Genomic DNA, 55,294 nt, shown 5'->3' on the forward strand with positions numbered 1-55,294 from the left:
GTGCGCTGGGATGACGAGCTAGGAAGGGACCGAAGTTCCTCGCATTTCGCGCCTCCTCTAGCCCACGGCGGGGTGACCAACACAACTCACACAGCCTCACCGCAACGACCGTCAGCGCCCAATCCGCTACCATTGGCGGATGAGCGATCACCCCCAGACCACCCACTTCGGTTTCCGCGACGTCCCCGTTGGTGACAAGCAGAAGCTCGTCGGCCAGGTATTCACCTCGGTCGCGAGCAACTACGACCTGATGAACGACCTGATGTCGTTCGGCATCCACCGCCTCTGGAAGCGCCACTTCGTGGCAGTCAGCGGGGTGCGCCGGGGTGACCGCGTGCTGGATCTTGCCGGTGGCACGGGCGACATCGCCGCGTTGCTCAAGCCGGTGGTGGGCGAACAGGGTGAAGTGGTGGTGGGTGACATCAACGCCGCCATGCTTGGCGTGGGTCGTGACCGCCTCACCGACCGCGGATTGGTCGGCGGCCTGCGCTGGGCCCAGCTCAACGCCGAGTGCCTGCCCTTCCCGGACAACAGCTTTGACGCCGTCACGATGGCGTTCGGACTGCGCAACGTCACCGACAAGGACAAGGCGCTGGCGGATATCTGCCGTGTGCTGAAGCCCGGTGGGCGCGCACTGGTGCTGGAGTTCTCGCGCGTGCAGAGCGAGCTGTTCAGCAAGCTCTATGACTTCCACTCGTTCAAGATCCTGCCCAAGCTCGGCCAGCTGTTCGCCGGCGACGCCGACAGCTACCAGTACCTCGCCGAGTCGATTCGCAAGCATCCCGACCAGGAAACCCTGAAGGGCATGATGGAACGTGCCGGCTTCGGTCGCGTCGACGTGCGCAACCTGAGCAACGGCATCGTCGCCATCCACCGCGGTTACAAGTTCTAAGCCCAGTTTCCCGCGGTCACGGGGATGCGTAAGCTGCGCGCATGACGCAGCCATATCGCACCCTCGCCACCTTCGGCGCCCTGCTCGGCACGTTCGGCCTGGCCTTGCAGCTGTGGTTCTCGATCCAGATGACGCTCGACAAGGGCGGCACGGTGCTTGGCGGCGTGTGGCTGTACCTGGGCTTCTACACCATCCTCACCAACATCCTGGTGGCGAAGGTGCTGTCGTCGGCGGCGATCGGGCCGCGCAACGCGATACTGCGCTTCTACCTGCGGCCCGGGGTGCAGACGGCCACGGCGATGAGCATCGCCATCGTCAGCCTGATCTACAACTTCATGCTGCGGCAGCTGTGGCATCCCACCGGCTGGCTGCTGACGGCCGACGTGATCGTGCACGACATCATGCCGCCGCTGTACGTGCTGTACTGGTGGTTCGCCGTACCAAAGGCTGTGCTGCGCTGGTGGCAGGTGCTGGTGTGGCAGAGCTATCCGGCCGGCTATTTCTTCTACGTGATGCTGCGCGGCGCGATCGCTGGCTGGTACCCCTACCCCTTCCTCGACGTGAAGACGCTGGGCTACGCGCAGGTGCTGGTGGATGCGATCGCGGTGCTGCTGGCTTTCATCGCGGTGGGCCTGCTGCTGGTGGCGCTGGGTCGCAGGCAGGCGCGTCGGCAGGCGGCCACGCAGACGACGCCGGCCTGATAGCGACGCTCAGGTCGCGCGCAGGTCCTGCAGCACCTCGCCGTAGCGCAGGGTTTCTTCCTCGTGCGCGGCATCGCGCCAGGTCTCGGCCAGCGCAGCGTCGTACCAGCGGCGCATTGAAGGCAGGGCCAGCAGACGCTGCGCGTAAGCCGCCGCGGGGCCATCCAACGCCAGGCCATAAGTTTGCACGCGAAACGCCACGGGGGCGAAGAACGCATCGACCGCGGTGAAAGCCGCCCCGCCCAGGAACGGACCGCCGAAGCGGGCCAGCCCTTCGTTCCACAGCTCGTTGATGCGCGCTACGTCCGCCTTCAAGGCCGGGCCGATATCGTGCAGGCGCACGCGCAAGCCGCAGTTCATGCCGCATTGCTCGCGCAAGGCGCCAAAGCCCGAATGCATCTCCGCCGCGGCGCAACGCGCCCAGGCGCGCGCCGCGCGATCGGACGGCCAGACGGCCGGATGGTGTTCGGCCAGGTATTCGGTGATCGCCAACGAATCCCACACCACGGTGTCGCCATCCGTCAGACAGGGCACGCGGCCGCTAGGCGAGAAGCTGCGGAATGCCTGCCAGTTCGAGCCCTGCCCGAACGCCACCTGCTGCTCGTCGAACGGAATGCCGAGCTCGCTCATCAGCACCCATGGGCGCAGCGACCACGAGGAGTAGTTCTTGTTGGCGACGTAAAGCTTTGGCATCGGCGGATCTCCCTGCGGTGGCGTCAGGTGTCGAGGATCAGGAGCGTACCGCGACTGCCCGGCGCCACGCTGTGCGGCACGCCCGCCGGTACGACGCACAGCTCGCCTGCCCCGACGCGAACGACCCGGCCGCCCATGCCCAGCAGCATCTCGCCCTCGAGCACCAACAGCCCCTCGGGGTAGTCGTGGCATTCCTCCGGGTAGGCCGCGTGGTCCATGCGCAGCACTTTGAGGTTCGCCTCGCCAAAGCGCGCCAGCACACGCGAGGACCACGCCTGCGGCAAGTCACTCGCCGCGTCGACCAGACGGACCGGCGTCACCGGTTCAGCCCTGCTTGGCCGGCGAGCCAACCACTGGCGCTACCGGCGCGGGCGGACGGCGACGCGCATTGGCCAGCACCACGCCGCCCACGGTGATCACGCCACCGACGAGGGTCAGCAGGGTCGGGCGTTCGCCCAGCCACACCCAGCCGATCAGCACCGCGATCGGCGGCGAGAAGTAGATGAAGCTGCTGACCTGCGAGGCGGAGGCGCGATGCAGCGCCGCGTTCCACGCGACGTAGCCGATGAAGGTGGGCGCGATGCCCAGCCACAGCAGCGCGCCGATATGCGAGGCCGGCGCCACCGCCAGCGCATGCGGCAAACCGAGGCCGAACGGCAGCGCGCCCAGCGTGCCGGCAAAGAAGGTGAAGCCGGTGACGCCCAGCATGCTGTTGCGGGTGAAGAACGGCTTCTGGCCGACGAAGAACACGGCCGAGGCCAGCACGCTCACCAGCACAAGCGCGGCCATCGGTTCCACTTTCACTTCCTTGCCGCTGGTCAGCACCACCGTCACCACGCCGATCAGGGCGACGCCCAGGCCGGTCAGGGTGCGCGGCGACAGGCGCTCGCGCAGCCAGATCGCCGACAGCGCGGCGGTGGCGGCGGGCACCAGCGAGATCAGGATGGCCGCGGTGCCGCTGGCCACGCGGGTTTCTGCCGTGTTTAGGCAGAGGTGGTAGACGGTGAGGCCGATCACGCCGAGCGCGGCCAGCTGGGGCCAGTCGCGGCGCGCCGGCATCGGCACGCGGCGGAACAGCAGCAGCAGCGCGAAGCACAGGGAGCCGATGCCCAGCCGCGCCAGCGCCACCTCACCCGGGGTGAACGAGGACAGCGCGTAGGCGATCGCGGCATAGGCCGACGACCAGGTAAGCAGGGCGATGCCGATATAGGAAAGGGCCCGCCCGTCCAGGCGTTCCGGGGTCTGCATGGGGGTGGTTCCGGTGGGGAATGGTGTGCATCGTAAGGCGCTCAACGGCGCGCTTGAATGATGAATCAGCGTAGGATGGCTACGTTTCGCCAACGAACGAAATGTCCTATGAACGCACTCACCTTTGAATCGAAACCCGTCTGGGACGCCACCGACTGGCAGCTGCTGGAAGCCCTGCAGCACGATGCCCGGCTGGGCTACGCCGAGTTGGGACGCATGGTTCGCCTGTCCGCGCCGGCCGTGGCCGAACGCGTGAAGCGCATGGAAGAAGCGGGGGTGATTTCCGGCTATCGCGCCGTGGTGAACCCGCGCAAGCTCGGCTACGAGATCGACGCCATGATCCGCCTGCGCTGCGACGGCGGCATCTGCGCCCGGGTGGGCTCGCTGGTGGCCGACATCCCCGAGGTGCTCGACTGCCGCCGCCTGGCCGGCGAGGACTCGGCCCTGCTGCGCGTGGTGGCCATGTCCATCCCGCATCTGGAAACCGTGCTCGACCGCCTGCTGAAGATCCATTCCAGCATCAGCACCACCACCCTGGTGGTGCTGCAGACGCCGCATGAGAACCGCCCGGTGACTCGCACCATGTGGAATGCCGCCCGCGCCCTGCTGCAGGACTGAACGAGGCAACCAGTACTTTTGTCACGGTCGGCCCCGCGCTGCGATCCGCATACTCGGGTTGGGTTACTCCTGACCCATCGTTATCCGGGGAAGTTGCATGCGTCGTCTGTGGGTCCTGTTGCTGGGCAGCGGTCTTGCCCTGTCGCCCTGTTCCATCCTGCTGGCCAAGGACGCGCCAGCCGACAAGACCAACACCAGCAAGGACGAAGAGGTGCAGGCCCCCAGCACCGAGACCGCGGTGCGCACCAAACACAGCGTCAGCATCGGCGGCCATTCGGTGGCCTACACCGCCACCGCCGGCACGCTGGTGATCCGCGACGACAAGGGCCAGCCGCAGGCGAGCGTGTTCTACGTCGCCTACACGGTGGACAACGGCAAGCCGGAGAAGCGCCCGGTCACCTTCCTCTACAACGGCGGCCCGGGCTCCTCGTCCATGTGGCTGCACATGGGCTCGTTCTCGCCGGTGCGCATCGCCACCGCCAGCCCCGCGGCGACGGCGCCTGCGCCGTACAAGCTGGTGCCCAACAGCGACAGCCTGCTGGACAAGACCGACCTGGTGTTCATCGACGCGGTCGGCACCGGCTACTCGCGCCCGCTGGGCAAGGCCGAGGGCAAGGATTTCTGGGGCGTGGACCAGGACGTGTCGGCCTTCAGCCGCGCCATCCAGCGCTACGTGACCCTCAACAACCGCTGGAACTCACCCAAGTTCCTCTACGGCGAGAGCTACGGCACCACGCGCTCTGGCGCACTGGTGGATGCACTGCAGGACAAGGGCATGTCGTTCAACGGCGTGGTGCTGATGTCCTCGATCCTCAACTACGGCGTGCGCATGCCGGGCTACGACGAGATGTACGTCGGCTACGTGCCGAGCTACGCAGCGGCCGCCTGGTACCACAACAAGGTGGCCAACAAGCCGGCCGACCTCTCTGCCTATCTTGAGCAGGTGCGCGCCTTCGCGCGCGGCCCCTACGCCACGGCATTGGCCAAGGGCCAGGACCTGCCGCCGGCCGAGGCCGATGCGGTGGCGCGCCAGCTCGCCGCGTATACCGGCCTCAGCGCCCAGTACATCAAGGAAGCAAACCTGCGCGTGGAGCCGTCGCGCTTCCGCAAGGAGCTGCTGCGCAACGAGCGCCGCACCATCGGTCGCTACGACGCCCGCTTCGAGGGTGTGGACGAGGATGCCGCCGGTGAAGTGCCCGGTTACGACGCATCGGACACCGGCATCAGCGGGGCCTTCGTCACCGCCTTCCATGACTACGTGAGCAGCCAGCTCAACTACCACAGCGACCTCGACTATCGCCCGACCTTCAGCGACATCGGCAAGGACTGGGACTGGAAGCACCAGGCCGCGGGCATCAAGCGTCCGCTGCAGACCGCCTACGTCGCCGGCGACCTTGCGCACGCGATGCGCACCAACCCGAACCTGCAGGTGCTGTCGATCAACGGCTACTACGACTTCGCCACGCCGTTCTTCATCACCGAGTACGACCTCTCGCACATGAACCTGGAGCCGTCGCTGCGCGGCAACCTGCATTTCCTGTACTACCCGTCGGGACACATGATCTACCTGAACACCGAAGCGCTGCAGCAGCTCAAGGGCGACCTGGCTCGCTACTACGACGCCACCACCCACTCCTGACCGCCACCGAAAGACATCCCGTCATGCGCCAGTTCCCGCTCGCTTCGCTCGCCCTCGCCGTCACGCTCGCCCTGGGCATCGCGCCCATCCACGCCGCCGATACGCCGCCCAAGGACCAGCCCAAGTCGCAGTCCGAGCAGAGCGACAAAGGCGACAAGGACAACAAGGACAAGAGCGCCGAGGAACAACCGGTACCGGCCGACCGCACCGTGGTGACCAAGCACAGCGTGCGCATTGGCGGACGCAACATCAGCTACACCGCCACGGCGGGACGCATGCTGATCCGCGACGACAAGGGCAAGCCGACGGTGAGCTTCTTCTACGTCGCCTACACCGCCGACGGCGGCAAGGACAGCAAGCGACCGGTCACGTTCTTCTACAACGGCGGCCCGGGTTCCTCCTCGATGTGGCTGCACATGGGCTCCTACGGTCCGGTGCGCGTGGCCAACGACGGCGACAAGCCGATCCCGCCGGCGCCCTATCGCTTCGCGCCCAACGAGTACAGCCTGCTCGACAAGACCGACCTCGTGTTCATCGACGCGCCTGGCACCGGCTATTCGCAGCTCGTCGGCAAGACCGAAGGCAAGGACGTGTGGGGAGTGGATCAGGACGCCGATGCGTACACCCGCTTCATCACCCGGTATGTGGGCGCCAACAACCGCTGGAACTCGCCCAAGTTCCTGTTCGGCGAAAGCTACGGCACCACGCGTTCGGCGGTGCTGGTGAAGTCGCTGCAGGAAAAGGGCATGGAGTTCAACGGCGTCGTGCTGATGTCCTCCATCCTCGACTTCACCGTGGCAGCGCCCGGCATCGACCGCGGCTACGTCGCCAACCTGCCCACCGAGGCGGCGATCGCCTGGTACCACAACAAGGTGCCGAACAAGCCCGCCGACATCGGCAGCTTCCTCGCCGAAGTGCGCCGCTTCGCGGCGGGCGAGTACACGCTCGCGTTGGCCAAGGGCGACGCCATCGACCCGGCCGAGGCCGATCGCGTGGCCAGCCAGATGAGCCGTTACCTCGGGCTGTCGCCGCAGTACATCAAGGAAGCGAACCTGCGCGTCGGGCCAAGCCGCTTCCGCAAGGAGCTGCTGCGTGACCAGCGCCGCACGGTGGGCCGCCTGGACGGGCGTTTCGAGGGCATCGATCCGGATGCGGCCGGCGAGTCGCCCGATGGCGACACCGCCAGCGACGCCATCACCGGCGCCTACGTGGCCGTCTTCAACCAGTACGCGGCGAACGAGCTGAAGTTCACCGAAGATCGCCCGTACCTGCCCAACAACTATGCCGCGATCGGCAAGAACTGGGACTGGAAGCGCAAGGACAGCGGTGGCTGGCTGCAGGCCACCTACGTCGGCAGCGACCTGGGCGACGCCATGCGCCGCAATCCGCACCTGAAGGTGTTCTCGGCCAACGGTTACTACGACCTGGCCACGCCGTTCTTCGCCACTGAATTCGACCTCAGCCACCTGGGCCTGGAGCCAGCCCAGCGCAAGAACATCAGCTTCGGTTTCTACCCGTCGGGCCATATGATCTACATCGATCAGGCCTCGCTGCAGAAGAGCAAGGCCGACCTTGCCCGCTTCTACGACGACGCCGCACCGTGAACAAACCTCCCGACCACGACGCCGCTGGCGAACACGACGAACAGCCGCTCGACCCTTCGCGCCGCCGCCTGCTTGGCGGTCTGGCGCTGGGCGGCGCGGCGTTGGCGATCGGTGGGCGCGAGGTCCTGGCCGGCACGCCCACGCCGGCTGATACGTCCGCATCGACGGCGCTGGACGCCGCACTGCGCCAGCACATCCAGCGCGTCGTGGTTATCTACGCCGAGAACCGCAGCTTCAACAACCTCTTCGCCAATTTCCCCGGCGTGGAAAAACCGCTCAGCGCGCTCGCGCCCGAGCAGTTCCTGCAACGCGACCGCGACGGTTCGGAGCTGAAAACGCTGCCGCCGATCTGGCACGGCCTGGCGCCGCACCAGCAAACGGTGCATCACCGCACCTACCAGGTGATGCAGGACGATATCGTCGACCTGCCGAACGCCCCGTGGGCGCTGCGCACAGGCAAGGGCGATCCGTTGCCGCACGGTGTGGTGACGCGCGACCTGGTGCACGCCTTCTACGAAAACCAGCAGCAGATCAACGGCGGCCGCAACGACGGCTTCGTCGCCTGGGGCGACACCGGCGCCATGGTGATGGGCCACTACGCGGACAGCGCGGCAAACCTGCGGCTGTGGCATCTCGCGCGCCAGTTCACGCTGTGCGACAACTTTTTCATGGGCGCCTTCGGCGGCTCGTTCCTCAACCACCAGTACCTGGTGGCGGCGCAACCGCCGTTCTATCCGCAAGCGGACCAGAGCCCGGCGCGCTTCAACATCGCCGTGACCGAAAGCGGCCGCGCCGACGACACGCGCCTGAAGCTCGCCGACGACTCACCGGCCAGCGCGATGCAGGGCAAGCCGAAATTCGTCTCGCGCAGCCAGCTCACCCCCGATTTCTGGGCGGTGAACACCATGATGCCGCCGTATGCGCCGACGCCCACGCGGTCGTCCACGGACCCGCTGCTGGCCGCGGAAGACAGCCCCAACGTGCTGCCTCCGCAGGCGCACAAGACCATCGGCGACGTGCTTTCCGCCGCTGACGTGGAGTGGGCCTGGTACGCCGGCGCGTGGCAACAGGCGCTCGACGGCAAGGGCGATGGCGACGAACGCCAGTTCCCGCAGCGGCCGAATTTCCAGATGCACCACCAGCCGCTCAACTACTTCAAGAGTTTTGCGCCTGGTTCCGAGGCGCGCGCGAAGCACCTGCGCGACGGCGGCATGGGCGAGACCGCGCAGACCAACCGCTTCCTCGCCGACATCGAGGCCGACCGGCTGCCGACCGTGACGTTCTACAAGCCGCAAGGCGACCTGAACATGCACGCCGGCTACTCGGACGTCGACGCGGGCGACCGCCACATCATGCGCATCATCGACGCCTTGCAGAAGTCACCGTCGTGGAAGCACACGCTGGCGATCATCACCTTCGACGAAAACGGCGGCTGGTGGGATCACGTGGCCCCGCCGAGGGGCGACCGCTGGGGACCGGGATCGCGCATCCCCGCCCTCGTCGTGTCGCCGTTCGCGAAGAAGGGCCACGTCGACCACACCGTGTATGACACCGGTTCGATCGCGCGCTTCCTCACGCGCCGCTTCAGCCTGGAGAAGCTGCCGGGGCTGGCCATGCGCGAGCAGGCGATGCTGGCGGCCGGCGGCGCCGCGCCGGGCGACCTCACCAACGCCCTGCATTTCGAGGCCTGAACCAATGCCATCGCGCGTGCGCAGCGAGCCTGCGCCACGCACGTAGTGCTAACAATGGCGGTGCGATACTCCGCGCTCTCACGACCGGAGTCCCCCATGCGTCGCATCCGCCTATTCGCCGCTGTCATCGCCATGGCCTGTGCCGCGAGCGCGCTCCATGCGCAGATCGGCGTCGGCAGCATCGCCACCCAGATCCAGAACTGGCAGAAGAACTTCGACGCCGCGGACACGAACCACGATGGCATGCTGACCAAGGAAGAGGCGCAGAAGGGCCCGGTGCCGTTCATCCGCGAGCATTTCGACGAGATCGACAAGCAGCACCGCGGGATGGTGTCCAAGCAGGACGTGTCCGACTACGTGCGCGCGATGCAAGGCGCCGGCCCGGCCAAGGCCAGTACGAGCCGCTGAAAGGCGCCGCGTGGGGATGGCGAGCTCTTAGCTGGCGCCCACCTCCCTAAGGCGTCATTCCTGCGGAAGCAGGAATCCAGCGTCTTTCGACCTGTGCTGGTGCTGCGATTGCCTCCGCCCACCGGGGGGTGACCCTCCGCACGGGCGGCCGCCAGTCCGCCAATGGCATACTCGGCGTTCCTGCTTCTGGAGTCGCCCCGATGCGCCCCTTCCACGCCCTCGCCTTCGGCGCCCTCGTGCTGCCGCTGAGCGCCTTCGCCGCCGATCCGCATTCCTATGCCCAGCCCGACCAGGTCGTCGTCACTCACCTGGACCTGGACCTGAAGATCGACTTCCCCAACAAGGAACTGGATGGCCAGGCCACGCTGAAGCTGGACTGGAAGGACCCCAAGGCGCAGTCGCTGGTGCTGGATACCCGTGACCTGAAGATCGCCAGCATCGAGGGCATCGACGCCGCCGGCAAAGCCAGCGCGCTGAAGTTCGCGCTGGCGCCGCGCGACAAGGAACTGGGCAGCAAGCTCACCATCGCTACGCCGCAGCACCCGGCGCAGGTGCGCATCGTCTATACGACCGTGCCGACCGCCTCGGGTCTGCAGTGGCTCACTCCGGCGCAGACCGCGGACAAGAAGCTGCCCTTCATGTTCTCGCAGTCCGAATCCATCCACGCGCGCTCCTGGGTGCCGCTGCAGGATTCGCCGGCGATCCGCTTCACCTACAACGCCCACGTCACCGCACCGAAGGATGTGCGCGTGGTGATGAGCGCGCTCAACGACGCCAACCATCCGCTCAACGGCGACTACTCGTTCGAGCAGCCGCACCCGATTCCCTCCTACCTGCTGGCGATCGGCGCCGGCGACATCGACGCGAAGGAAACTGGGCCGCGCTCGGCCGTCTACGCCGAGCCCAGCGTGGTCGGCAAGGCGGCCAAGGAATTCGAGGACACCGAGAAGCTGATCCAGGCCGCAGAGAAGCTGTACGGACCGTACGCCTGGGGCCGCTACGACCTGCTGGTGCTGCCGCCGTCGTTCCCGTTCGGCGGCATGGAAAACCCGAACATGACCTTCGCCACGCCGACCCTGCTGGTGGGCGACAAGAGCCTGGTCTCGGTGATCTCGCACGAACTGGCGCACTCGTGGTCGGGCAACCTGGTGACCAGCGCCACCTGGCGCGACATCTGGCTCAATGAGGGCTTCACCACGTACGTGCAGGGTCGCATCACCGAGGCGGTGTTCGGCAAGGAGCTGGCCAACCAGGAAGCCCTGCTCTCGGCGCGCGCGCTGCAGAAGACCATCGGCAGCATGCCGCCCAACGCGCAGAAGCTGGCGCCCGATCCGCGCGGCATCGGCGCCGACGATGCGCTGACGCAGGTGGCCTACGACAAGGGCTCGTGGTTCCTGCGCACGATGGAGCAGCGCTTCGGGCGCGAGACTTTCGACGCCTATCTGAAGGGCTACTTCGCGCACTTCGCGTTCCAGAGCATCACGACCGAGCAGATGCTGGAGTACCTGAAGGCCAATCTCTTCGACAAGAACCCCGGCAAGATGAGCTGGGATGAGGTGAACGCCTGGGTGTTCGAGCCGGGCATCCCGAAGGACGCGCCGCTGCCCGATTCGCCCCGTTTCGACGCGATCGACAAAGAGCGGGCCGCCTTCCTCGCCGGCAGCCTGACGGCCGACAAGCTGGACGCCAAGGGTTGGAGCACGCAGGAGTGGATGTACTTCCTCGACGGACTGCCGGAAGTGACGCCGCTGGACAAGATCCGCCAGATCGACGACGCCTGGCATCTCACGGGCACGCCGAATGCCGAGATCGGCATGCGCTGGTACACCCGCGCCATCACCGCCGGCGACAAGAACGTGTGGAACGCCGCCGCCGAGCACATGACCCGCATCGGCCGCCTGTACCTGACCATGCCGCTGTACAAGGCGTTCGTGCGGACGCCTGAAGGCCTCGCCTTCGCCGAGCAGGTCTATGCCAAGGCCAAGGCCGGCTACCACCCGCTGACGCAGCAGGCGGTGGAGGCGTTGTTCGCCAAGGCCAGAAAGAGCGGCAAGTAAACCGCCCTGGGCGCGCCTCCTTGCAAAAGGGGGCGCGCGCCGCCATCGAAGGCCCCGATCCCAACACGGACTCGCCATGACTGCCAAACCCAGCAAGCCCGCCACGCCTGTTTCCACGCGCCCGCTGTGGCAGCGGCTGGCCCTGCGCCGATTGAAGTTCCTCGCCGTGCTGGCGGGCCTGCTGCTGGTGGTGCTGGGCGGCTCCTACCTGTTCGCCCCGCAGTGGCTGATGAAGGCCGAGATCAAGCGGCAGGAGATGGCCGCGCACGTGGACAAGCATTCGGTGCAGGTGGGCGACACCAACTGGGTCTACTACGAAGGCGGCACGGGCCCCACCCTGCTGATGCTGCATGGCTTCGACGCCAGCAAGGAACTGTGGCTCAAGCAGATGGAACTGCTGTCGCCGCATTTCCACGTGATCGCGCCGGACCTGCCGGGCTGGGGTGAGTCCAGCCGCGTCGAAGGCGCCAGCTACAACATCGACGCCCAGGTGGCGCGACTGCATGGCTTCGTGGAGGCGCTCAAGCTGCCGCCCATGGTGCTGATCGGCCACTCCATGGGCGGCGCCATCGCCGGCGTGTACGCCGCCGAGCATCCCGAGCACGTGGCCGAACTGGCCCTGCTCGACTCCTTCGGCCTGAAGGCCAACGAGAACGAATTCTCCCGCCAGGCCAAGGCCGGCAAGAACCCGTTCCAGTACGACACCCGCGAACAGTTCGCCACCGCCACCGCGCTCGCCTTCGCCAAGCCGCTGGATATGCCGGGCCGCTTCCAGGACGTGCTGATCAAGCGCAACCAGGAAAACCGCCCCTTCATCCAGCGCACCTTCAACGAGCTGAGCGATCCCTCGCAGTACCTCTCGTTGCAGAACCGGCTGGACCAGCTGCAGATGCCGGTGCTGGGCCTGTGGTGCCATGACGACAAGATCATCGACATATCGGCGCTGGACAGCCTGCGCAACGGCCTGAAGAACGCCGCCGCGATCAGCACCAGCACGCTCAGCGGCTGCAACCACATGCCGATCATGGAGAAGCCGGACGAGACGGCGCGCATCCTGACGGCGTTTGCGCTGTCGCACTGAGGCCATGCGGAAGGAACGGGTCGCGCGCAGCGCGCGCGGCCCTGGCGTTACAGCACGCCCGGAATCAACGCCTTCACCTGGCGCATGTAGTTTTCATACGGCGCGCCAAAGTTCTCGCGCATCCAGCGCTCCTCCAGCCGCAACTTGAACCAGAACGAGACGGCCACGATGGCGATGGTGAACACGCCACGCCATTCACCGATGGCGAGGGCGGTGCCGGTAAAGGCGAGCAACAGCCCGCTGTAGATCGGATGGCGCACGAAGCGATAGGGACCGCGCTGGATCAGCTCGTGGTCCTGCTTGACCTGCACCACCGAACTCCAGTTGCGCCCCAGCACGAAGCGGGCCCAGCAGGCGAAGGCGATGCCGGCCATCGTCAATGCGGCGCCCGACAGTGCTGACAGCGCATTCGCCGGATAAAGGCGCATGCCCAGCCAGCTTCCATCAAACCGGTGCGACGGCAGGATCAAGAAGATGCCCACCGCCAGCGGCAGCCAGTACTTGAGCACGCGCGGCAACACCGGCTCGCTGCGACTCGCTCCCTTCACCCTGCGCCAGCCCCACAGCCAGTACAGCACGAACAGCAGCCACGACAGTTCGATGATCGACATGACTGGCAAGTCCACGGCGCCCCCGTTTCCGCGAATGGAGGCCACAGGTTCCGCTGGATGTGCTGGCCAAGGCAAGTGGCGTCCGCCATCGCCGGCCAGCGAGGCGCCGCTCAGTCAGCCACGTCGGCGATCAGCCGATCCAGCTCCGTCTTCAGCCAGGCGCCGTTGAGGCGCAGCCAGTCGCGCTGCTCGCGCCAGTCGGGGAACAGCCCTTCCACCTGCGCCCAGAAACGCGGCGCGTGGCTGCGCACCTTGAGGTGGCAGAGCTCATGCGCCAGTACGTAGCGCAGCGCCGCGGGCGGCGCCAGCGCCAGCGCGAGGTCGAGGTTGATGCGGTCGCGCGTATCGAGGCTGCCCCACAGGCTCTTCATCGGGCGCACGCGCAAGGCGGTCGGGGCGAGGCCGAGCATCGGCACGTAGCCTGCGAGCCAGCGCGACACGTCGCGACGGATCTGCGCTTCGAAGAACGAGGCGAGCAGGCCGCGCGCCACTGGCAACGCACGCGTGTGCGGCCGCGGAATGGTCAGCGTCACCGTGCCCTCGCCGGCGTCCACGCGCGGGTACGGGCCGTCGGCCCAGTCCAGCTGCACGGTTTCGCCGCGCAGGAGAAATTCGGTGGGCGTGCCGACGCGCAGCGGCGGCGCCGGTTTGACGATGAGGTGCAACTCGTCGAGCTTGCGCTCGAGCCAGTCGGCGTGATGACGCAGAAACGCGCTCACTTGCGCCGGATGCGTGCCGTGCGGATACGACACGCGCGCGCCCTTGGGCGTGACCGTGAGGCGCAGCCGACGCGCACGCGGATGCGCGGTCTTGAGCACGCGGATGGTGCTACCGCTCGCGGTGGCCAGTTCCAGCCAATCGCCTTCGAGATGCTGCGTCATGTTCCCGCCCTACTGCGCACGCCTGTTGCACGGCGTCCAGGCCTCTCAGTGTCCCTCACGATATGTGGGGGAAGCATGCAGGCTTCGCAAGACGAGGCGGTGACCGCAATCCCCTGACTTTTGGCCCGGGGATGGCGTCTCACGTGGGACGTGGACTGGCTCAGGCCTCAGCCGGACGCGGCAGGCCGAACCACTCCTCCAGCTTGCCGAGCAGGCGCTCCAGCTCCAGCGTCAGCAGGGCGAAGGTGGCGTCAGCCTCGGCGGCGGCGTCGGGATGGCTGTCGCCTAGTTCGTCGGTGATCACGTCGAGGAACTTCAGCTTTCGCACGATCAGGTCCTCGCCCAGCACGAAGCTCATGCGCTCATCGAAGATGAGACCGAGCTGGAACACCTGCTTGCCGTTGCGCAGGTGCTCCTTCACCTCTTCGCCGTCCAGGTCCTGGCGGCGGCACTTGGCGATCGCGCCGGTGGCCGACGCCGGATCCCTCAGCTCGACCTCGTCGCCCAGGCTTAGCCCGCCCGGCAGGTTGCCGTTGGCCAGCCAGTCGGTCATCAGCACACGGGGACCTTCCTCCGGCGCCAGCGGCACCGCGGGGAAGCTGCCCAGGGCCTCACGGATCTGGGTCAACGCATTCTCAGCCGACTTGCGACTGGAGGTGTCCAGCACCAGCCAGCCGTGCTTCTTGTCCACGTAGGCGCGCATGCGCGAGCTGCGGATGAAGGCGCGCGGGACGAGTTCGTTGAGCACGTCTTCCTTCAGGCGCTTGCGTTCGCGGCCGCCGACCTTGCGGCCTTCTTCTTCGGCGATCTTCTGCACGCGGCGCTGAAGTTCGTCGTTTACCACCGAACCTGGCAACAATTTGTCCTCGCTGCCCACGGTGACCATGGTGCAGGCGTGGACGGCGTGGGTGAGCGACGCTTCCTCACCCCGCCCCACCGGCGGCACGAAACCCTTGGTGCCCATTTCCATCGGGCCACAGGGACGCAGGCGATGGTCGCCCAACGCCTCATCCAGGCGGTTCAGGTCGTCGGCAACGGCGGGGGAAAAGCGGAACAGCGTGAGATTGCGAAAAAACATTCGGTATCCGGTTCAGGGCTACAACACGGTGAGTTTTTTGCCGTCATTCCGGCGCAGGCCGGAATCCAGCGACTCACGGCGTGAGGTCCAGACGGTGTCGCATCGACATGCGCACCGTCGCTGGATCCCGGCATGCGCCGGGATGACGAGCTTGTGGCGTCGAGACGCGGTTAGCGGCTGACCGCGGCGACGGCGTTCACCACCGTGTCGAGGTTTGCGCGATTGAGCGCCGCCACGCAGATGCGGCCAGTGCCGACGGCATAGATGGCGTACTCCTCGCGCAGGCGGTCCACCTGGGCCTTGCTGAGGCCCGAGTAGGAGAACATGCCCGCCTGCTGCTGGATGAAACCGAACTGCGGGGCGCCCGCCGCCGCCAGCTTCTCCACCATGCCGGCGCGCATGCCGTGGATGCGCTCGCGCATCTCGGCCAGCTCCTGCTCCCACATCGCCTTCAGCTCGGTGCTGTTGAGCACGCCCGACACCAGCGCGCCACCATGGGTGGACGGGCTGGAGTAGTTGGAGCGGATGGTGCGCTTGACCAGCGACTGCACGCGCGCCGCTTCCTCGCGGTCCTTGCCCACGATCGACAGGGCGCCCACGCGCTCGCCGTACAGCGAGAACGACTTGGAGTAGGAGTTGGCGACCACGAAGGCTTCGATGCCCGAGGCGCCGAACAGGCGCACCGCGGTGGCGTCGGCGTCGATGCCCACGTCAAAGCCCTGGTAGGCCATGTCGATGAAGGGCAGCAGCTTGCGCTCCTTCACCAGGTCCACTACCTGCTGCCACTGCTCGGCGCTCAGGTCCACGCCGGTCGGGTTGTGGCAGCACGCGTGCAGCAGCACCACGGTGCCCGGATCGAGCTTGCCCAGGTCGGCGAGCATGCCGGCGAAATCGAGGCCGTGGCTGTCGGCGTCGTAGTAGGCGTAGCTCAGCACTTCGAAGCCCGCCGAGCTGAACACCACGCGGTGGTTCTCCCAGCTCGGGTTGCTGATGGCGATCTTCGCGGTCGGCAGCACCTGCTTGAGCAGGTCGGCGCCGATGCGCAGCGCGCCGCTGCCGCCGATGGTCTGCGAGGTGGCCACGCGGCCAGCCGCCAGCAGCGGCGAGTCCTCGCCGAACACCAGCTTCTGGGTGGCGACGTTATAGGTGGGCATGCCGTCGATCGGCAGGTAGCCGCGCGGTTTCGCCTCCAGCGCCAGCGCCTGCTCCACTTCGCGCACGGCCTTCAGCAGCGGGATGCGGCCTTGTTCGTCATAGTAGATGCCCACGCCCAGATTGACCTTGCCCGGACGGGCGTCGGCCACGTAGGCCTCGGAAAGTCCCAGGATCGGATCGCCCGGAACCATTTCAACGGATGCAAAGTGCGACACGGCGTTACTCGACTAGTGGTTTGAGGGTCACGACTCGTCCGGCGAACCGGCGAGCCACTGGTGCGCATCGGCGCGTACGGCTCCTTCGCCCGCGCCCAGCGCGGCGAAGTCGAACAGATTGCGATCGGCAAGCTGGGAGGGCGCCACGTTACCCAGCGCGCGGAAAATGTTCTCGGCGCGGCCGGGCTGGGTCTTCTCCCAGTCGTCCATCATGCGCCTAACCGCCTTGCGTTGCAGGTTTTCCTGCGAACCGCAGAGATTGCACGGGATGATCGGAAACTCGCGCGCCTCAGCATAGGCGGCGATGTCGCTTTCCCTGCAGTACGCCAACGGGCGGATCACCACGTGGCGGCCGTCGTCCGAGCGCAGTTTCGGCGGCATCGCCTTGAGCTGCGCCTGGTAGAACATGTTCAGAAAGAACGTGCCAAGGATGTCGTCGCGATGGTGGCCGAGCGCGATCTTGGTGATGCCGTTGGCCGCCGCCCAGTGGTACAGCGCGCCGCGCCGCAGGCGCGAGCACAGGCTGCACATGGTCTTGCCTTCGGGAATCACGCGGGTCACCGTGCTGTAGGTGTCCTGCTCGATGATGTGGAACGGCACGCCGCGCGCGGTGAGGTAATCCGGCAGCACGTGCTCGGGAAAGCCCGGCTGCTTCTGGTCCAGGTTCACCGCGATCAGTTCGAAGCGCACCGGCGCCTTGGCCTGCAGCGACAGCAGGACGTCCAGAAGCGTGTAGGAATCCTTGCCACCGGACAGACACACCATCACCTGGTCGCCGGCCTCGATCATGTTGAAATCGGCGATCGCCTGGCCCACCTGATGGCGCAGGCGCTTGGCCAGCTTGGCGGCCTCGTACTCGTGCTTGCGGGGGATCTCGGGCTGGGCGGACATGGACGGGATCGGGCGGGTCGGCCCCCCATTGTAACGGGCTGAGCGCCCAGGGTCCGGCCGGAGTAGACTTCAATCCTTCCCTCCCGCTTCCGCCCCCGCCATGCAGGTTCAGGACCAAGCCGAGATCGCCCACCTGCTGGCTGAGCTGCGCGTCGAGCACCGCGACCTCGACGTGGCGATCGAGCACCTGGCCTCCACGCTCAGCCGAGACGAGCTCCAGCTGACCCGGCTGAAGAAGCGCAAGCTGTTGCTGAAAGACCACATCGCCCGCCTCGAAAGCAAGCTGATTCCCGATTTGGACGCCTGAACGTCCGTCCCGCCCTGGAGCCTCGATGCCTGCCTTGTCGCCTGTCCGTCTGGAAGACGCGTACGTCGCGCTTGAACCACTGATGCCGGAACACGCCCCAGCACTGGAGGCCGCCTCGGCTGATGGCGAGCTGTGGAAACTGTGGTTCACCAGCGCACCGGCGCCCGGCGAAGCGGCTGCCTACATCGCCAAGGCCCTCGCGGGCCAGACCGCCGGCCAGATGCTTCCATTCGCGGTGCGCGAGAAGCGCAGCGGCGACATCGTCGGCACGACGCGCTTTTACGACGTCGTGCACGAGCCGCCGCGCGTGGCCATCGGTTACACGTGGTACGCCAAGCGCTGGCAGAAAAGCCATCTGAACACGGCCTGCAAGCGCCTGCTGCTGCAACATGCATTCGAGACGCTGGGCTGCGTCGCGGTGGAACTGCACACCGACCATCGCAATCTCGATTCACAGCGCGCCATCGAGCGCCTGGGCGCGAAGCGCGAAGGCGTGTTGCGCAACCACAAGCGTCGTCCCGACGGCAGCCTGCGCGATACCGTGTGCTACAGCGTGATCGACCGCGAATGGGCCGACGTGTCGCGCTGGCTGGCGATGCGGCTGGAGCGCCTGGCAGGCTGAAAAGCCCACGATCCTCTGTGCGCGCCAGCAGAGCCGCCGCGCTTCCCGCGATCACGCGTAGCGAGGTCGCGCACAGGGCGCCCTCCTGCAAGGAGCTCGCTCAGAGCAGGCGGGCGATCAGCCGATCCAGCCGCACGCGTCGCAAGCGCTTCAGCATCCGCCGAACCTCGGGCGGGTAGCTGCGCACTCCTTCGAGCTCGTGGTAGTGCGCCACGCGCGTGGCGTGCTGGCGCAAAGCCTCCCATTCGGCGGCGTGCTGCGCCACCAGCAGGCCGGACGGATCGCGCAACAGCAACCCGTTCTCCAGGTCCAGCGCCCACGCGCGTGGATTGAGGTTGTTGCCGGTCAGCACCGCCACGTCCTCGTCCACGAACAGGCCCTTGAGGTGGTAGCTGTTGTCGTCGTGACGCCACAGCCACAGGTTGAGTCGGCCGCGGTCGATCGCGCCCTGGTGCAGGCGGGCGAAGCGCCGCAGGTTCGCCTCATAGAGATAGGGCAGCAGGCCTATGCGGTTAAACGGCTGTCCGGGCGGGATATAGAAGTCGTTGGCGACCTTGTCGCCTACCATGATGTCGAGCTGGCAGCCACGACGCAGCAGTTGGCCGATCGCCGCGCGCACGGGACGCGGCAGATTAAAGTACGGCGTCAACAGGATCACCCTCCGCTGCGCGCCGCGCATCAGCCCCAGCAAGGTGTCGTTGAGCGCGTTGTCGCTGCGCCCGAAGCCGACCAGTGGTGTCACCGCAACCTCGCCCTCACCCGGCGCCTCGTGCGCCCCCCGGTAACGCGCCTGCTGCAGCGACTGGCGCAGGCGGCGGATCGGCTCCTGCAATTCGCGCGTGCGCGGCAGCGGCGCGCGGTCCAGTCGAATGACCGCGTCGCTGTCGCGGAACTCCCGCGCCACCAGGTCCGCCATGCTGTCGGCCAGCACGCGGTCGCGGATCAGGTGATATCGATCGAGCCGATAGCGTCCGTGCCGGCCCAGGTACACGTCGTTCAGGCTGGCGCCGCTGTACAGCACGGCATCGTCGATGACGAAGCCTTTCAGGTGCAGCACGCCGAACAGTTCGCGGTTCTGCACGGGGACGCCGCGGATCACCACGCCCTCGCCCAGGCGCTGCGCGTACTCGCGGTACATCGCCGCGTTGCCTTCGCTGTCGCCCTTGCCGATCAGGCCGCGCCGCGCGCGATGCCAGTCGACATAGACCTCCACACTCAGTTCCGGCCGCGCGGCACGCGCGGCATACAACGCGTCGAGCACCTCCCGGCCGGCGTCATCGTCCTGCAGGTACAGCGCCACCAGCACGATGCGCCGCTGGGCCGAGGCGATCAGCGCGAGCAAGGTGTCGCGAAACGCCTCCGGGCCGGCCAGCGTGCTGATCGCGGAAGCCGCCACCGCCAGTTGCGGAAAGCCTGACAGGTCCTGCTCGCGTCGACGGCGCAGTGAAAGGAGTCGACGGGCGAGACTACGCGGCGAGGGCAACGGACGATTCATGGGGCGCCATGTTAATGAAGCGCGCCCCCGTGTTGGAGCGCGCCCTGTGCGCGACGGGTGTTACGACCTCACTGCTCTATCGGCTTTTGGCGCAGAAAGTGCGCTTCCACCGCCTGTTTCATGGCGAGGGCTGCGCCTGCTCGCCCCGGTCCAACACTCGTCGCGGCTGCACTTCGATGCTCGCGGTCATGCCCGCCGCCAGCACCACGTCCTTGGGCACGCTGGACTCCTCGATGGCGATGCGCACCGGCACGCGTTGCGCCAGACGCACCCAGTTGAAGGTGGGATTGACGTCCGCCAGCAGGTCGCGGCCGGGCGGGTTGTCGCGGTCGGTGATGCCGCGCGCGATGCCGGTGATGTGGCCCTTCAGGCGCACGCCACCGCTCATCAGGCGGATGTCCACCGGATCGCCAACCCGCACGCGCGGCAGCTTGGTCTCCTCGAAGTAGCCGAAGAGGTAGAAGCTGTGGCGATCAATCAGCGCCATGCGCGGGCTGCCGGTGGCGGCGAAGTCGCCCACGCGCACATCGAGGTTGGTGACATAACCATCCACCGGCGCGCGCACCTCGGTGCGCTCCACGTCGAGCTTGGCGCGGTCGACGGCGACCTGCGCCTGCACCACCGCGGCCTCGGCCTGCTCGCGGGCCGCGCTGGCCTGGTGGCCGCTGGCCTGCGCCTGCTGCCACACGGCGAGCGCGGTATTGGCGGCCGACTTGGCATTGGTGCGATCTTCCACCGGCACCACATCGGCCAGCGCCTGGCGGCGCTGCGCCTGTTGCTGGCGCATGTCGAACTCGGCCTTGCGCGCGGCCGCGCTGGCCAGCACCGCATCGATGTTGGCGCCGGCCGCCCGTGCGCTCGCCTTGGCCGATTCCAGGTTGGCCTCGGCCTGCGCCAGTGCGATGTGGTAGCGCTGGGGATCGACCTCGAACAGCACGTCGCCCTTCTTCACTTCCTGGTTGTCCACCACCGGCACCCTCGTCACCAGTCCGGCCACGTCGGGCGCGATGCGCACGACTTCGGCGCGCACGCGACCGTCGCGGGTCCATGGCGAGTACATGTAGTGGTTCCACAACGCCCGGCAAAGCACGAGCGCCACGATGACGACGACGGCGGTGATGGCGAAACGGAGCAGCGCTTGGGGTTCAATTTTCATGGTCAGGTATACAGCAGCAGGCCGGCAGCGCCGAACAGGACGAAAAACACGGCAACGCGGAACAGCGACGGATGCCAGACGTAGCGATACAACCCGTAGCGGCCGACGATGGTGTCGACCACCCACAGCACCAGCAGGCAACCCGCATAGATCAGCAGGATGCCGGGAACCAGTGCGTCGGCAAGGGCGATTTCATGGGGCATGGACGGTCTCCGTTGCCTTGACGATGTAGGGAGCGATCGCGGACTCGTCGTCACGCAGCGCGGTACGCAGCTGCAGCAGGTGGGCCAGCGCAGGCTGGCAGCTGGCGCGCGCCTGCGGGAGTGTCTGCCGGGTGAGCGTGATGGCATGGTCAACCGCGCGATCGGCCTCCTGCCAGCGCGTCCGGTCGGGAGCGTCGTACAACCGTCCCAACGATTCCACCGCCCGCTGCATGGTGTCCAACAGGGGTGGCGGCAACTCTGCGTGCTGCATGTCCTGGCGCAACTCGATCAGGGCGCGACCGCTGTCATGCACGGCCAGCGCCCAGGCCAGCAGGCTGCGCTGCTCAAGGCTGTCCGCCTTGGTGAACTGCACGATCTGGTGGAACAGGTCGCGGTTGCCGCTCTCGAAGCGGTACACCAGGCCCTGCAACGGCGCCGTCGCGGCGATGGACACCTGTCGGCGCAGCTGCACCAGTTGACGCTGGCGCAGCCATTGGGTGCCAATCACGGTGGGGATCACCATGAACGCCGCGCCACTCATCATCAGGCCGAACAGCGAGGCGATGGCGTCATTGAAGAAGTGCTCAGGGCTGTACACCATCGGATTCTTCAACGCGAGGATGTACACAAAACCGAGCGTATAGCCCGCGCCGATGCCCGGCAGGGTGGTGTTGCGCGTGGTCAGGTAGGGCCCGATCGACAGCAGGGGCGCCGTCACCAGGATGAACATCAGGAAGCCGTCGCTGCCTGGCATCAGCCAGAACACCACCACGTAGCAGGCTGTCATGCCTATCGCGTAACCGATCCAGGTGTTGGCGGTCGACGCCAGCGGCGCCGGCGAAGTCGCCAGCAATCCACTGAAGATCGTGGCGAGCAGCATGGCGTTGGGACCGTACGGCCAGCTCGTCTTGATCCAGAACACGCTCAGCGTGAGCATGGTGAGGAAGGTGCGCACCACCGCGATCAGGGGCGCGGCGAAGTCATTCGCGCGCTTGAAATCGACGCGCTCCACCGTGCCGCCGAGTACGCCCTGGGTTTCGCGCAGCGTCGCCTCCAGCGCGGTGAAGTCTCGCAGTTCGCTCACGAAGCGATAGAGCAGCGCCGCGCCGCTGTCGAATTCCAGGAGCAGCTCCGGATCCTGCCGCAGCTCATCGCGCAACTTCGCCGCCAGCGGCTGCAAGGTCGGCTCGCAGGCCTCCAGCCGGCTGGCCACCAGGCGCGGCCTGGCGGGGTCGGCGAGCGGCGGCTGCAGCGCCTGCCCTACCGGGGCATACAGCCTGATCAGCGCTCCCGCGGTGTTCGGGTGGTTGTTGCGCTGCAGGCGGTTGATCAGATGGTGCAGCGACTGGAAGCTGGTGGCCGCCGCCATGAAGCGCACATTGAGCAGCTGCATGCGGCTGCTGCGTGCGCGCGCTTCCGGATCCTCGAAGATCACCGAGGCGCGCAGGTCCTCCAGCTGCACCGACGCGCGCACGAAGTGCAGGTGCGCCTGCTCCATCTGCTTGCGGGGAATGGCGCCGCCCAGGCTGCCGCTGGCGAATCCCATGAAGTGCACATACAACTCGCGCGCACTCCTGCGCAGCAGCTGGCGCAGGCGCTCGGGCAGCACCACGTCGCTGATCAGACCGGCCACGATGATGCCCAGCAGCACCTCGCTGACGCGCAACATCGCCGAGTCGAACACAGCGTTGGGGTGGCTGATTGCCGGCAGCGCCACGATGGCGGCGGTATAGCCGGCCAGCACGAAGCCGTAGGACATGAAGTTGCGGTAGAGCACCGCGCCGCCGGCGCACAGGCCCACCCACAGCGACAGGCTGAGCAGGAACAGCTCGCGCTCCTGCGGGAAGGCCGCCATGAGCAACACGCCGCACAGGCTGCCGGCGCAGGTGCCGATCGCGCGATAGAAGCTCTTGGCCAGCACCATGCCGCTGTGCGGATGCATCACGATGGATACCGTGATCATGGTGGTCGAGGGCTGCTCCAGTTGGAACAGCATCGACAGCCAGGCGGCGATGTAGAACGCCAGCAGGCACTTGAAGACGAAGATCCAGGCCTGGCGCTCGGTGGTCAGGAATTCACCGAGCCAGGGCACGCGGCGCAGGATCGGAAGCGGGGACGGGACTGCGGACATGACTTACTCGCGCTCCAGCTGCGCCAGGAACTTCTTCAGCAGGCGCTCCAGCTGCGCCATGTCGCGCGGCTGCAGGTCGCCCACCTGGTGCTCGAGAAGCGCGCACACATCGGGCATGAAGCTCTCGATCAGCGCCACGCCATCCTTGGTGAGGGTCAGCGTCACCTTGCGCCGGTCCTCGTCGCTGGCGTTGCGCGCGATCAGCCCCTTGTCCGCCAGCTCGTTGGTCAGGCGCGTGATGTTGGCCGACTTCTCGCCCGCCGCATCCGCCAGCTCGGTGGGATGCAGCGCATAGCCTTCGGTGCCGTACAGCATCATCAGCAGGTTGTACTCGGGATGATTGATGCCGTAGGGCCTCAACATGGCGTTGGCGTCGTCATGCACGCGCTTGTAGATGTGCTTGATGAGCCGGATCAGCACCGCGGGGTCGCGCGGAAACGCTGGATGGCGCTGGAGGGTGACCGCCAGGCGCTGCTCGGTGGGAAGGAAGCTGCTCATGGCCGACGGCCTACTTAGTACATATATGTAATATATACATGTGAATTTTATGACTGCCGCGGTATCCCCGCAAGAGCGTCATCCTCCAGACGTGAAAAAGGCGCCACGAGGGCGCCTTTGGTTGCTGGCGGCAGCCCAGCCTCGCTGGGCCCGGGCTCAGTTGCCCTTGACCGGGTAGGTTTCGAACCCGCCAGGCGTGGTTTGCGGATTGGGCTGGCTGGCCGGATTGGTCGGCGTGGTCGCCGGGCGATTGGCCGGCGCCAACTGGGTGTTGCCACACTGATAGGCGCCCCAGGCCTGCGAGCCATCGGTGGGATCGCCCAGCGGGCGGATGGTGTCGGCGTGCATCTTGGCGGCCTCGTTGCGCGCCATGACTTCCAGTTCGTCGCGCACCTTGATGTCATTGCGGTTGACCGGACCGACGTGGTCCATGACCGATACCGTCACCTTGCCCATTTCATGGCAGGAGGACAGATCGCCAGTCCAGGCCGTGCGGACGTTCTTGCCGGCATCGTCCAGCGTGATGCCGTAGGTGCAGGCGCCGAGCAACGCGATGGGAACGAGCAACAGCAGGGTCTTGCGCATGGGTAGCTCCGGAACGTGAACGAGAAAAGGCCGGGCGGTTATCCGCCCGGCCCCATGCTAACCCGGGAACGTGAACAGTCCCCACAGGTTCTTGCCGATTTTTACTTGGCCGGCTTGCCGTCGCCGTCGATCACCTGCACCTCGCCGAGCTTGAGCGCCCGCACCGGCTGCTCGATCTTCTTCAGGTCGCCCACGATCACCCAGGTCATCGCGCCGGGCTTGATGATCTCCTCGAGCGCGCCCTGGGCGTCGCCCTGGGTCACCGCCTGGGTGCGGGCCTTCAGCGTCTGCACGTAGTCGTCGGGGCGGGAGAACTGCACGATCTCGCTCAAGGCGCCCAACACCTCGGCGCTGGTCTCGAAACTGCCCGGCAGGCCGCGGATGTTGGAGTCCTTGATCTTGTCGACCTCCTGCGTGGTGAGCGGACGCGGCCCGATCACATCCTTGGATTCCTTCAGCACCTCCTGCGCGGACTCTGCGGTCTTGTCGGTCTGCACCGGCGCGTAAATCAGGAACGGGCGCTGGCCGATCGCATCGCGCATGAAACTGAAGGCGCCATAAGCCCAGCGCTTGTCTTCGCGCAGGTTCATGTTGAGACGCGAGGTGAAGCTGCCACCGAACGCGCCGTTGCCCACGTCGATGGCCAGCTCGTTCGGCGCCTTGCTCGAAGGCGCGAGCAGGCCGGCCAGGATCAGCGACTGCGGCGCCTCCGGCTTGTTGATCAGGAACACGCGCGGCTTGGGCTGCGGCGCCACGGTGGCGATGTTCTTCTTCGGCACCGGCGTGGACGGCGCCGTCCAGTCACCGAAGGCGGCCTCAAGCTGCGGGATGATCTGCTGCAGCGTGGTGTCGCCGGCAACCAGAATCTTGAGGTTGTCCGGGCGCAGCCAGTCGCGTTGGAAGGACGTCAGGTCACTAGCCTGCATCGCCTTGATCGCCTCCTCCGTGCCCGAGCCGGTGAACGGAATGCCGTAGGCGTGATGCGCGCCGTAGATCAGCGGTGGCAAGGTGCGCAGGGCCAGCGCAGTGGGCTGGGTCTTTTCCTGCGCGATGCCGGCCAGCCACTGGCCGCGGATGCGCTCGATGTCCTCAGCCTTGAACGCCGGGTTGCGCACGATGTCGGCAAACAGCGCCAGCGAAGGCTGCAACTGCTCGTTGAGCGCGTTAAGCGAGGCCGAGCACGAATCGAGCCCGCAGCCGACGCGCGTGATGGCGCCCAGGCGCTGCTTGCGCTTGGACACTTCGACCGAGTCGAGGTCCTTGGTGCTCTCGTTCATCAGGGTGGTGGTGAAGCTGGCCGTGCCGAGCTTGCGGCCCTGGTCGGCGGCGTAGCCCGAGTTGAACATCAGTTGCACATGGGTCACCGGGATGGTGTGGCGCTGGGCCAGGATCACCTCGATGCCGTTCTTGAGCTTGCCGCGCTCGAGCGCGGGGAAGCTCAGGTCCGGGAACTGCGTCACTTCGGGCACGCCCTTGCTGCGATCCACCTGGCTCTTGCCGACCACATATTCCTGCTTCGGCGGCAGCTTGGGCTCCGGCCGGCTGGTGGCCGGCGGCAGCGCCACCACCTTGGCTTCCTCGGCGTCCGGATCGAAACCGGGGCCGGCGGGCAGCACGGTGAGCAGGTAGTCACCCTTGCTCAGCCACTTCTCGGCGGCCGCCCTGACGCTGGCCGCAGTGGCAGCGTCGGCGCGCTGCAGGTCCTTCTTGTAGGCGCCGGGATCGTCACGGTAGACCTGACCCTCGGCCAGGATCACCGCCTTGCCGCCAAAGCCACCGACCTTCTCCAAGCCACGCACGAAGCCGGCGCGGTTGCCGATCTTGGCGCGCTCGAGTTCATCGGCGGTCGGGCCTTCGGCGAGGAACCGCTTCAGCTCCTCCTGGATCACCGCCTCGACCTTGGCCGGATCCACGCCGTCCTTCACGTCGGCCTGAATCTGGAACTGGCTGGCCAGTGCGAACGGCGAGATGCTCGCCGAGATGTCGTCGACCAGTTTGTCCTGGTAGACCAGCCGCTGGTACAGACGCGAGGTCTTGCCGCCACCGAGCACGGTGGAGGCGAGGTCGAGCAGGATGGCGTCGTCGGTACCGAGCTGCGGAACCACCCAGGTGCGATAGATGCGCGGCTGAGCCACATGGTCGTGCTGCACGCCGCGCGTGGACTTCTCCAGCGGGGTGATCCACGCCTGCTGGCGCGGCACCGCCGGACCCGCCGGGATGTCGCCAAAGTACTTCTCGGCCTTGGCCTTCGCCTCGGCCACAGTGATGTCGCCGGCCAGCACCAGCACGGTGTTGGCGGCGCCGTAGTAATCGTGGAACCACTGCTTCACGTCGGCGAGGGAGGCCGCGTTGAGGTCGGCCATCGAGCCGATGGTGTCGTGCTGGTAGGGATGGTTGCCCGGGAAGGTGTTGGACAGGATGTTCTGGTCCACGCGGCCATATGGGCGGTTCTCGCCCTGGCGCTTCTCGTTCTGCACGACGCCGCGCTGGGTATCGAGTTCCTTCTGGCCGATCGCGCCCAGCAGGTGACCCATGCGGTCCGATTCCATCCACAGCGCCATGTCCAGCGCGGTGGTGGGCACCGTCTCGAAATAGTTGGTGCGGTCGAACCAGGTGGTGCCGTTCATGTCGGTGGCGCCAGCCAGCTCGAACGGCTGAAAGTAGGTGCCCTTGTGGTTCTCCGAACCGGAGAACATCAGATGCTCGAACAGGTGCGCGAAACCGGTCTTGCCCTTGGGTTCGTCGGCCGAGCCCACGTGGTACCAGATGCTCACCGCCACGACTGGCGCCTTGTGGTCTTCATGCACCACCACGGTGAGGCCGTTGGACAGGGTGAACCGGGTATAGGCGATGTCGGGGACGGCGGTCGCTGCCGATTCCACCACCGCGCTGGGGGCAGCCACGGCCGGCAAACCGGCGGAGACGCTGAGCAGACCTGCGACGAGCAGGGCGAGGGGCTTTCTTGCCATTACGGCACTCCTGAATTGTTGCTACCGGTGAACGATCGGAGGCTAGCCACGCCTCCGGACCTTGGCAAATGACCAATGGCACGGCGTTTGGTGCCCGGACGAGTGTCCGTCCGGTTGTCCGGGCGCGGACGGTCGCTGTCCGCGGACAGCCATCGATTCCCGACGCTTCTGAAGAATTTTCAACAAGCACAGTCACTTGAAAGTGAACGAGGGCTTGGCACGAGCCTTGCCATACCTACCGTGCAGGACCTACCCCACTTTCATCGGAGATATGAATCATGAAATTCGAAGCCTTTATGCTGCGCGGCCTGTTCGTCGCTTGCCTGCTGGTTTGCGGACTCGTGTTGGGCGCCATGGTGAATGCCTCGCCGGACGCGGTGCGTCTCGCCGCCGCCGGTTCCGCCGGCCAGCTGATCGCCACTCCTACTGCCTGTGCACTGCCGCCTGATGGCGTGGTGTGCCCGCGCCTCAACGGCTGAGCAGGGACGCTTACCGTTTCGCGGGTCCGGGAGAGACCCGATAATGGCCGGATGCTACATGTCATTCTTTTCCGACCCGAGATACCGCCGAACACTGGCAATGCGATCAGGTTGTGCGCCAACACCGGCGCCACGTTGCACCTGATCCGCCCCTTGGGATTCGAGCTGGACGATGCGCGCCTGCGACGCGCAGGCCTGGACTACCACGAATATGCGCAGCTGGCGGTGCACGACGACCTGGCCAGCTGTCTCGAGGGCATCGGCCAGCCAAGGGTATTCGCCTTCTCCACGCGCGGTCGCGTGGCCCATGTGGACGCACGCTTCAGCAAGGGCGACGCGCTGCTGTTCGGCTGCGAGACCGCCGGCCTGCCCGGCGAGGTGCTCGACACCATTCCCGAGGCGCAACGCCTGCGCCTGCCGATGCGGCCCGACAGCCGCAGCCTGAACCTGTCCAACACCGTCGCCGTGGCGGTGTACGAGGCGTGGCGCCAACTGGGCTTCGAAGGCGCCGTGTAGGAGCGCGCCCTGTGCGCGACCGCGGCTTGCATGGGGGGACTCACGCAAGCCTTCCCTCCGCCAGCAGCATCAGGGGTTCCGGCGCCGCACCCCCTTCCGGTAACGCCAAGGAATGGCGTTGACGTTTCGCCGCCAGAACGCTGGCGCCACGGCCTCAACCGTTACAATCGCTGCCATGACTGCCTCTTCGCCCCGCTCCCTGCTGCCACGCCCGTTGCGCGCCCTTGCCGGCCGCGCGCTGGAAACCGCACTCAACCACACGCTTTCGCTCGACCCGGACACCGTCGGACGCCTGTCCGCGCTGGACGGCCGCAGCGTGCAGCTGCACCTGCGCGGCCCCGAACTGGCGCTGTCCGTTACGGTGGAAGGCGAGCGCCTCAAGGTTGGTCCTGCTCAACCGGACAACCATCTGCGCGTCGCCGCCACCCCGGGCAGCCTGCTGGCGATGTTGGTCAAGCGCGACGATGAGGGCGTGGCCCCTGGCAAAGTAGATATCGCCGGCGACGCCGACCTGGCCCGCCGCCTTGAGAAGCTCGCCAGCAAGTTCGCGCCGGACTTCGAGGAAGCCTTTGCGCGCACCTTCGGCGACGTGCTCGGCGTGCCGCTGGCCAAGGCGGTGCGCAGCGGCCTGGCGCATGCGAAGGAATCGGGCAGCCATCTGGCCACTGATACGGCCGACTGGCTACGCGATGAAGTACGCGTGGCGGCGGCGCCTGGCGAGGTGGAAAGCTTTCTCGACGGCGTGGACGAATTGCGCGAACGCAGCGATCGGCTCGAGGCGCGACTGGCGCGCCTGGAGCAGCGCCTGAAGAAGGGACCGGGCGCGTGAGGACACCCCTGAAGGTCGTACCGCGCGTGATGCGCGTCGCCTCCGTGCTGCTGGCGTACCGGCTCGACGAGCTGGTCGACGCCGCCCATCTGTTCCGCCCGCTCAAATTGGTGCGCCCGTTTGCGGCCAAGCCACGGGTGGACGTCCGCACGCTTTCGCGCGGCGCCCGCCTGCGCCTGGCGTTGACCGACCTCGGGCCGATCTTCGTGAAAGCCGGCCAGGTGCTGTCGACGCGACGCGACCTCGTCCCGCCCGACATCGCCGACGAACTGGCGCAGTTGCAGGATCAGGTGCCGCCGTTCCCCGGCGCCGAGGCGCGCGCGATCGTCGAGCAGCAGCTCAAGGCCCCGATCGACCGCCTCTACGCAGACTTCGACGAAACGCCGCTGGCTTCCGCCTCCATCGCCCAGGTGCACGCCGCCACCCTGCACGACGGCAGCGCGGTGGTGGTGAAAGTGCTGCGTCCGGCCATCGAACAGCGCATTGCGCGGGACATCAAGCTGCTGCGCTCGCTCGGCGAGCTGGCCCAGCGCTGGCATCCCAACGCCGACAAGATCCGCCCGCTCGACGTGGTGGCCGAAGTCGAGAAGATGCTGGAGAACGAGCTGGATCTGCAGCGCGAAGGCGCCAGCGCCAGCCTGCTGCGCCGCAATTTCGAGAGCGGCGTCGACCTGTACGTGCCCGCCGTGCATTGGGACCACACGGCCGAACGCGTGCTCACCCTCGAGCGCGTGCACGGCGTGAGCTGCGATGACATCGCCGCGCTCGATGCCGCCGGCGTGGACCGCAAGGCGCTGGCGGTGAAGGGCGTGCGGCTGTTCTACGAACAGGTGTTCCGCGACAACTTCTTCCACGCCGACGCCCATCCCGGCAACATCTGGGTGGATACCACGCGCCCCGGTGAGCCACGCTTCATCGCGCTGGACTTCGGCATCATGGGCTCGCTGCCGGAACAGGACCAGTACTGGCTCGCGCAGAACTTCATCGCCCTGTTCGAGCGCGACTACGCGCGCATCGCGCAGCTGCACGTCGACGCCGGCTGGATGCCGTCCACGGTGCGCATCGATGAGCTGGCCGCCGCCGTGCGCACGGTGTGCGAGCCCTACTTCACCCGCCCGCTGTCGCAGATCTCGCTGGCCGAGCTGGTGGTCAAGCTGTTTCAGACCGCGCGCCGCTACGAGCTCACCCTGCAGCCACAGCTGATCCTGCTGCAGAAGACCCTGCTCAACATCGAAGGCGTGGGCCGCATGCTCGATCCGCAGATCGACATCTGGGCCGTGGCCCATCCGGTGCTCGAACGCATCCTGCGCGACCGCTACAGCCCTCGCCGTACGCTGCGCGAGGTACGCAAGCGCCTGCCCGAGTGGTTCAACGCCGCGCCGCAGTTCCCCGAACTTATCCGCGACGCCTTGCGCCAGGTGGCCAAGGGCGAGCGACAGACCGTGGCCGACCCGCGCGAGCTCGCGCAGCGGCGTGAGGAATCCCATCGCACGCAGCGCGCGCTGGCGTTTGGACTGCTGGGCGGGAGCCTGTTGTTGGGCGCCGCGGTGCTGTGGACACAGGCGGCAGAACACGGCGCCTGGCCTGCCGCGATAGCCGCGGCCGCCGGCCTGCTGTCATTCGCAGCGGGCTGGCCCCGCCACTCATAACCCCCTCAACGTCATCCCGGCGAAGGCCGGGATCCAGTGACTTTCTGCCGTACAAACAAGATTGAAAGACACTGGATCCCGGCCTTCGCCGGGATGACGGCACTGATGAAGTAAGCCGCTAGATCGTTCCCATTCGCCACCATGCTCGACATCCTCTACCAAGACGACGCCCTCATCGCGGTCAACAAGCCGGCCGGCCTGGCCGTGCACCGCTCCAAGATGGTGGGGAATGCCGAGGAGTTCCTGATCGACCTGCTGCGCGAGCAGGTTGGCGGCGTCACCTATCTCGCCCATCGCCTGGACCGTGCGACCAGCGGCGTGCTGCTGGTGGCGCGCTCCAGCGAGATCGCCGCCGCGCTCGGCGAGCAGTTCATGGGGCGCGACGTGCAAAAGCAGTACCTCGCCGTGGTGCGCGGCTGGCCGGAGCCGGCAGAGGGCCTGATTGACTATCCCCTGCCCGGCTCGCGCGAGACCGGTCCGCGACGCGACGCAAGCACCAGCTACCAGCGCCTGGCCACCACCGAAGTCGACATCGCCCTGGGCCGCTATCCGCAGCAGCGCTATGCGATGGTGCTGGCGGAGCCTCACACCGGCCGCTTCCGCCAGATCCGCAAGCACATGGCGCACATCCACCACCCCATCATCGGCGACTGCCAGCACGGGCGCAGCGACCACAACCGTCTGTACAAGCAGTACTTCAGCTGTCACCGCATGCTGCTGCACGCCTGGCGCCTGAGCTTCAGCCATCCGGTCACGGGGGCGCCGATGCGACTGGAAGCGCCGCTCGATTTGGCCTACCAGGCGCTGCTCGCACGCTTCGGCTGGTCGCTGCCCGAAGCCTGATGCAGTGCGCGATGGCGGGGTGTCGTGCCACGCCGCTAAACTTCACTTCATGCTCACGATCAGCCGATCCATCGTCCTGCCCGAGACCGAGCTGACCGAGCGCTTCCTGCGTGCCGACGGTCCCGGTGGGCAGCACGTCAATCGCACCGAAAGCGCAGTCGAACTGCGCTTCGACGTGGCGCATTCGCCGTCCCTGCCCGAGCCCTTGCGGGCTCGCCTGTTGGCGCGGCGCGACCGTCGTCTCACCGACGACGGCGTGCTGGTGATCCAGGCTCGGCGCTTCCGCGACCAAAGCCGCAACCGCGAGGATGCGCGGGAGCGGCTGGTCGAGATCATCCGAGGCGCGCTGATCGTTCCCAAGGCGCGCATTGCCACCAAACCCACTCGCGGCTCGAAAGAGCGCCGCCTCGCCGGCAAGCAGCAGCGAGGCAAAATCAAGCAAACACGTTCGCGTGACTGGAGTCGTGAATGAGTAACCGGATGCTCCCATCCGCACCGCCCGAAGCACCCAAGCTCAACAGCCGCTTCTGGCCCTGGCTGGCGCGCGTGCTGCTGCGCCTGAGTGGATGGCGGCTGCTTGGCGAGCTGCCCAACGAGCCCAAGTTGATCCTGATCGGGGCGCCCCATTCGTCCTATTGGGATGGCTATTACGGCCTGCTGATGAAGATCGGCCTGGGCGTGGACATCAACATCATCATCAAGCGCGAGGTGCTCGACGGGCCGCTGGGCATCTTCCTGCGCCCGATTGGCATGATCGGCATCAATCGCAGCGCCGCGCTCAACGTGGTGGGCCAGATGGTGAAGCGCTTCGCAGAGAAGGACCGCATGTGGCTGGGCATCACGCCCGAGGGCACGCGCAAGAAGGTGAAGCACTGGAAGTCAGGCTTCCTGCGCATTGCGCACGACGCCAACGTGCCCATCCAGACGCTCTTCATCGACTACCCGACCAAGACCTTCACCTTCGGGCCGGTGGTGCGCGCGACCGGCGACCACGACGCCGACATGACGAAGATCCGCGCGCTGTTCTCGCCGTACCGCGGCAAGCACCGCAATGCTTGATTTGTGCGGTCATCCATGACCGCGAAGATCAAGAGGCAGCCATCCATGGCTGCACTCTTCAATGGGTGCAGTCACTCATTCATGAGGGAATCCCGGTGACGTCGCTCGGCATCCAGCACTTCGAGGCCTTCCTGCTCGCCTGCATCGCGCTGAACATGACGCCGGGCCTGGACACCTTCTACATCCTCACCCGCAGCGGCCGCGAAGGCCGCGCGGTAGGCGTGGCGGCGGCGCTCGGCATCAACGCCGGCTGCATCGTGCACACGCTGGCGGCCGTGCTGGGCATCTCGGCGATCCTGATGACTTCGGCGCTGGCCTTCAGCGTGCTCAAGTACCTCGGCGCCGCTTACCTGCTGTGGATCGGCCTGCGCATGCTGCTGACCCGGAGCGGTAGCGCGCGTCCACCCACGGTGACGCGCGGCAAAGGCCTTGCCGCCGCCTTCCGCCAGGGCATGCTGACCAACGTGCTCAATCCCAAGGTGGCGCTGTTCTTCCTCGCCTTCCTGCCGCAGTTCGTGTCGATGCAGGCTTCGCACCCGCAGTTGGGCCTGATGGTGCTGGGCCTGAGCTTCATCGGCACCGGCACGACCTGGTCGATGGTGCTGGCCTTGCTCGGCGGGCACGTCCACCGATTGCTCAACGCACGCCCGCACATAGGACAGTGGATGGACCGCGTGTGCGGCACGGTGCTGCTGGGCTTTGGCGTGAAGCTGGCGCTGCAGCGCCAGTCCTGACCCCCGCACACCATCGCTGCACGGGCGCGATCAGCGCTCGGAGTGGCCGGACTCGTCGTAGTCGCGATGAGTCAGCAATCCCGGCCGGATCAGGTCGACGAATGCGCGCGCCTCGGCGGTGAGGAACTTGCCCTTGCGCATCACCACGCCGTAGCTGCGCTGGGGGAAGTATTGCTTCATGTTGCGCACGGCCAGACGCGAGCGGTCCGCCTCGGTGATGCAGATGCCGGTGACGATGGAGATGCCCAGGCCCATCGCCACGTACTCCTTGATCACCTCCCAGCCGCCCACCTCGATCGCTACCCGGTACGGCACCTGCCGCTGTTGGAACACCAGGTCCACCAGGCGGTAGGTCGACAGACGTTGGGGCGGGAGGATCAGGCCGTAGGGCGAAAGGTCCTGCAGGGTGAGCGAGGATTTGCCCGCCAGCGGATGGTCCAGCGGGGTGATCAGCATCGGGTCGTAGTGGTAGACCGGCGCCCAGGCGATGTCGTTGGGCACGTCCAGCATCGAACCCACCGCGAAGTCGGCTTCATCAGCGCGCAGCAGCGCCAGGCCATCCTTGCCGGTGACGTTGGCGAGCTGCAGATGCACCTCGGGAAACTGCTCGCGGTATCGGCGCACCAGGTCGGGCAGCAGGTACTGGATGGTCGAGCTGCCGGCGGCGATGGTCAGTCGTCCGCCCTGCAACCCCTTCACCCTGGCCTGGAAGTCGCGGTCTAGGTTCTCCCAGCCCTCTACCAGTGGGCGGGCCAGCTCGTACAGCGCCTCGCCGGCGTCGGTGAGGTTGATGCGACGGCGGCGGCGCTCCAGCAGGGTCACGCCCAGCTCGCGCTCCAGCGCCTGCAGCTGCAGGCTCACCGATGGCTGAGACAGAAAAAGGGCCTCGGCGGCGCGCGTCAGGGTGCCCAGCTTCACCGTGTAGACGAAGGCGCGCATCTGCTTCTGGCGGTTGCCCTTGTAGTAGAACCGGCTGCCCGCGTCCGCGCCGCCGGCCCCGCGTTCGGGACGTTTCGACGGCTTGGATCGGGCTTTTTTCCGCACCTGCAGCAATTGTTTGGGTGTTTTCACGTCTTATAACTCAACTAGTTGCAGAACACATTGGGGATATTAATACCAAAAATTGAAACATTTACTTTGTCAAAGCGATTTTCCGTGACCTAGTGTCATCCCATCGTCATCACGGAGATTTCGCCATGGCTGTCCCCAAGGAACGCATCTTTCCGACCCAGGCCCAGGTGCTTGGCGCCACCCGTCCGGGGCACGACGCCATCCTCACTCCGGAGGCGCTGGCCTTCCTGGCGACCCTGCACCATCGCTTCGACGCCCGCCGCCGTGAACTGCTGGCCGAGCGCGTGGCTCGCCAGGCCCGTTACGACGACGGCCAGCTGCCCGACTTCCGCACCGACACGACGGCGATCCGCGAGGGCCACTGGGTGGTCGCCCCGATCCCGGCCGCCCTGCGTGACCGCCGCGTGGAGATCACCGGCCCGGTCGAGCGCAAGATGATCATCAACGCGCTCAACTCCGGCGCAAAGGTGTTCATGGCGGACTTCGAGGATTCCTCGGCGCCCACCTTCGCCAACCAGATCGACGGCCAGATCAACCTGCGCGACGCGGTGGACGGCTCGATCGCCTACACCTCGCCCGAGGGCAAGCAGTACCGCGTGGAAGAAAACCCGGCCGTGCTGGTGGTGCGCCCGCGCGGCTGGCACCTGCCGGAGCGCCACATCACGGTCGACGGCGAGCCGATGGCTGGCGCGCTGGTGGATTTCGGCCTGTTCGCCTTCCACAACGCCCGCCGGCTGCAGGCCCGCGACCGCGGCCCGTACTTCTACCTGCCCAAGCTGCAGGCCATGGAAGAGGCGGCGCTGTGGAACGACGTGATGGCCGCCGCCGAGGAGTTCCTCGACCTGCCGCCGGACTGCATGAAGGCCACCGTGCTGATCGAGACGCTGCCGGCCGTGTTCCAGATGCACGAGATCCTGCATGCGCTGCGCGGTCGTGCCGTCGGCCTCAATTGCGGCCGCTGGGACTACATCTTTTCCTACCTGAAGACCTTCCGCGCCCATCGCGACCGCCTGCTGCCCGACCGCGGCCAGGTGCTGATGACGGTGCCGTTCCTGAAGGCCTATTCGGAGCTGCTGATCCAGACCTGCCACCGACGCGGCGCGTTCGCCATGGGCGGCATGGCCGCGCAGATCCCGATCAAGGGCGACGAGGCCGCCAACGAGGCGGCGCTGGCCAAGGTGCGCGCCGACAAGCTGCGTGAAGTGCAGGCCGGCCACGACGGCACCTGGGTGGCGCATCCGGCGCTGGTGCCGGTGGCGCAGGAAGTGTTCGACAAGTACATGCCCTCGCCCAACCAGCTCAACGTGGTGCGCGCCGACGTCAATGTCTGCCGCGACCAGCTGATCGCCCCGTGCAGCGGCACCATCACCCGCGCCGGCTTCGACAACAACGTGGAAGTGGCGCTGCGCTACACCGCCTCGTGGCTGGACGGCCAGGGCTGCGTGCCCATCCATCACCTGATGGAAGACGCCGCCACCGCCGAGATCGCCCGCGCCCAGCTGTGGCAATGGTTGCACCTGGGGCCGCTGGAGTTCACCGACCACGCGCCGATCGACGCCGCGCTGTTCGACCACTCGCTGGCCAAGCACACCCACCGGCTGATCGAAAGCGGCAGCCCCGTGGCCCATCGCGCCGAGCAGGCATCGACCCTGCTCAAGCAACTCACGCACGCCGACGAACTCGGCGACTTCCTCACCTTGGCCGCTTACGAACAGCTCGCCTGATCGCAAGCCAAGTCCTGCAGGAGCGCACCCTGTGCGCGACTACTGCGCGAAGTGACGACAGCGCAACGCCGCGGTCGCGCACAGGGTGCGCTCCTGCCTTCAATGCACGCTTGTTACGGAGTCTTGTCATGAAGAACACGCTGCCCACCGCCGACCAGCTCGCGCTCGACTGGAAGAACAATCCCCGCTGGAGCGGTATCCAGCGCAATTACAGCGCCGAGGACGTGGCGCGCCTGCGCGGCACAGTGCCCGTTGAGCACTCGCTGGCCCGCCGCGGCGCCGAGCGCCTGTGGAAGTCGCTGCAGCAGGAGGATTTCGTCAACGCGCTGGGCGCCCTCACCGGCAACCAGGCGATGCAGCAGGTGAAAGCCGGCCTGCAGGCGATTTACCTCAGTGGTTGGCAGGTGGCTGCCGATGCGAACCTCGCCGGCGAGATGTATCCCGACCAGTCGCTGTATCCGGCCAACTCGGTGCCGTCGGTGGTCAAGCGCATCAACAACACGCTGCTGCGCGCCGACCAGTTGCACCATGCCGAAGGCCAGAACGACATCGACTGGATGGTCCCGATCGTGGCCGACGCGGAGGCCGGCTTCGGCGGCGTGCTCAACGCATTCGAGTTAATGAAGGCGATGATCGAGGCCGGCGCCGCGGGAGTGCATTTCGAGGACCAGCTGGCCTCGGTGAAGAAGTGCGGCCACATGGGCGGCAAGGTGCTGGTGCCGACCCGCGAGGCGGTGGACAAGCTCAACGCCGCGCGCCTGGCTGCCGACGTGCTGGGCGTGCCGACCCTGATCGTGGCGCGCACCGATGCAGACGCCGCCGACCTGCTCACCTCCGACATCGACGACAACGACAAGCCGTTCGTCACGGGTGAGCGCACCGTGGAAGGTTTCTTCCGCGTGCGTCCGGGCCTGGAGCAGGCGATCAGCCGCGGCCTCGCCTACGCGCCCTACGCCGACCTGGTGTGGTGCGAGACCAGCAAGCCCAACCTTGAGGAAGCGCGCAGGTTCGCCGAGGCGATCCACGCGAAGTACCCGGGCAAGCTGCTGGCCTACAACTGCTCGCCGAGCTTCAACTGGAAGAAGAACCTCGACGACGCCACCATCGCCAGGTTCCAGAAGGAGCTGGGCGCGATGGGCTACAAATTCCAGTTCATCACCCTGGCCGGCTTCCATAGCCTTAACTACGGCATGTTCGATCTGGCTTATGGTTATGCGCGTCGCCAGATGAGCGCGTTCGTGGAGCTGCAGGAGAGGGAGTTCGCCGCCGCCGAGCGTGGCTTCACCGCCGTGAAGCACCAGCGCGAAGTGGGCACGGGCTACTTCGATGCGGTGACCCAGGCCATCCAGCAGGGCCAGTCATCCACCACGGCGCTCAAGGGTTCCACCGAAGAGGCGCAGTTCCACGCCTCGCGCCAGGCCAGCGCGGCCTGACGATCCAACCGTTGCGTGAGCCGGCACGGACGCCGGTGCGTGCGTGGGGAGCGCGGCCCTGTCCTGCGCTCCCCGCGCGCGCGACGCAGGGATCGCGTCAGGCGTGGGGCCGCAGTCGTTGTGGCGGCACCAACGCGATCACCAGCCAGCCCGGGCGCGGCTCGAGTTCGCGCTTCACCGAAGCCACCCGCAAGGCGCCGCGTTCTTCCACGCCGAACAGCAGCACCGTATTGGAGCCGTACTGTTCGATGAAGTTGGGCCAGTCAAAGGTCGGCGTCAGCCGGGTCGATTTGATCAGCCACCCGTCGACCAGGCGTTCGTTGAAACGCTCATGGGTCATGTCGGCGGCAAACAGCGCGGGCGCCAGCAGGTACCCGCCCAGTCGGGTGCGATCGTGCGCTTCGTGGGTGTCCTCGATGCGCAGGCGATAGATCCGGCCCCGGCCGAATTCCTGGCGGTAATACACGCAGGCCAGCGCGTTGCGCTCGCGATGAGGGGACATGGCCAACAGGCGGCCGATGCCGGTGAGGCCGAGATGCCGCTCGGCATAAGCCGTCGCCGGGTGCCCGTAGAACGTGCTCAGCCCTTCCATGCGTGCGCGCTGGATGCTCGGCCAGTGCTCATCGGCGACGATCACGCGAAAGCCGGCCTCGAGCAGCGCACGCGCCACCCGCCGCGCCGCCAGGTCCGCGCCATAGATAAGCACCCCGGTGGCGTCGGGCTCAGCCACCTTCAGCCAGCGCGCAAGCGGTCCGGCCGTGGCGCTTTGGACCACCACCGTGCCGATGATCAGGATGAACACCAGCGGCACCAGGTCCCGCGCGCCCGCCAGCCCCAACGAGTCGAGTTTCAGCGCGAACACCGCGGACACCGCCGCGGCGATGATGCCGCGTGGCGCCACCCATGCGATCAGCGCGCGCTCGCGCCAGTTGAGGCTGCTGCCGATGGTGGCGATGGCCACGGTGACCGGACGCACCACCAGCTGCGCCACGATGAAAACCGCCGTGCCTCCCCACAGCATGCCATCGGGCAAGGGCCAGGCCAGCCGCGCCGCAAGCAGGATGAACAGGCTCGACACCAGCACGGTGGTGAGGTTTTCCTTGAAATCCAGGATGTCGTCGATGTGCACGCCACGCATGTTGCCCAGCGCGATGCCCATCACCGTCACCGCCAGCAGGCCCGACTCGTGGGTCATCACGTTGGACAGCGTGAAGGCCAGCAGCACCGCGACCAGGGCGCCGTAGTTCTGCAGGTATTCCGGGATCATCTGCCGACGCAGGAAGAACGCAAGCAGCCACGCGGCGAACAGGCCGATGCCGGCGCCGCAGGCCACCAGCGCGAAGAACACGCCCACCGCGTGGTTCTGCTGGTGCGAGACGATGGCCTCGTAGACCAGCACGGCGAACAGCGCGCCGAGCGGGTCGATCACGATGCCTTCCCAGCGCAGGGTATTGGCGATGCGCGCGTTGGGACGCACGGTGCGCAGCATCGGCGCGATCACGGTCGGCCCGGTGACGCAGGTGAGCGCTCCGAACAGGAGCGCCACCTCCCAGCGCAGGCCGGCCAGGTAATGCGCCGCCACGCCCAGCATCGCCACGGCGATCACCGCGCCGTAGGTGACCAGCCCCCGCACCGCGCGACCAATGTCCGGCAGCTCGCTGAAGCGCAGGGTCAGGCTGCCCTCGAACAGGATCAGCGAGACCGCCAGCGAGACCACAGGGAACAGCAACGGTCCGAGCAGGCTGTCCGGCTGCACCACCCGGGTCACCGGGCCCAGCAGGATGCCAGCCAGCAACAGGAACAGGATCGCGGGCAACTTCACCCGCCAGGCAATCCATTGCGCCAGGAAGCCAACGCCCAGCATGCACACCAGCAGCAGTCCGACCTCGGGCGACATGCGCGATCCTTCGGGCATCCAGGACGGATTTATCGGGATACGCCGGTGAACTGCACGTCTACGCGCAGGCATCGCCAGGAAGGGGAAGAGAAAGGCCAAGCCCCGGTATCGGACGGGGGAGGGGGAGGGAGTACCGATACCGGGGTGGCGGGCTGAGTTCATTAGAGAACTAGCGGGTTCAGATAATACGCCAGCGCGATCCGGAGTCAATACCCGCCAGTTTAAAAATTAATTTAATTGCCTCGCCCCCGTTCTGGGAGCGCACCCTCTGGGCGAGCTGGCCTGCACCGGCGGACTGGTCCTACAGAGACCTGGCGAGGCGGCCGGGTGGCCGCGCAGAGGGCGCACGCCGAACAAAAGCGCACAGGCGTGCCCTGCGGTCAGAACCGCCGGTAGGTCAACGCCTCGGCCAGGTGCGTGCGCTCCAACAAACCCGCGCCGCCGTCGAGGTCAGCGATCGTCCGCGCCACCCGCAGCGTGCGGTGATAGGCGCGCGCCGACAGGCCCAGCCGCTCCAGCGCGCCATCGAACCAATGCCGCTCGGCCGGCCCCAGCGCGCAGTCGCGCTCCAGCTCCTTGGGGCTGATCTCCGCATTGGAGCGCCCGGCGCGCATGAGAGCGTGGTGCCGGGCCCGCACCACGCGGGCGCGGACGGTGGCCGAATCCTCGTCGGCCTCGCCTCGCGCCGCCCCCAATTCACTCAATGGCACGCGCGGCACTTCCACCGCCAGGTCGATGCGGTCGAGCAGCGGCCCGGAAATGCGGCTGCGGTAACGCTGGACCTGATCGGGCGTGCACTGGCAACGCTGCCGTGGGTCGCCCGCGTAGCCGCAGGGACAGGGATTCATCGCCGCAATGAGCTGGAACTGCGCTGGAAAAGCGGATTGGCGGGCAGCGCGCGATATGACGATATGGCCCGACTCCATGGGCTCGCGCAGCACATCCAGCACGTGCCGGCCAAATTCGGGCAGCTCGTCGAGAAACAGCACGCCGTTGTGCGCCAGCGAAATTTCCCCCGGCCGCGGCAACGCGCCGCCGCCCACCAGGGCGACCGCCGAACTGGTGTGGTGTGGAGACCGGAATGGCCGCCGCCGCCAGTCGGCCGGATCCACTGCCTGTCCGGCCACCGAACGCACGGCGCAGGTTTCGAGCGCCTCCAGTTCGGTCAGCGGAGGCAGGATGCCGGGCAGGCGTTCGGCCAGCATGGTCTTGCCGGTTCCGGGCGGGCCCAGCAGCAACAGGTGATGGCCGCCGGCGGCGGCAATTTCCAGGGCGCGCCGCGCCTGCCGCTGGCCGCGGACATCCGCCAGATCAGGACCGTGCACCGCGCAGGACGCATCGGGCGCTCCAGCCGGCAGCGCGAGGTCCTGGGCGCCACGCAGCCAGCTGCAGACCTCGGCCAGCGAATCGGCCACCAGTACGTCGGCGTCGGAGACCAGCGCGGCCTCGGCGGCGTTGGCCCTCGGCACCACCACGCGGCGCCCGCGGGCTCGCGCGCGCAACAAGGCGGGCAACACGCCGGACACGCCGCGCAGTGCTCCCGACAAGGCCAGTTCGCCGAGGAACTCGCAATCGTCGAGCTTCTCCCGCGGCACCTGGCCGCCGGCGGCCAGGATCCCCAGCGCGATGGCCAGGTCGAAGCGGCCACCGTCCTTGGGCAGCTCGGCCGGCGCCAGATTCACCGTGACCTTGCGGTTCGGATATTCGAAAGCCGTGTTCTGGATGGCCACCCGCACCCGGTCGCGCGCCTCCCGCACGGCGGCCTCGGGCAGCCCGACGATGTTCGTGCCGGGCAGGCCACCGGAAAGGTGCACCTCGACCATGACCTGGGGGGCCGCCACGCCCTCCTGGGCACGGCTGAGCGTTACGGCCAGGCTCATGGGGTCGGCAGAGGCAAGGTATGGCGGCGGGAGTGGCTGCCAGCTTCAGACACGGAGCAACTCCCTCGCGCGGCCTGTTCGAAAATAGCCGCCCCCGATCGTTCTCGGGGTGAGGGTGACGGATCGGGGGCGGCTCCCGGGACATGAGCCCGCGCCCCCCCCCGTTACTCAGGTGGCAGCACCGGCCTCGAGCTGTGCGATTCGCTTCTCCAGGGCCTCGACCTTGGCGCGCGTGCGCGCCAAGAGCTGGCTCTGGACCTCAAACTCCTCGCGGGTGACCAGATCAAGGCGGCGCAATCCCTGCGCCAGGACATCGCCGAAGTTGGTGCGCAAATCCTGATGCGCCTGGGCCAATCCCTGTGGAACCAACGAAACAAGACGCTGGGCAAGTTGATCGATATCCTGCTTATCCATCATGGATAGCACCTCGAACTTGTCGAGAGAAAGTGTAGATTCATGTCTTTAAATGCCACTATCGGCATGCTCCGCTGCGAGTTGTAGGTATTTTCCTACACAGCGTCGCGCCAGGCGACAGGCTCCCATGCCGGCAGGCAAAATGTGCCCTCCCACGGCGCCCGCGCCGACAGCCAACGAAGTCGAGGAAAACCCATGAAGCTGGTGGTTGCGGTGATCAAGCCGTTCAAGCTGGACGATGTGCGCGAGGCCCTGGCCGAGGTGGGCGTGCAGGGCATCACCGTGACCGAGGTGAAGGGCTTCGGACGCCAGAAGGGCCACACCGAACTCTACCGCGGCGCCGAATACGTGGTCGACTTCCTGCCCAAGATCAAGCTGGAAGTGGCGGTGGGTGACGATCAGCTGGACCGGGTGGTCGAAGCCATCCAGTCGTCGGCGCGCACCGGCAAGATCGGCGACGGCAAGATCTTCGTCAGCTCGCTGGAACAGGTGATCCGCATCCGCACCGGCGAGCTGGACAACGACGCGCTCTGAGCCGTTACGCCGCCTGCGCGCGCTCGAAGCGGCGGTGGTGCACCAGCAGGCCGGCGAAGTAACAGATGTAGTAGCCGATCAGCAGCCCGAAGATGGCGAAGGTGAGCGGGCTGTTGCCCATCCCCGGCGCCGAGTGGGCCATCGCCTGATCCTGCAGCTGCGGCATCAACACCAGGAAGCGCCAGGCCAGGCGTCCGAGCAGTAGTGCGCTCAGCAGGCCGCCGATCCACGCATTGGGGACGTAGCCGTCCGCGCCGTTGGCGTCGCGATGGAAACGGGTCAGGCGCAGTCCGACGATGCCCAGCGCTGCCCCTGCCAGGACGCCGCCCGCCAGGCCTTCAAGCAGGCGAGGATTGTGCAGGCCGCCCAGCGCCATCAGTGTGCCGATGACCCCGAGCACCACCATGCGCGAAATCATCCGTTTGCGCTGGATCGGCTGGCGTCCGAAGCTGCCGCGCACCCGGCGCCAGACAGCGAACACCATCAGCGGGATCATGATCGCGTAGATCATCGTCGGGGTCATCGCGTGCGCCTCGGCAGGAGTATGGGGCGAGCTTAGCGAACTACCCCGCGACGGACGACTGACGGGGTGCAGCGATCGCGGATGACGCCTGTCACCCGCGACCGTGGAAGCCCCTTACTTGGCCTTGCCCTGGTTGGCCACGGCGGCCATCTTGGCGGCGATGGCCTCGGCGTCGCCCAGATAGTAATGACGGATCGGCTTGAGCTCGGCGTCGAACTCGTACACCAGCGGCACGCCGTTGGGGATGTTGAGCTCGACGATTTCGGCTTCGGACATGTTGTCCAGATACTTCACCAGCGCGCGCAGCGAGTTGCCGTGGGCGGCCACCACCACGCGCTGGCCCGAGCGGATCGCCGGCGCCAGCACGTCGTGCCAGTACGGCAGTACGCGGTCGACAGTGTCCTTGAGGCACTCGGTGTCCGGGATCATCGATGCGTCGAGGCCAGCGTAACGCGGGTCGGTCACCGACTCGTTGGCGGCGCGATCGAGCGGCGGCGGCGGGATGTCGTAGCTGCGGCGCCACACCTTCACCTGGTCCTCGCCGTACTTTGCCGCCGTCTCAGCCTTGTTGAGGCCTGTGAGGCCGCCGTAGTGGCGCTCATTGAGGCGCCAGTCGGTCAGCACCGGCAGCCACATCTGGTCCATCGCGTCGAGCACTCCCCACAGGGTGCGCACCGCGCGCTTGAGCACCGAGGTGTGGGCGACATCGAACGCATAGCCTTCGGCCTTGAGCAGGCGGCCTGCCTCGGCGGCCTCGGCTTCGCCCTGGGCGGTCAGATCCACGTCGGCCCAGCCGCTGAAGCGGTTGTCGAGATTCCACTGGGACTGGCCGTGGCGGATGAGTACGAGCTTGTACATGGCTGGGATTCGTGGCGGGAAACCAGGAATCGTGAAGCCTCGCCGGGGCTCCGTCAAATCGGCGCCGGCCCCTGTCGAAGGTCACGCTAAACCCGGAGCCGCCCGGGTGCATCCTAGTGCCATTAACCCGCCTACATGGAGTTCGCCATGCGTCTGCACGTTCTCGCTTTCAGCCTCGTCCTGGCCCTGCCGCTGGCAGCTCAGGCCGACAACGACATCAGCAAGGTCAACGGCACCGTGCACGTCGATGCCGGCCAGCATGCCGGCGACGTCAGCACCGTCAACGGCGGCGTCCACATCGGCGACAACGCCGTGGTGCAGAAAGCCAGCACGGTCAACGGCTCGATCGATCTGGGCGACCGCGCCCAGGCCACCGGCGTGGACACGGTCAATGGCGGGGTCAGCCTGGGCCAGGGCGGGCACGTCGCGGGCCCGGTCGACACCGTCAATGGCGGCATCCGCCTGGGCAAGGGCGCCGACGTGACGGGCCATGTCCGCAGCGTCAACGGCAGCATCAACCTCGATGCGGCCCACGTCGCCGGAGGCCTGCACACCACCACCGGCGACATCAACGTCGGCGCGAACTCCCACGTCGAAGGCGGCATCCTGGTCGAGAAGCAGAGTGGCTGGTTCAACTGGAACACCAACAGCCGCCTGCCCCACGTGGTGATCGGCCCGCATGCGGTGGTGCAGGGCACGCTGGAGTTCCAGCGCGAAGTGGTGCTGCAGGTCAGCGACACCGCGCAGATCGGCGCGGTGAAGGGCGCCACGCCGGTGAAGTTCAGCGGCGCTGCGCCGACGGAGTGACTAGAAGCCAGGAGTGAGAAACGAGAAGTGAGAAGTGAGGAGTGAGAGAGAGACGGAGCGGTTCTCTCTCGCTGCTCACTCCTCTCCACTCACTTCTCGCTTCAAAGCCAGTCGCGCGGCCTGAGGTAATCGTTGAGCCGCGCTTCCGCCGAACCTTCCTCGGGTTCGTACGCGTATTCGAAGCGCACGCGCGGCGGCAGGCTCATCAGGATCGACTCGGTGCGTCCGCCCGACTGCAGTCCGAACAGCGTGCCGCGGTCATAGACCAGGTTGAACTCCACGTAGCGACCGCGCCGATAGAGCTGGAACTCGCGCTCGCGTTCGCCGTAGGCGGTGTCCTTGCGGCGTTCGACGATGGGCAGATAGCCATCGAGGAAGCCCTGGCCGACGTCACGCGTGAAGGCGAAACAGCGCTCGAAGCCTCCCTCGTTCAGGTCGTCGTAGAACAGGCCGCCCACGCCGCGCGTCTCGTCGCGGTGCTTGAGGTAGAAGTAGTCGTCGCACCACTTCTTGTAGCGCGAATAGACATCCTCGCCGTAGGGCTGGCACAGGTCGCGCGCCACCGTATGCCAGTGCTGCACATCCTCGTCATGCGGATAGAACGGGGTGAGGTCGAAACCGCCGCCGAACCACCACACCGGATCCACGCCTTCCTTGCTGGCCTCGAAGTAGCGCACGTTGGCGTGCGTGGTGGGCACGTGCGGATTGCGTGGATGCAGGACCAGCGACACGCCGGTCGCCACGAAGCTGCCGCCGGCGAGGTCAGGCCGGTGCGCGGTGGCGCTGGGTGGCAACTGGTGGCCGTAGACGCGCGAAAAGTTGACGCCGGCCTGCTCGAAGATGGCGCCGTCGCGCAGCACGCGCGTGCGGCCGCCGCCACCTGCCGGGCGTGTCCAGGCATCCTCGACGAAGCGGGCCTGGCCGTCGATCTGCTCGATCGCCGCGCAGATGCGGTCCTGCAGTTCGCGCAGGAAGGTTTCGGCCTGGTCGGCTTGCTGGCTCATCGGGTCGCTCGTGCGTATTTGAAGGTCGCAAGCTTAGCAAGCAGCAAACACGGCATCGCTGCGGCGACGCGTCGCGTGCTGCGTATCGGGCTGCCCCCACGTGCGTGACGGGCTGTTGCAGCGTCAACGTCTTGTTGGCGATTCGGACACAGGTTGCGCTCTTGCAGGCGAGCGGCTTGGCTCAGCTGACACGCGCGGTCATACGGCGGTGTCCGATCAGCCCGGCCCAGCGCAATCCGATGTCGATCCACATCAGGTAACCGGATTCGGCCAGCAGGCGGATCAGCATGCGCCGGTTGAGCACCAGCGAAGGCTCGGCCGCCACCGGCACGCCGTCGAAGCCGAGTCGCCGGGCCAGCAGCAGGCAGCGCGCCAGGTGGTAACGGCTGGTGACCAGTCCCACCGGCGGCAGCACGCGCGTCACCGGCCCGTCTTCCAGCAGCAGGCTGCGCGCATGGCGCAGGTTCTCCAGCGAGTCCACCGAAGCCTGCTCCAGCCGCAGGATGATGCCCGGCGGCAGCTCATGGCCGGCCAGCCAGGCTTTGCCGGCGGCGGCCTCGCTGAGCGCGCCGCCGCTGCGCCCGCCCAGCAGCAGGACATGGTCCGTCTGCTGCGCCTTCATCAGGGCCAGTGCGCGTTGCAGGCGTTGCTGGTAATCAGGCTCGGGGCGGTCGCGCACCAGCCGGCGGCCGAACACCAGCACGGTCATCGGTCGCGGCAGGGTCAGCGGGCTGCGCGCCGCCACCCGCCAAACATGAATGAGGTAGCCGACCCAGACCAGGCCCAGGCTCAGCGCCACTGCGACGAGGGTGACCACGGCCGCATGCAGCACATCGCGATCACTCAGATAGCGCCAGGGGCCACGTTTGAGCGGTGCGGTGATCGGAGGCACGACCGGGGGCCAGGGGGATGGTGAAGCCGAAAGCAGAGTGTGCGCAGGGGGCAGACCCAGCGCAATCGCGCCGTATCGCGGACATTGCGAACATGAACGACAGGCCCCTCCCGGGTTGTCCCGACTAGGCAATGCCACGGGCGCTGGTTAGGCTTCCCTGATGTCCGTTTCGTTCCAACCCCTTGCCGTCAGCGCCTTTACCGCCACTTCCGCGCTGGGACAGGGTCTCCAGAGTCAGTTGGCGGCCCTGGCTGCCGCCCGTGGCGGGCTCCGTCCCAACGACTTCAGCAGCGCCCCGCTTGCCTGCTGGATTGGGCGCGTCGACGGCGTGGAAGAGGCCGAGCTCCCGGCCGCCCACGCCGCCTGGGAATGCCGCAACAACCGCCTGGCCTGGCTGGGCCTGCACCAGGATCAATTCATCGAGCGCGCGCTGGACGCGCGCCAACGCTATGGCGCGGCCCGCGTCGCGCTGGTGCTGGGCACCTCCACCGCCAGCATCGGCGCCACCGAGGAGGGCTACCGCCGGCTCGACGCCGATGGCCAGATGCCCGCCGAACTGCGCCGCCCGCTGATCCACGCCCCCCACTCGCTGGCGGGATTCGTGGCCGAGGCGCTGGGGCTGGAAGGTCCATGCCTCACCGTTTCCACCGCCTGCTCTTCCAGCGCCAAGGTGTTCGCCAATGCCGAGCGGCTGATCCGCCTGGGCCTGGCCGACGCGGCGGTGGTCGGCGGCGTGGACACGCTGTGCGACAGCGTGCTGTTCGGCTTCAACGCGCTGGAGCTGGTGTCGCCCGAGCCGTGCCGCCCGTTCGACCAGGCGCGCCGTGGCATCTCGATCGGCGAGGCCGCCGGCTTCGCCCTGCTCGAACGCATCGACGCCGCGCCGCAGGCGCCGCGCCTGCTCGGCTATGGCGAATCCAGCGACGCCCACCACATGTCCACGCCGCACCCCGAGGGGCTCGGCGCCGAGCTGGCCCTGCGCGATGCGCTGGCCCGCGCCGGACTGGGCGTTGAACAGGTCGACTACATCAACCTGCACGGCACGGCCAGCCTGAAGAACGACGAGGTCGAGGCCGCGCTGGTGACCCGCACCTTCCCGGCCAGCACGCGGGCCAGTTCCACCAAGGGCTTCACCGGCCACACGCTGGGCGCCGCGGGCATTCTCGAGGCGGCGTTCGCCCTGCTTGCCATTGAGCATGGCTGGGCGCCAGGCAACCACGGCTGCAGCACGCTGGACGCGGCCTGCGGACCGCAGTTCGTGCTGGACGGCGAACAGCGCCAGATTGACGTGGCGCTGAGCAATTCCTTCGGCTTCGGCGGCAACAACGCCTGCCTGGCCTTCGGCAAGGCGGTGGCATGAGCGCTTTGCAGGTGTACCTGGAAGGCGTCGGCGTGTGGTCGGCGGCGCTGGCGGACTTCGCCGCGCTCAAGGCGCGGGTACACGGAGAGGAAGTGACCCCGCCCGCCGCGCGCCCGCCAGCCACCCGGTTGCCCGCCAACGAGCGGCGGCGCGCCCCCGAAAGCGTGCTGCTGGCGGTCGAGGTGGCGGGGCAGGCAGTGGCGATGAGCGGCCGCGACGCCGCCGAACTGCTGTGCGTGTTCAGCTCCACCTACGGCGACCAGCTGATCTCCGATTACATGTGCGCCACGCTGGCCCAGGCGCCGGCGGAGCTGTCGCCCACCCGCTTCCACAACTCGGTGCACAACGCGCCGGCGGGCTATTGGACCATCGCCACCGGCTGCCAGGCGGCCTCCAGCGCGATCAGCGCCGGCCACGCCAGCTTCGGCGCGGGCCTGCTCGAAGCGGCTACACTATGCGTGGCCGAACAGCGCCCGGTGCTGCTGGTGTGCAGCGACATCGCGGGCCATGGTCCCCTCGGCGACATGAGCGGCTCGCTCGCCTCTTTCGGCTGCGCCCTGGTGCTGGCGCCGCAGGTCGATGCGCGCAGCCTTTACCGGCTCGACCTGACCCTGATGCCGCACGCCGCCGAGAGCCTGCAACCCGGGCCGCCGACCGGCGCCTGGCACGAGGCCAACCCGACTTCCGCATCGGCATGGCCGCTGATGCAAAATCTCGCCCATGGCGAAGGCGCCTGCACCGTCGCCGCCGCCGAAACCCTGGCTCTGCGCGTGGTCATGGAGACGCCTGCTTGAATACAAACGATGTCCGCTGGTGCGTGCTCATCCCCTGCCTCAACGAGGAAGCGGCGATCGGCAACATCGTGCAGTCCGTGCTGGCGCTCGGCGTTCCTGTGATCGTGGTCGACGACGGCTCGGACGACCGCACGCCGGACATCGTGGGCGCGCTGCCGGTGACCCTGCTGCGCCACCCGGAGCGCCGCGGCAAGGGCGAAGGCCTGCGCACGGGCTTCCGTGAAGCCGTGCGCCAGGGTTTCGACGCCGTGCTGACCATGGACGGCGACGGCCAGCACCTGGCCAGCGACATTCCGCGCATCGCCGCCGCCGCGCGGCGTTATCCCAACCACATCGTGATCGGCGCGCGCCTGCTCGACCGCGAGCAGCAACCCGTGGGCCGGCGCCGCGCCAACGCGGTGGCGGACTGGGGCATCTCCTGGGCCTGCGCGCAGCCGGTGGCGGATACGCAGAGCGGCCAGCGCTGGTACCCGCGCGCGGCGCTGGACCTGGTCGACCTGCCGGCGGAGAACTTCGTGTTCGAGGCCGCGATCCTGATCGCCGCCACGCGCCAGAAGGGCCTGGGCGTGGTCTCCGTGCCGATCGCCTCGCGCTATCACGGGGAGTTCCGCCTCAGCCATTTCAGCCCGGTGCGCGACATCGCGCGCATCACCAGCTACACGGTGGGCGAGGTGTTCCGCCATGGCGATATCGTGGGCAGCTATCGGCGCTCGCGCGCCTCGCAGCCGATCGTTTTCGATACCGCGGTCACGTGAAAGGCGAGAAGTGAGTGGAGAGAAGTGAGTAGTGAGAGTGGGGGCCGAGGCTCTTCTCTCTTTTCTCACTCCTCTCAACTCACTCCTGCCCTCAAGCCATGCCGCCATTCACGCCGATCACCTGGCCGTTGATGTAGCCGGCCGCATCGGAACACAGGAAGGCCACCAGCGCCGCCACCTCCTCGGGCTTGCCGGCGCGTTGCGCGGGCACCATCTCGCGGATGCGCTCGGGCGGGAAATCCTCGCCGATCATGCGCCCCTCGATCACGCCCGGCGCCACCACGTTGGCGGTGATGCCGCGCGAGGCCATCTCCCGCGCCAGCGAGCGGGTCGCGCCGTGCAGGGCGGCTTTCGCCGCCGCGTAATTGGCCTGCCCGCGGTTGCCGAGCTGCGCGGCCACCGAACTCACCGACACGATGCGCCCGAACCGCGCCCGCGCCATCGGCAGCAGGAGCGGCTGGGTGACGTGGAAGAAACCGTGCAGCGAGACGTCGATCACGCGATGCCAGGCTTCCGCCGACATGCCGGCCATCGGGCCGTCCTGATGCACGCCCGCATTGTTCACCACGGCATGGATGGGGCCATCCGCCAGCAGCGTTTCCAACGCGTGCCGCGCCGCCGCGGCGTCGGTGACGTCGAACGCCACCGCCTGCGCGCTGCCGCCGGCATCGCGGATCGCAGCGGCGACGTCGTCCGCGCGCCCGAGCGACGTATTGGCATGCACGATCACGTGATAGCCACCCGCAGCCAGCGCGTGGCAGATCGCGCCACCGAGGTCGCCGCTGCCGCCGGTCACCAGCGCGCGACGGGAAGGTGTGACTGACGTCATGGGGCCATGGCCTCCTCACTGGCGGGATGGATGACCGCGGCGCGGCCACTGGCAAGCACGCGGCCGGCCTGTTCGACGCGAAAGGCGTACTGGGCACCAGACGCGTCGGCATATAGGCGCTCGGCATGGACGTCCAGCCGTCCATGCGATGCGTCGACGTACTCCACCGACAGCACCACGTCACGCAGGCTGACCAGTCGTCCCGGACGCGCCGCTTCGACACCGGCGTGGCGGGCCAGCAACGCGCCATGCACGGCCATCGCCTGCGCGCCGTATTCGGCCAGGTGGATGGCATGCAATCCGAGTTCGCCGCGCAACGGATGGTCGGGCTGGCCATGGCTGGTGCTGATGGCGTGGATGGCATGATCGTCCCACGCCAGCACGGCGTCGAGCAGGCACATCGCGCCAGCGTGCGGAATGAGGTGCGCCCAGTCAGTCCTTGCGAGCATGGGGGGCCATCACGATGGAAAGGCAGAAGTGGAAGGCGACGCCGAGGCTCACGGTCAAGCCGATCGCGCGCAGCACCGGGATCGAACTCCAGGCCAGCATGCCGAACACCAGCAGCGCGGACAACACGCAGACCAGGGTAGCGTGCAGCGTGCGCCGCTGTTCGGCGGCGTCACCGGTGTCGCGCTCGAAGAACAGCGCGTAGTGCAGGCCCAGACCCGCGGCGAGGATCAGCGCGACCAGATGGAACAGCGAGATCTCCACGCCCGCCACGCGCTCCACCGCCAGCACCAGGAAGGTGGCCAGGGTCATCGGCGCCAGCACGTGCCAGGCGCGCCGCAGGCTGCGCAGCGCCACGCTGATCGCCACCACCAGCAGCACGGTCGCCGCCAGCAAGGCGCGCAGGATGCGTGCGCGGTAGTCGACCACCAGCGATTCGGCGGCATCCTTCAGGTCGAGCAGGCGCACCGCGCCGCCGCTTGCGTGCGCCAGCTGCTGCAAGGCGGCCACGTCATGCACGCCGCTGAGCGTGCCCAGCCCCAGCCAGCGCCCGTCGCGCTCCACCAGCATCGCCGCCAGACGCTGGCCCAGCGGCGAGGCGGCAAACCGCTCAGGCGTGAGCAGCGGCAGGCTGCGCGCCGTCTCCACGTCATCCAGGAACGGAGCAAACAGGCCATGCTGGAACGGCAAACCCTGCTGCGCTTCCGCCAGGGCCTGTTCCAATGCCTCACGCGAGGGCAGCTTCTGCTGGCGTGCGCGCTGCACCGCTTCGCTGGGCAGGTAACGCGATGGCAGTTCCACCGCATCCACCGCATGCCGAGCCACCAGCGCGGTGACCTCAGGCTCGATGCGTTCGGAAAGCGCGAGCACGCCCTGCTCGGTGGGCGCCTCCAGGATCAGCAGGTAACGCACGTCGGGGGCGCCCAGCGCGTCGCGCAGATGGGCGTCGCGCTGCAGCAGCTCGTGCGGCAGCGGCGTGAGCGCGGCCAGGTCGTTCTGCCAGAACGGCCCCTGCGCAAGGCCCAGCATCAGCACCGTCGCCAGAGCCACCACCAGCGGGATCCAGCGCGGTCGCGGCAGCGCGTCCACCGTGCGCCGCGCGGCGACCAGCCAGGGCATGGGCGCCACGTCACGGACGCGTGCCGGCAGCAGGTGCGGCAGCAGGTAGCGCGTGCTGAAGCCCGCCACCAGCAGGCCGGTAATGGTGAACACCGCCAGCTGGCGCAAACCGCTGACACCCGAGGCGTAGAACGCGAGATAAGCGATGCAGGCGGAGGCGATGGCGGTCAGCAGCAGCGGCCACAGATCGCGCACGCTCTGCACGGCGTCTTCGCCGGCGCGGCGATGGCTGAGCACACGGATCGGGTACTCCTGCGCCACGCCGAGCAGGGTGAAGCCAAACGCCAGCGTGATGCCGTGCACCTGCGGGAACAGCAGCACCAAGGCCGCGATGCCGGCCAGCGCCGCGCTCGCGATGGGCAAGGCCGACAGCAGCAGCGAACCCACGCTGCGGTAAGCCAGCAACAGCAGCACGATGAAACCTACCGTGGAAACGCGGCCGATCCACTCGGCCTGCCCGCGCGTCTGCGTCGCGGCGACGACGCTGAAATAACCGGGACCGCTGAAGCTGAGCGTGGCCCCCGCGTGATCCGGCAGCGCATCAAACGCCTGCCGGATGCCGTCGATGGCGTTGGCCTGTGCGTCGGGGTCGAAGCCCGCCGCGCGCGTCTGCACCACCAGCAGCGCTTCGCCCTGCGCCGAGAACCACACGCCCTCGCGCAGCTCCGGCGACTTCGCCGGCGCCCAGCGCTCGGCCAGCTTCAACACCTCGAGGGTCGGATCGCGCGGCAGCAACCCCTTCAGCAGGCTAGCCCCGGGCGAGGAAAGGTCATCCAGCCGCTGCTCGAGCTGGTCGCGCAGGAACGGCGCATCGAACGTCGCGCTATCCAGCGTGGGCGACAGCAGGTAGCGATAGGGCAGCAGCGCCGGATCGAGCGCGGTGAGGTCGAAGCTGCCGTTGAGCACCTGGCTGTAGCGCTCGTCCTTGTGCAGGGCGGCGGCCAGTTGCTGGCTCAGTGTCCCCAGCTGCGCCTCGGACGGACCGGTGATGGCGAGCAGCAGCAGGCGCGAGCCCGGTCCCTCGCCCACCTGCTCCATCAGCAGGCGCTGGTCGGGCGTGGTCGGCGACGGCATGAAGCTGCGCAGGTCGGTGCTGATGCGCAACCGATGCACGACGAAACCGCCGAGCAGCGCGAGCACGGCCAGCCACGCCACCAGCAGCCACAGCCGCCCCCGGAATGGCATGCTCAGCCGCCCTGGCAAAGGGCCGCCAGCCCGTCGCGGGTGGGCGCCGCAGGCATCTTGCCGGAGAGCTCGCCGAGCAGGTCCACCGCGAGATCGCCATCGGCCTCCTGCATGCGCATGCAGCGCGGCTCGGTACCGCGGCCGTCGATCTCGATGCGACTCACCGTATGCGCCAGCGTCGGGTCACGCGGGGTGAGCGCCAGCGTCCAGCGCCGGGCGTCATCGCCGTGGTACTGGATGGTGAAGGCCTGCTCCAGGCGCGTCGAATCGCCGCCCAGCAGCGCCACGAAACTGTCCAGCAGAAGCTGCAACTGCGGCGCGCGCTTGAGCGAGAAGCTGCGCGGCGGACGTCCTTCGCGCTGCTGCGTTACCTGGCCGTCGGCGATGGTCGACACCTCGCGGTTGGGATGATCCACCGCGCGCTCGAGGCGATCGTCGCCCAGCCAGGACAACTGGCCCGACACCACCAGCGGCTGGTCCAGCATTTTCATGAAACGGGCTTCGGCGAACGGCGTGCGCGCCGGCGCCGGGCGACCCAGCGAGGCCACCACCGAACGTGCGGTGACGGCGTCTTCAGGCGCCGACGCGTTCGCGCACAGCGACAGGGTCAGGCTGCACAGGAGCACCCATGTCTTGCTGCCAGAAGTCATAGAAATTGAACCAGTTATAGGGGGCGGCGTGGACGTAGTGTTCCACGCGATGGGCGAAGCGGGCGAGCAGGCTGTCCAGCGCGTGGGCGCGGTCGTGACGGGGGATCGTCACCTGCTCGGCGAACGGCTCGAATACCAGCCGGTAGCGGTTGCCGCCCTCGTACAAGCCGAAGCACAGCATCACCGGCGCGCGCAGCGTGTGCGCCAGCAGCCAGGGCCCGACCGGGAACGGCGCGGGCTCGCCCAGGAACGGCGTGCGGCGCAGCACCTCGTGCTCGCGGCCGCGATCGGCCAGCAGCGCCACCATCGCGCCCTGCGCGCAGGCCTCGGACATGGCCAGGGTGATCGAGGCGCCGCCCAGCGACGCGTCGATCACGTTGGCGCCGATATCCGGCGCCAGCGCCTCCAGCAACTCGGTCAGCGCCGGCGTCTTCTGCTTGTCCAGCACCACGCGCAGCGGGATGTCCGGGCGACGGGAGCTGATCGCGCGCAAGGCCTCGAAGCTGCCCTGGTGGGTGCCCAGCAGCAGCAGGCCGCGCCCCTGCGCCAGCGTGGCCTCCAGCACCTCCAGCCCTTCCACGGTGATCTCGAAGTCGCGCTCGCCATGGGCGAGCAGGAAGACGCGATCGAGCATGGTCGAGGCGAAGCAATGGATGTGCTTCATCACCTGCCAGGCGCTGACCGGCTCTCCCAGCACGCGTTCGAGGAAGCGCCGCGAGGCGAGGCGCTCCGGGCCGCGGCGCCAATAGAAGTACAACGTGATCGGCAACAGGAACAGGCGGGCGAACGAGCGTCCGCCATACAGGCCGATGCTGCGGATCAGCCATATCGCGAAGCGGCCACCGCCCTCGGGGCGGCTTTGCCAGTGCTCGGTCACGTCGCGCCCTCCACGCTGCCGCGCGCCAGCAGCGTGTCGCCGCGACGAATCTCGAAACGCACGCGGCCGTCCACGTCATGCAACGACAGCTGGGCGCGCTCGTCCGGCAACAGTGGCGCCATGAACTTGGCGTCGACGACGCGGGCGAGCCGCTCGCCGCGCCACGCCCGCAACGCTTGTGCGACCGCTTCCAGCAGAAGCACCCCCGGCGCCAGCGGCGCGCCCGGGAAATGGCCCGGCAGGCTGGGATGTCCCGCCGGCACGCAGATCTCGCGCTCGAAGCTCGCCGTGCTCATGGCGCGGCCGGGCCCTGGCCGCGCACCAGCTGCGGCCAGCGCGCCGCGATGCCCAGCGCCAGTTCATGAAAGCGCGGATGGCTCACATGGCGCAGGCGCCAGCGACGGAACCCATGCTCGAGCAGGAAGGCCGCTGCGATCAGGCCGTAGCCGCCGAAATGCACATAAGCCTGAGCGGGGCCCGCCGGCACTGGCCACGGCGACGCCACGCCCAGCTGGGCCAGCAGCCCGCCCGGCTCCGCGCACAGCAGCAGCACGGCGAGCACCAGCGCCTGCGTTGCAGTCAGCAGGGTCCAGAACCATGTGAGCTGGCGCGCGTAGGTCGCCACACCCGGGGTCAGCAGCCGCTCCGGGCCTTCCACTGCTTCGATGAAACGCGCGATCAGCGGCATCGAACCGGCGCGCAG

Annotated in this window: 56 protein-coding genes (1 of these 56 only partly in view); 26 read left to right on the top strand and 30 right to left on the bottom strand. The window is 67.5% G+C overall.

Annotated features, from left to right (window positions below):
- Nucleotides 1-139 precede the first annotated feature (139 nt).
- Both ubiE and DVT68_RS10020 read left to right on the top strand, forming a co-directional pair.
- Entirely contained in the window at nt 140-892 is a 753-nt protein-coding gene (ubiE, locus tag DVT68_RS10015; protein ID WP_114824922.1) for a bifunctional demethylmenaquinone methyltransferase/2-methoxy-6-polyprenyl-1,4-benzoquinol methylase UbiE, read from the top strand.
- Between the two features lie 41 nt (nt 893-933).
- On the top strand, nt 934-1,593 hold the full coding sequence (locus tag DVT68_RS10020) for a Pr6Pr family membrane protein (protein WP_114824923.1): 660 nt from the start codon (nt 934-936) through the stop codon (nt 1,591-1,593).
- A gap of 9 nt (nt 1,594-1,602) precedes the next feature.
- Here the strand turns inward: DVT68_RS10020 and DVT68_RS10025 are convergent, their stop codons facing one another.
- The 3 genes from DVT68_RS10025 to DVT68_RS10035 are packed head-to-tail and all read right to left on the bottom strand — an operon-like array spanning nt 1,603 to nt 3,534.
- Complete coding sequence (locus DVT68_RS10025; protein ID WP_114824924.1) at nt 1,603-2,286, bottom strand: glutathione S-transferase family protein; 684 nt, start codon at nt 2,284-2,286, stop codon at nt 1,603-1,605.
- 23 nt (nt 2,287-2,309) lie between these two features.
- Nucleotides 2,310-2,606, bottom strand: a complete 297-nt coding sequence (locus tag DVT68_RS10030; protein WP_233523422.1) for a cupin domain-containing protein — start codon at nt 2,604-2,606, stop codon at nt 2,310-2,312.
- A 4-nt stretch (nt 2,607-2,610) separates the two neighbouring features.
- Complete coding sequence (locus tag DVT68_RS10035) at nt 2,611-3,534, bottom strand: DMT family transporter (protein WP_114824925.1); 924 nt, start codon at nt 3,532-3,534, stop codon at nt 2,611-2,613.
- Nucleotides 3,535-3,642: 108 nt separating this feature from the next.
- On the opposite strand from DVT68_RS10035, the gene DVT68_RS10040 reads away from it, so the two are divergent.
- The 7 genes from DVT68_RS10040 to DVT68_RS10070 all read left to right on the top strand — a co-directional run bounded on the left by DVT68_RS10040 (nt 3,643) and on the right by DVT68_RS10070 (nt 12,632).
- Nucleotides 3,643-4,152: an Lrp/AsnC family transcriptional regulator gene (locus DVT68_RS10040; RefSeq protein ID WP_114824926.1), complete on the top strand. Its 510-nt coding sequence runs from the start codon at nt 3,643-3,645 to the stop codon at nt 4,150-4,152.
- Between the two features lie 97 nt (nt 4,153-4,249).
- Nucleotides 4,250-5,791 (top strand): S10 family peptidase, encoded by a 1,542-nt coding sequence (locus tag DVT68_RS10045; protein WP_114824927.1) that lies wholly within the window; start codon nt 4,250-4,252, stop codon nt 5,789-5,791.
- Nucleotides 5,792-5,814: 23 nt separating this feature from the next.
- Nucleotides 5,815-7,395, top strand: a complete 1,581-nt coding sequence (locus DVT68_RS10050; RefSeq protein ID WP_114824928.1) for a S10 family peptidase — start codon at nt 5,815-5,817, stop codon at nt 7,393-7,395.
- Nucleotides 7,392-9,086, top strand: coding sequence for an acid phosphatase (gene acpA, locus DVT68_RS10055; protein ID WP_114824929.1), 1,695 nt, complete (start codon nt 7,392-7,394; stop codon nt 9,084-9,086). Before DVT68_RS10050 ends, acpA begins: the two co-directional genes overlap by 4 nt.
- Nucleotides 9,087-9,182: 96 nt before the next feature.
- Nucleotides 9,183-9,494: an EF-hand domain-containing protein gene (locus tag DVT68_RS10060; RefSeq protein WP_114824930.1), complete on the top strand. Its 312-nt coding sequence runs from the start codon at nt 9,183-9,185 to the stop codon at nt 9,492-9,494.
- 200 nt (nt 9,495-9,694) lie between these two features.
- Nucleotides 9,695-11,551, top strand: coding sequence for a M1 family metallopeptidase (locus tag DVT68_RS10065; protein WP_114824931.1), 1,857 nt, complete (start codon nt 9,695-9,697; stop codon nt 11,549-11,551).
- A gap of 76 nt (nt 11,552-11,627) precedes the next feature.
- The gene (locus DVT68_RS10070) at nt 11,628-12,632 is read left to right on the top strand and encodes an alpha/beta fold hydrolase (protein ID WP_114824932.1); all 1,005 of its coding nucleotides are present in this window, start codon (nt 11,628-11,630) and stop codon (nt 12,630-12,632) included.
- A gap of 47 nt (nt 12,633-12,679) precedes the next feature.
- Here DVT68_RS10070 and DVT68_RS10075 read toward each other — a convergent pair whose 3' ends face one another.
- The 5 genes from DVT68_RS10075 to ttcA form a co-directional block, all read right to left on the bottom strand.
- A complete protein-coding gene (locus DVT68_RS10075) occupies nt 12,680-13,243 on the bottom strand; it encodes a methyltransferase family protein (protein WP_233523423.1) in 564 nt (187 codons plus the stop codon).
- Nucleotides 13,244-13,353: 110 nt separating this feature from the next.
- Complete coding sequence (locus tag DVT68_RS10080) at nt 13,354-14,124, bottom strand: M48 family metallopeptidase (protein ID WP_114824934.1); 771 nt, start codon at nt 14,122-14,124, stop codon at nt 13,354-13,356.
- A gap of 160 nt (nt 14,125-14,284) precedes the next feature.
- Nucleotides 14,285-15,202: a recombination-associated protein RdgC gene (locus tag DVT68_RS10085; RefSeq protein ID WP_114824935.1), complete on the bottom strand. Its 918-nt coding sequence runs from the start codon at nt 15,200-15,202 to the stop codon at nt 14,285-14,287.
- 170 nt (nt 15,203-15,372) lie between these two features.
- The gene (locus DVT68_RS10090) at nt 15,373-16,572 is read right to left on the bottom strand and encodes an amino acid aminotransferase (protein ID WP_114824936.1); all 1,200 of its coding nucleotides are present in this window, start codon (nt 16,570-16,572) and stop codon (nt 15,373-15,375) included.
- Between the two features lie 27 nt (nt 16,573-16,599).
- The gene (gene ttcA / locus DVT68_RS10095; protein ID WP_114824937.1) at nt 16,600-17,463 is read right to left on the bottom strand and encodes a tRNA 2-thiocytidine(32) synthetase TtcA; all 864 of its coding nucleotides are present in this window, start codon (nt 17,461-17,463) and stop codon (nt 16,600-16,602) included.
- Nucleotides 17,464-17,563: 100 nt separating this feature from the next.
- Here ttcA and DVT68_RS10100 point away from each other — a divergent pair, with 100 nt between their 5' ends.
- A complete protein-coding gene (locus DVT68_RS10100) occupies nt 17,564-17,770 on the top strand; it encodes a YdcH family protein (protein ID WP_114824938.1) in 207 nt (68 codons plus the stop codon).
- A gap of 25 nt (nt 17,771-17,795) precedes the next feature.
- Nucleotides 17,796-18,392 (top strand): GNAT family N-acetyltransferase, encoded by a 597-nt coding sequence (locus DVT68_RS10105; RefSeq protein ID WP_114824939.1) that lies wholly within the window; start codon nt 17,796-17,798, stop codon nt 18,390-18,392.
- Nucleotides 18,393-18,492: 100 nt separating this feature from the next.
- Here DVT68_RS10105 and pssA read toward each other — a convergent pair whose 3' ends face one another.
- The 7 genes from pssA to DVT68_RS10140 all read right to left on the bottom strand — a co-directional run bounded on the left by pssA (nt 18,493) and on the right by DVT68_RS10140 (nt 27,429).
- Nucleotides 18,493-19,887: a CDP-diacylglycerol--serine O-phosphatidyltransferase gene (pssA, locus tag DVT68_RS10110; RefSeq protein ID WP_114824940.1), complete on the bottom strand. Its 1,395-nt coding sequence runs from the start codon at nt 19,885-19,887 to the stop codon at nt 18,493-18,495.
- Between the two features lie 118 nt (nt 19,888-20,005).
- Nucleotides 20,006-21,043, bottom strand: coding sequence for an HlyD family secretion protein (locus DVT68_RS10115; RefSeq protein ID WP_114824941.1), 1,038 nt, complete (start codon nt 21,041-21,043; stop codon nt 20,006-20,008).
- 2 nt (nt 21,044-21,045) lie between these two features.
- A complete protein-coding gene (locus tag DVT68_RS10120) occupies nt 21,046-21,246 on the bottom strand; it encodes a DUF1656 domain-containing protein (RefSeq protein ID WP_114824942.1) in 201 nt (66 codons plus the stop codon).
- Nucleotides 21,236-23,377, bottom strand: a complete 2,142-nt coding sequence (locus DVT68_RS10125; protein ID WP_114824943.1) for an FUSC family protein — start codon at nt 23,375-23,377, stop codon at nt 21,236-21,238. Before DVT68_RS10125 ends, DVT68_RS10120 begins: the two co-directional genes overlap by 11 nt.
- A 3-nt stretch (nt 23,378-23,380) precedes the next feature.
- Nucleotides 23,381-23,875 (bottom strand): MarR family transcriptional regulator, encoded by a 495-nt coding sequence (locus tag DVT68_RS10130; protein WP_114824944.1) that lies wholly within the window; start codon nt 23,873-23,875, stop codon nt 23,381-23,383.
- A gap of 156 nt (nt 23,876-24,031) precedes the next feature.
- Nucleotides 24,032-24,460 (bottom strand): DUF4156 domain-containing protein, encoded by a 429-nt coding sequence (locus tag DVT68_RS10135; RefSeq protein WP_114824945.1) that lies wholly within the window; start codon nt 24,458-24,460, stop codon nt 24,032-24,034.
- A gap of 101 nt (nt 24,461-24,561) precedes the next feature.
- A complete protein-coding gene (locus DVT68_RS10140; protein ID WP_114824946.1) occupies nt 24,562-27,429 on the bottom strand; it encodes a M16 family metallopeptidase in 2,868 nt (955 codons plus the stop codon).
- A gap of 278 nt (nt 27,430-27,707) precedes the next feature.
- Here DVT68_RS10140 and DVT68_RS10145 point away from each other — a divergent pair, with 278 nt between their 5' ends.
- The 8 genes from DVT68_RS10145 (at nt 27,708) to DVT68_RS10180 (ending at nt 33,538) form a co-directional block, all read left to right on the top strand.
- Nucleotides 27,708-27,908, top strand: coding sequence for a hypothetical protein (locus DVT68_RS10145; RefSeq protein ID WP_114824947.1), 201 nt, complete (start codon nt 27,708-27,710; stop codon nt 27,906-27,908).
- Nucleotides 27,909-27,959: 51 nt separating this feature from the next.
- Nucleotides 27,960-28,424 carry a tRNA (uridine(34)/cytosine(34)/5-carboxymethylaminomethyluridine(34)-2'-O)-methyltransferase TrmL gene (trmL, locus tag DVT68_RS10150; RefSeq protein WP_114824948.1) on the top strand — a complete coding sequence of 155 codons (465 nt, stop codon included), beginning with the start codon at nt 27,960-27,962 and terminating at the stop codon, nt 28,422-28,424.
- Nucleotides 28,425-28,599: 175 nt separating this feature from the next.
- Complete coding sequence (locus DVT68_RS10155; protein WP_114824949.1) at nt 28,600-29,253, top strand: ubiquinone biosynthesis accessory factor UbiJ; 654 nt, start codon at nt 28,600-28,602, stop codon at nt 29,251-29,253.
- Between the two features lie 8 nt (nt 29,254-29,261).
- Nucleotides 29,262-30,902, top strand: coding sequence for a ubiquinone biosynthesis regulatory protein kinase UbiB (ubiB, locus tag DVT68_RS10160; protein WP_425477490.1), 1,641 nt, complete (start codon nt 29,262-29,264; stop codon nt 30,900-30,902).
- 141 nt (nt 30,903-31,043) lie between these two features.
- The gene (locus tag DVT68_RS10165; protein WP_114824951.1) at nt 31,044-31,745 is read left to right on the top strand and encodes a pseudouridine synthase; all 702 of its coding nucleotides are present in this window, start codon (nt 31,044-31,046) and stop codon (nt 31,743-31,745) included.
- Between the two features lie 49 nt (nt 31,746-31,794).
- Nucleotides 31,795-32,217: an alternative ribosome rescue aminoacyl-tRNA hydrolase ArfB gene (gene arfB / locus DVT68_RS10170; protein WP_114824952.1), complete on the top strand. Its 423-nt coding sequence runs from the start codon at nt 31,795-31,797 to the stop codon at nt 32,215-32,217.
- A gap of 8 nt (nt 32,218-32,225) precedes the next feature.
- Nucleotides 32,226-32,804 (top strand): 1-acyl-sn-glycerol-3-phosphate acyltransferase, encoded by a 579-nt coding sequence (locus DVT68_RS10175; RefSeq protein ID WP_233523424.1) that lies wholly within the window; start codon nt 32,226-32,228, stop codon nt 32,802-32,804.
- A gap of 95 nt (nt 32,805-32,899) precedes the next feature.
- Nucleotides 32,900-33,538: a LysE family translocator gene (locus DVT68_RS10180; RefSeq protein WP_114824954.1), complete on the top strand. Its 639-nt coding sequence runs from the start codon at nt 32,900-32,902 to the stop codon at nt 33,536-33,538.
- 30 nt (nt 33,539-33,568) lie between these two features.
- Here DVT68_RS10180 and DVT68_RS10185 read toward each other — a convergent pair whose 3' ends face one another.
- Nucleotides 33,569-34,609 carry a LysR family transcriptional regulator gene (locus tag DVT68_RS10185; RefSeq protein WP_425477472.1) on the bottom strand — a complete coding sequence of 347 codons (1,041 nt, stop codon included), beginning with the start codon at nt 34,607-34,609 and terminating at the stop codon, nt 33,569-33,571.
- A 125-nt stretch (nt 34,610-34,734) separates the two neighbouring features.
- Between DVT68_RS10185 and aceB the strand changes: the two genes are divergently transcribed.
- Both aceB and aceA read left to right on the top strand, forming a co-directional pair.
- Nucleotides 34,735-36,333 (top strand): malate synthase A, encoded by a 1,599-nt coding sequence (gene aceB / locus DVT68_RS10190; protein WP_114824955.1) that lies wholly within the window; start codon nt 34,735-34,737, stop codon nt 36,331-36,333.
- Between the two features lie 128 nt (nt 36,334-36,461).
- On the top strand, nt 36,462-37,766 hold the full coding sequence (gene aceA / locus DVT68_RS10195) for an isocitrate lyase (protein WP_114824956.1): 1,305 nt from the start codon (nt 36,462-36,464) through the stop codon (nt 37,764-37,766).
- Nucleotides 37,767-37,863: 97 nt separating this feature from the next.
- Here aceA and DVT68_RS10200 read toward each other — a convergent pair whose 3' ends face one another.
- The 3 genes from DVT68_RS10200 to DVT68_RS10210 form a co-directional block, all read right to left on the bottom strand.
- The gene (locus DVT68_RS10200) at nt 37,864-39,663 is read right to left on the bottom strand and encodes a cation:proton antiporter (protein ID WP_114824957.1); all 1,800 of its coding nucleotides are present in this window, start codon (nt 39,661-39,663) and stop codon (nt 37,864-37,866) included.
- Between the two features lie 380 nt (nt 39,664-40,043).
- Nucleotides 40,044-41,543, bottom strand: coding sequence for a YifB family Mg chelatase-like AAA ATPase (locus DVT68_RS10205; protein ID WP_114824958.1), 1,500 nt, complete (start codon nt 41,541-41,543; stop codon nt 40,044-40,046).
- Between the two features lie 168 nt (nt 41,544-41,711).
- The gene (locus DVT68_RS10210; RefSeq protein ID WP_114824959.1) at nt 41,712-41,960 is read right to left on the bottom strand and encodes an accessory factor UbiK family protein; all 249 of its coding nucleotides are present in this window, start codon (nt 41,958-41,960) and stop codon (nt 41,712-41,714) included.
- Between the two features lie 192 nt (nt 41,961-42,152).
- On the opposite strand from DVT68_RS10210, the gene glnK reads away from it, so the two are divergent.
- Nucleotides 42,153-42,491, top strand: a complete 339-nt coding sequence (glnK, locus tag DVT68_RS10215; RefSeq protein ID WP_114824960.1) for a P-II family nitrogen regulator — start codon at nt 42,153-42,155, stop codon at nt 42,489-42,491.
- A gap of 4 nt (nt 42,492-42,495) precedes the next feature.
- Here the strand turns inward: glnK and DVT68_RS10220 are convergent, their stop codons facing one another.
- A complete protein-coding gene (locus DVT68_RS10220; RefSeq protein ID WP_199536022.1) occupies nt 42,496-43,014 on the bottom strand; it encodes a CcdC protein domain-containing protein in 519 nt (172 codons plus the stop codon).
- A 114-nt stretch (nt 43,015-43,128) separates the two neighbouring features.
- A complete protein-coding gene (gpmA, locus tag DVT68_RS10225) occupies nt 43,129-43,872 on the bottom strand; it encodes a 2,3-diphosphoglycerate-dependent phosphoglycerate mutase (protein WP_114824961.1) in 744 nt (247 codons plus the stop codon).
- Nucleotides 43,873-44,019: 147 nt separating this feature from the next.
- Here gpmA and DVT68_RS10230 point away from each other — a divergent pair, with 147 nt between their 5' ends.
- The gene (locus DVT68_RS10230) at nt 44,020-44,679 is read left to right on the top strand and encodes a DUF4097 family beta strand repeat-containing protein (RefSeq protein WP_114824962.1); all 660 of its coding nucleotides are present in this window, start codon (nt 44,020-44,022) and stop codon (nt 44,677-44,679) included.
- 101 nt (nt 44,680-44,780) lie between these two features.
- Here DVT68_RS10230 and hemF read toward each other — a convergent pair whose 3' ends face one another.
- Nucleotides 44,781-45,683 (bottom strand): oxygen-dependent coproporphyrinogen oxidase, encoded by a 903-nt coding sequence (gene hemF, locus DVT68_RS10235; RefSeq protein WP_114824963.1) that lies wholly within the window; start codon nt 45,681-45,683, stop codon nt 44,781-44,783.
- Nucleotides 45,684-45,864: 181 nt separating this feature from the next.
- Nucleotides 45,865-46,575 (bottom strand): YdcF family protein, encoded by a 711-nt coding sequence (locus DVT68_RS10240; RefSeq protein WP_233523425.1) that lies wholly within the window; start codon nt 46,573-46,575, stop codon nt 45,865-45,867.
- Between the two features lie 160 nt (nt 46,576-46,735).
- On the opposite strand from DVT68_RS10240, the gene DVT68_RS10245 reads away from it, so the two are divergent.
- The 3 genes from DVT68_RS10245 to DVT68_RS10255 are packed head-to-tail and all read left to right on the top strand — an operon-like array spanning nt 46,736 to nt 49,484.
- On the top strand, nt 46,736-47,935 hold the full coding sequence (locus DVT68_RS10245; protein ID WP_114824964.1) for a beta-ketoacyl-[acyl-carrier-protein] synthase family protein: 1,200 nt from the start codon (nt 46,736-46,738) through the stop codon (nt 47,933-47,935).
- Nucleotides 47,932-48,729, top strand: a complete 798-nt coding sequence (locus DVT68_RS10250; protein ID WP_114824965.1) for a beta-ketoacyl synthase chain length factor — start codon at nt 47,932-47,934, stop codon at nt 48,727-48,729. Before DVT68_RS10245 ends, DVT68_RS10250 begins: the two co-directional genes overlap by 4 nt.
- Entirely contained in the window at nt 48,726-49,484 is a 759-nt protein-coding gene (locus DVT68_RS10255; protein WP_233523426.1) for a glycosyltransferase family 2 protein, read from the top strand. Before DVT68_RS10250 ends, DVT68_RS10255 begins: the two co-directional genes overlap by 4 nt.
- Nucleotides 49,485-49,575: 91 nt before the next feature.
- Here the strand turns inward: DVT68_RS10255 and fabG are convergent, their stop codons facing one another.
- The 7 genes in view from fabG to DVT68_RS10290 are tightly spaced (at most 2 nt apart) and all read right to left on the bottom strand, a layout consistent with a single transcriptional unit that may run on beyond the window.
- A complete protein-coding gene (gene fabG, locus DVT68_RS10260) occupies nt 49,576-50,313 on the bottom strand; it encodes a 3-oxoacyl-ACP reductase FabG (protein ID WP_114824967.1) in 738 nt (245 codons plus the stop codon).
- Nucleotides 50,310-50,762 (bottom strand): hotdog family protein, encoded by a 453-nt coding sequence (locus tag DVT68_RS10265; protein WP_114824968.1) that lies wholly within the window; start codon nt 50,760-50,762, stop codon nt 50,310-50,312. The genes fabG and DVT68_RS10265 overlap by 4 nt, the downstream gene beginning before the upstream one ends.
- Nucleotides 50,746-53,064 (bottom strand): MMPL family transporter, encoded by a 2,319-nt coding sequence (locus DVT68_RS10270; RefSeq protein ID WP_199536023.1) that lies wholly within the window; start codon nt 53,062-53,064, stop codon nt 50,746-50,748. The genes DVT68_RS10265 and DVT68_RS10270 overlap by 17 nt, the downstream gene beginning before the upstream one ends.
- A gap of 2 nt (nt 53,065-53,066) precedes the next feature.
- Nucleotides 53,067-53,690 (bottom strand): LolA-related protein, encoded by a 624-nt coding sequence (locus DVT68_RS10275; protein WP_325050420.1) that lies wholly within the window; start codon nt 53,688-53,690, stop codon nt 53,067-53,069.
- Complete coding sequence (locus DVT68_RS10280) at nt 53,638-54,591, bottom strand: lysophospholipid acyltransferase family protein (protein ID WP_114824971.1); 954 nt, start codon at nt 54,589-54,591, stop codon at nt 53,638-53,640. The genes DVT68_RS10275 and DVT68_RS10280 overlap by 53 nt, the downstream gene beginning before the upstream one ends.
- A complete protein-coding gene (locus tag DVT68_RS10285; protein ID WP_114824972.1) occupies nt 54,588-54,887 on the bottom strand; it encodes an ApeI family dehydratase in 300 nt (99 codons plus the stop codon). Before DVT68_RS10285 ends, DVT68_RS10280 begins: the two co-directional genes overlap by 4 nt.
- Nucleotides 54,884-55,294: the 3' portion of a COG4648 family protein gene (locus DVT68_RS10290; protein WP_114824973.1), read on the bottom strand. 312 nt of this gene lie beyond the right edge of the window; 411 of the gene's 723 nt are visible here — the last part of the coding sequence; the start codon falls outside the window, past its right edge; it ends in the stop codon at nt 54,884-54,886. The genes DVT68_RS10285 and DVT68_RS10290 overlap by 4 nt, the downstream gene beginning before the upstream one ends.

The sequence above is a fragment of the Dyella solisilvae genome, assembly GCF_003351225.1.
In the GTDB taxonomy this organism is placed as follows: domain Bacteria; phylum Pseudomonadota; class Gammaproteobacteria; order Xanthomonadales; family Rhodanobacteraceae; genus Dyella; species Dyella solisilvae.

Bases quoted from the DNA above. Each gene is read 5' to 3' on its own strand.
- ubiE (WP_114824922.1), top strand. From the start codon at position 140: ATGAGCGATCACCCCCAGACCACCCACTTCGGTTTCCGCGACGTCCCC.
- DVT68_RS10020 (WP_114824923.1), top strand. From the start codon at position 934: ATGACGCAGCCATATCGCACCCTCGCCACCTTCGGCGCCCTGCTCGGC.
- DVT68_RS10025 (WP_114824924.1), bottom strand. From the start codon at position 2,286: ATGCCAAAGCTTTACGTCGCCAACAAGAACTACTCCTCGTGGTCGCTG.
- DVT68_RS10035 (WP_114824925.1), bottom strand. From the start codon at position 3,534: ATGCAGACCCCGGAACGCCTGGACGGGCGGGCCCTTTCCTATATCGGC.
- DVT68_RS10040 (WP_114824926.1), top strand. From the start codon at position 3,643: ATGAACGCACTCACCTTTGAATCGAAACCCGTCTGGGACGCCACCGAC.
- DVT68_RS10045 (WP_114824927.1), top strand. From the start codon at position 4,250: ATGCGTCGTCTGTGGGTCCTGTTGCTGGGCAGCGGTCTTGCCCTGTCG.
- DVT68_RS10050 (WP_114824928.1), top strand. From the start codon at position 5,815: ATGCGCCAGTTCCCGCTCGCTTCGCTCGCCCTCGCCGTCACGCTCGCC.
- DVT68_RS10060 (WP_114824930.1), top strand. From the start codon at position 9,183: ATGCGTCGCATCCGCCTATTCGCCGCTGTCATCGCCATGGCCTGTGCC.
- DVT68_RS10065 (WP_114824931.1), top strand. From the start codon at position 9,695: ATGCGCCCCTTCCACGCCCTCGCCTTCGGCGCCCTCGTGCTGCCGCTG.
- DVT68_RS10070 (WP_114824932.1), top strand. From the start codon at position 11,628: ATGACTGCCAAACCCAGCAAGCCCGCCACGCCTGTTTCCACGCGCCCG.
- DVT68_RS10075 (WP_233523423.1), bottom strand. From the start codon at position 13,243: ATGTCGATCATCGAACTGTCGTGGCTGCTGTTCGTGCTGTACTGGCTG.
- DVT68_RS10080 (WP_114824934.1), bottom strand. From the start codon at position 14,124: ATGACGCAGCATCTCGAAGGCGATTGGCTGGAACTGGCCACCGCGAGC.
- DVT68_RS10085 (WP_114824935.1), bottom strand. From the start codon at position 15,202: ATGTTTTTTCGCAATCTCACGCTGTTCCGCTTTTCCCCCGCCGTTGCC.
- ttcA (WP_114824937.1), bottom strand. From the start codon at position 17,463: ATGTCCGCCCAGCCCGAGATCCCCCGCAAGCACGAGTACGAGGCCGCC.
- DVT68_RS10100 (WP_114824938.1), top strand. From the start codon at position 17,564: ATGCAGGTTCAGGACCAAGCCGAGATCGCCCACCTGCTGGCTGAGCTG.
- DVT68_RS10105 (WP_114824939.1), top strand. From the start codon at position 17,796: ATGCCTGCCTTGTCGCCTGTCCGTCTGGAAGACGCGTACGTCGCGCTT.
- pssA (WP_114824940.1), bottom strand. From the start codon at position 19,887: ATGAATCGTCCGTTGCCCTCGCCGCGTAGTCTCGCCCGTCGACTCCTT.
- DVT68_RS10115 (WP_114824941.1), bottom strand. From the start codon at position 21,043: ATGAAAATTGAACCCCAAGCGCTGCTCCGTTTCGCCATCACCGCCGTC.
- DVT68_RS10120 (WP_114824942.1), bottom strand. From the start codon at position 21,246: ATGCCCCATGAAATCGCCCTTGCCGACGCACTGGTTCCCGGCATCCTG.
- DVT68_RS10125 (WP_114824943.1), bottom strand. From the start codon at position 23,377: ATGTCCGCAGTCCCGTCCCCGCTTCCGATCCTGCGCCGCGTGCCCTGG.
- DVT68_RS10130 (WP_114824944.1), bottom strand. From the start codon at position 23,875: ATGAGCAGCTTCCTTCCCACCGAGCAGCGCCTGGCGGTCACCCTCCAG.
- DVT68_RS10135 (WP_114824945.1), bottom strand. From the start codon at position 24,460: ATGCGCAAGACCCTGCTGTTGCTCGTTCCCATCGCGTTGCTCGGCGCC.
- DVT68_RS10140 (WP_114824946.1), bottom strand. From the start codon at position 27,429: ATGGCAAGAAAGCCCCTCGCCCTGCTCGTCGCAGGTCTGCTCAGCGTC.
- DVT68_RS10145 (WP_114824947.1), top strand. From the start codon at position 27,708: ATGAAATTCGAAGCCTTTATGCTGCGCGGCCTGTTCGTCGCTTGCCTG.
- trmL (WP_114824948.1), top strand. From the start codon at position 27,960: ATGCTACATGTCATTCTTTTCCGACCCGAGATACCGCCGAACACTGGC.
- DVT68_RS10155 (WP_114824949.1), top strand. From the start codon at position 28,600: ATGACTGCCTCTTCGCCCCGCTCCCTGCTGCCACGCCCGTTGCGCGCC.
- DVT68_RS10165 (WP_114824951.1), top strand. From the start codon at position 31,044: ATGCTCGACATCCTCTACCAAGACGACGCCCTCATCGCGGTCAACAAG.
- arfB (WP_114824952.1), top strand. From the start codon at position 31,795: ATGCTCACGATCAGCCGATCCATCGTCCTGCCCGAGACCGAGCTGACC.
- DVT68_RS10175 (WP_233523424.1), top strand. From the start codon at position 32,226: ATGCTCCCATCCGCACCGCCCGAAGCACCCAAGCTCAACAGCCGCTTC.
- aceB (WP_114824955.1), top strand. From the start codon at position 34,735: ATGGCTGTCCCCAAGGAACGCATCTTTCCGACCCAGGCCCAGGTGCTT.
- aceA (WP_114824956.1), top strand. From the start codon at position 36,462: ATGAAGAACACGCTGCCCACCGCCGACCAGCTCGCGCTCGACTGGAAG.
- DVT68_RS10200 (WP_114824957.1), bottom strand. From the start codon at position 39,663: ATGTCGCCCGAGGTCGGACTGCTGCTGGTGTGCATGCTGGGCGTTGGC.
- DVT68_RS10205 (WP_114824958.1), bottom strand. From the start codon at position 41,543: ATGAGCCTGGCCGTAACGCTCAGCCGTGCCCAGGAGGGCGTGGCGGCC.
- DVT68_RS10210 (WP_114824959.1), bottom strand. From the start codon at position 41,960: ATGATGGATAAGCAGGATATCGATCAACTTGCCCAGCGTCTTGTTTCG.
- glnK (WP_114824960.1), top strand. From the start codon at position 42,153: ATGAAGCTGGTGGTTGCGGTGATCAAGCCGTTCAAGCTGGACGATGTG.
- DVT68_RS10220 (WP_199536022.1), bottom strand. From the start codon at position 43,014: ATGACCCCGACGATGATCTACGCGATCATGATCCCGCTGATGGTGTTC.
- gpmA (WP_114824961.1), bottom strand. From the start codon at position 43,872: ATGTACAAGCTCGTACTCATCCGCCACGGCCAGTCCCAGTGGAATCTC.
- DVT68_RS10230 (WP_114824962.1), top strand. From the start codon at position 44,020: ATGCGTCTGCACGTTCTCGCTTTCAGCCTCGTCCTGGCCCTGCCGCTG.
- hemF (WP_114824963.1), bottom strand. From the start codon at position 45,683: ATGAGCCAGCAAGCCGACCAGGCCGAAACCTTCCTGCGCGAACTGCAG.
- DVT68_RS10245 (WP_114824964.1), top strand. From the start codon at position 46,736: ATGTCCGTTTCGTTCCAACCCCTTGCCGTCAGCGCCTTTACCGCCACT.
- DVT68_RS10250 (WP_114824965.1), top strand. From the start codon at position 47,932: ATGAGCGCTTTGCAGGTGTACCTGGAAGGCGTCGGCGTGTGGTCGGCG.
- fabG (WP_114824967.1), bottom strand. From the start codon at position 50,313: ATGACGTCAGTCACACCTTCCCGTCGCGCGCTGGTGACCGGCGGCAGC.
- DVT68_RS10265 (WP_114824968.1), bottom strand. From the start codon at position 50,762: ATGCTCGCAAGGACTGACTGGGCGCACCTCATTCCGCACGCTGGCGCG.
- DVT68_RS10270 (WP_199536023.1), bottom strand. From the start codon at position 53,064: ATGCCATTCCGGGGGCGGCTGTGGCTGCTGGTGGCGTGGCTGGCCGTG.
- DVT68_RS10285 (WP_114824972.1), bottom strand. From the start codon at position 54,887: ATGAGCACGGCGAGCTTCGAGCGCGAGATCTGCGTGCCGGCGGGACAT.